A 45,934-nucleotide genomic window follows, 5' to 3' on the forward strand; every position below is an offset into this window, starting at 1 on the left:
GGGGGTTTTGCTATTTGGTGTGGGTTGCCTATTTTCCACTCTGGCCCCCCTTTTTCAACCGGGGGGGCCCCCCCTGGGTCGCCCCCCGACGTGTTGGCGGCCGGCGCGGTCGACCGCGCACAGCCAGCTTACGCCGATTGCGGCAGCTTCGCTTTCATGTCGTTAAATTCGTGCTCAAAATCAAGCGTCTTGCGCTGGGTGCTCATTGCCATCAGCGCTTGGCTGCCGTGGCCGTCGGCGCCGTCGCCGAGCCACACCCACAGGCGCCGTTCGCGGATATAGAACATCGAGAACACCCCGAGCACCAGGAACAGGCAACCCAGGTAGACGACGTTCTTGCCGGGCGAGCGCGACACCTGCAGCACCGACGCCTTGATCTCGACGAATTCATCTAACTGCAGGTACACCGGGGCGCCGTAAAAGAAACTGTCCGACAGCGCATTGGTGGCCAGCTGCAGGAAGCGCGCATGGTTGTCGTCGGCGGTCACCGCTGCTTCGCCGTCGCGCGCGCGGGCGGCCTGCCACAGCTCCCACAAGGTGCCGTTGAGCATTTTGAGGAAGATGTTGGCGGCCTTGCGCTGCTCTTCCTGCGGCACCTTCAGCGAACCGATGAATTCGGATACCGCCACGAAGCCGCCCTGCTTGCCGTCGCCGGCGAAGATGGCCAGCGTTTTCGCGCTCGACTGTTCCAGCTGGGCGGCCAGCGCCAGCGCATCGCTTGACGCCCCCGGCGGAATGGCGCGTTTTGCGTAGCGTTCGGCGGCCAGCTGGCGCAGCGCCGGGTCGGCCAGCGCGGCGCGCAGGCGCATCCATTCGCGCACGCTGTGGTTGTCGTCGGCGGGAATGCGCAGGAAGCTGAACGGGTCGGATGGCGAAATGCGCATGCCGGCCAGGAACACCTGGGCGCCGTCGACGGTGACCGGCTGCATGTAGTTCTGGTATTCGCGCGCCTGGCCGGTCTTGTCGCGCAGCTTGTACTGCACGCTCGGGCCGACGTTTTTCAGGTCCTTGTTGTTGGCGTTCTTGGCGGCCGAACCGGAATGCTTGTCGAGGCTGGCGGCGAACTGGTCGTTCAGGCTCTCGCCCTTGGTCACCGCGCGCGCATCCTGGCCGCCGATGTTTTCCACGTTGAACGGCCGAAAGCCGGTCCACTCGACCGAATACTGCTCGTCGCCGCGCTTGAGGTCAGTGGCGGCGTTGACTTCGCCGGCCAACGCGAAAGCACGGCTGTCGGTGCCGGCCATCGGAAAGCCCGTCAGTTTGAGCTTGCTGCCGCCGTCTTCGAAGCTCGACTGGTACATCGCCACGCCCTTGTAGATCAGCGGCTCGTTGACCTTGATGGTGGCCGGGAACGTCTTGCCCGTCTCGTGGTCGCGGATGACGACGTCGCTGGCGAACAGCTTGGGCATGCCGGTCGAGTAGAAATCGATGGTGAATTTCTTCAGCAGGATGGTAAACGGCAGGTCCTGCACCAGCACGCCGGAAGCCTGCGGGATGATGGCGACGTTGCTGCTCTGCCCTTCCGGAATCATGGTGTTGCCGCGGAACGTAGGATTGCCCAGGCCGAGGCGGTGCTGCGCGGGAATGTCGGCGATGACGCCGCTGCCGGCAAATGGCGTCTTGCCCATGAACCACTGCTGGAAGCGGATTGGCAAGTCCGAGTCGAGCATGCCGCCGAGCAGGATGATGATGATGGCGCTGTGCGCGAAGATGTAGCCGAGCTTGTTGGCGGCGCCCTTCTTGGCCGCCACCAGCGTGCCGTGGCCCTTGTCGACGACCTTGGCGCTGTAGCCGGCGTCGGCCAGCCGCGCCACGGTCTGGCGCGCCAGTTCGGCGCGCGGCAGCGCGCTGCTCCACTCGGCCTTGTGGTGGAAGTTGCGCAAGGAAACTTCGCGCACGTTCTCGCGCCAGCTGCGCATGTCCTTGATCATCTTCGGGCCGTTGCGCGCGATGCACAGGCCGGTCGACAGGATCAGGAAGGTCAGGATCAGCAGGAACCACCAGGCCGAATACACCGCGTACAGGCCGAGCTTGTGGAACACTTCGAACCAGAACGGACCGAACTGGTTGACGTAGTTCGGCATCGGCTCGTTCTGCTTCATCACGGTGCCGATCATCGCGGCGATGGCGATGATGGTCAGCAGGCTGATGGCAAAGCGCATCGACGACACCAGCTCGACCGCGTCGGCGAGGCCGCGGCGTCTGGTCTTGAGTTCAATTCCGGTGGTACTCATGGGGACAAATTCCTGTGCTGCGGCCAAACCAAAGCCGCGAGGATACCAACAAAAAGGGCAGCCCGCTTTCGCTGCCGCCCTTTTCCGCTGGTACCGGCTGGCGCGCCTGTCAGACGCGCCACCGTTTTATTTCTGGATTGTTGCAGATCGGCGCGTTACTTCAGGCCGGCAATGTAATCGGCAACCGCCTTCATTTCGTCGTCCGACATGCGCTTGGCCAGGGCCGACATCGGCGCACTGTTCTTGCGCGCGCCGCCGCGGAAGCTGACCAGCTGGGCAACGGTGTAGTCCTGGTGCTGACCGGCCAGGCGTGGATACTGGATCGGGATGCCCGCGCCGTTGGCGCCGTGGCAGCTGGCGCAGGCGGCGACGCCCTTGTCGGCGATGCCACCGCGATAGATCTTGCGGCCCAGGTCGAGCGTTTCCTTGTTCTTGGCGGCGCCCGCCTTTTGTTTCTGCGCGCCGAGGTAGGCAGCGACGTCTTTCTTCTCGGCGTCCGTCAGCATCTTGGCGTACAAGGTCATGACCGGGTGGTTGCGGTCCGGGCCGGTGAAGTCGACCAGCTGCTTGTAGACATAGTTCTCGACCTGGCCGGCCAGCTTCGGGTTGGCGGCGATGGTCGAATTACCGGCCGCGCCGTGGCACGACACGCAAGCGGGCAGGCTGCGGGCGGCGTCGCCCGCATCGTACAGGGTGCCGCCCTTGGCGGCATCGGCCTTGACCGCGGCTGGCGCGGCAGCGCCGTGGGCTTGTTCGGCAGCGCCGGCCAGGCCGGACAGCGCCAGGGTTGCCACCAGAAAGGACTTCACAAATGCCGCACCGGCGGACGGTAAACAAACACGATTCATTCAAACACCCTGAGACGAGTCAAAAAATTAGTTTTATACAAAGATCCACGGCGCGATGCGGAGAGCATCAACCATGCCTGCGAACCAAATGAACACGGCTTCGCAATAATCGTAACCCCTTATTGTACAATAGCTTTCTCGCGTTATCGCCCCCTTTTCTTGCAATTTCTGTCTACTCCATGTCCAAACTCTGGCAAGCCCGCTTCTTTACCACCGTCAATCAACTGCGCGATCTGCCCGATACGAAGGCGCCTGAAATCGCTTTCGCCGGCCGCTCGAACGCCGGCAAATCGACCGCCATCAACATCCTGACGAACCAGAAGGGTCTGGCGTTCGCGTCGAAGACGCCTGGCCGCACCCAGCACATCAACTACTTCTCGATCGGCGGCGCGCACGTCGGCCAGCACCGCAAGGACGCCACCATCGTCGAGGAAATCGAAGCGTTCCTGGTCGACCTGCCCGGCTACGGTTACGCCGAAGTGTCCGGCTCGGCCAAGCTGCACTGGCAAAAGCTGCTGGGCGACTACGTCCAGCGCCGCGAGCAGCTCGCCGCGCTGGTGCTGATCATGGACTCGCGCCGCCCGTTTACCGAACTCGACGTGCAAATGCTCGAATGGTTCGCCCCCACCGGCAAGCCGATCCACTGCATCCTGACCAAGGCCGACAAGCTCAACCGCAACGAATCGACCAACGTGCTGCGCCAGGCGCGCATGATGCTCGACAGCTACGTCGACGAAGACGGCGAAGGCTTCCCGTTCACGGTGCAGCTGTTCTCTGCGCTGAAGCGGGTCGGCATCGACGAAGCGAACGCCAAGATCATCGACCTGCTCGGCCTGACCGACATCCCGGCCGATCCGGGCGCCGAGCTGGTCGACCCGGTCGACAGCGACGATTAACTTTTCTACCTGAAAGCGCGCCCATGCCTGCCCACACTTCCGCCGCCTATCCTGCCATCCGCCTGCGCCGCATGCGGCGCGACCCGTTTTCGCGCGCGCTGATGCGCGAGAACACGATCACCGCCTCCGACCTGATCTACCCGGTGTTCATCCTCGACGGCGCCGGCCAGCGCCAGCAGGTGGCGTCGATGCCGGGCGTGGAGCGGGTGTCGGTCGATTTGCTGATGGAAGTGGCGCAGGAATGCGTGGCGCTCGGCATTCCGGTGCTGGCGATTTTCCCGGTCATCGATGCGTCGCTGAAGACGTACGACGGCATCGAGGCGACCAACCCGGACGGGCTGGTGCCGCGCGCGGTCAAGGCGCTCAAGGAGCGCTTCCCGGAGCTGGGCATCCTCACCGACATCGCGCTCGACCCGTACACCACGCACGGCCAGGACGGCCTGCCGGACGAATCGGGCTACATCGTCAACGAGCTGACCATCGACATGCTGATCGGCCAGGCGCTCACGCACGCCGCCGCCGGCGTCGACGTGGTGGCGCCGTCGGACATGATGGACGGGCGCATCGGCGCCATCCGCGCCGCGCTCGAGGAAGCCGGCCATATCCATACCCGCATCATGGCCTATTCGGCCAAGTATGCCTCGGCGTTTTACGGCCCGTTTCGCGACGCCGTCGGTTCGTCCGCCAACCTCGGCAAGGCCGACAAGAACACTTACCAGATGGATCCGGCCAACAGCGACGAAGCGCTGCGCGAAGTCGGCCTTGACCTGGCCGAAGGCGCCGACATGGTCATGGTCAAGCCCGGCATGCCGTACCTGGACATCGTGCGCCGCGTGAAGGACGAGTTTCGCGTGCCGACGTTTGCCTACCAGGTCAGCGGCGAGTACGCGATGATCAAGGCGGCCGCGCAAAACGGCTGGCTCGACCACGACAAGGTGATGATGGAATCGATGATGGCGTTCAAGCGCGCCGGCGCCGACGGCGTGCTGACGTACTTCGCGCGCGACATCGCCCGCCTGCTGCGCGACAAGCGCTAAGTTTACACCCGGGGTCAGTGCCGACATTCGGACACGGCCCCGGCTGTACAGAAAGTCCGATCATGCGAATTGCAGCCGGCATCCTGCTGACAGTCCTGCTGCTGTACACGGCAGCCGCCGCCGCAGGGCGACCCTACACTGGCCAAGCTTGTCGACATCGGCGGTGGCGTCTAGTCGTGACCGCGGTGCTGTCCCATGCCTTCGCGCTGCGCACTTTGCTGGATCTCGGCGATGTCATCCAATCCCACCTCCCCGGCAAGCTCCTCGCCGCCGGGAATGTCGGCCGGCTCGTCGCTCAGGCCGCCCGGCTGGCCGGTCATCGATTCGTTGCCTCCCATGCCGGCGCCGCCGGTCATGCCGCTCCGGCCGGCGCCGATATCGTGCAAATCGCCGCCGTGCTCGCCACCCATGCCGCCGGAATGCTGGCCGCCATGGCCGGCCATTCCCGCATACCCGCCCTGGTCGGCGGCCTTCTGCTCGTTGCCGGCGGCGGCGCCTTGCCCGGGCGATCCGGATTGATTGCCGTCGTCAGGTTTTGCGTTCTGTGGATTCGGATTTTGCTCGGTCATGGCTATCTCCCGTGCGATGCCGGCGCTGTCATGCGCCGGCCGGAGTGACATGCTCAGCGCCGGTCAAAAGCGAGTCAGTAGGCGCACGTGCCTGGCCGCTGTAGGAATGGCCTCGGCACGTGGCCTGGTTCTCAGCGCCCGCGCTTATATTCCGGGAACATTTCCTTGAACAAGAACGCCTGCAGCTCGGCCGTGTCGGCCGGCCGCGCGCTCATCGTCACCACCCGTTGCAGGCGGTGCGAATCCCACTCGAAGTCGCCGGTTTTTTCCTTGCGTATCAGCTCGATCATCTTCTTGACGACGGCAATCTCGACATCGGGTTCGCCGCCCACTTCCACCGTTACCTGCTGCAGCCAGCGGCGCTTGAAATTGGGGTTCCAGCCGCGGAACTTGAGGTCGGCGCTGAGCGACGTCTTGTTGGTGAGGGTAAACACGCCGCCGGTTTCGTTCTTGTCGTCGCCGCGGCTGCGGCCGTTGGCGGCGGCAATGTTGGCTTTGGCGATGCGGTCGGCGCGCGCATTTTCGCTTTCCTCGGCCGGCTGGTCGCTCGGCTCCTTCGCCCCGCGGGCCTTGCGGCGCGCCTCGACATAGGCCTGCATGTCGACTTCCTGCGGCGGCGGCGACAGCACCGGCTTCGGATCGGCCACCACCACGTCGACCGGCTTTTCGTTTGGCAAGGTAATCGTGTTGGGCAGGCGCTTGACCTGTACCGGCGTCGACTTCGTCACCTTTTTCGGCGCCTGCTGCTGCTGCGGTTTCGGTTTCGGTTTGCCCGGCGGCAGCGGCGCGACGTACACCATCGTCCCGCCGGACGGTGGCGGCGCATGCTTTTCGGTCTTCGGCTGCACCAGGTAGATCGCCACCAGCAGCAAGTGCAGCAGGATCGTCGCCACCACCCCGGTACGGTTCGGGCCGCGACGGTCCCACGGACTCACCGTGGCAGGCAGAGCCTGGCCGCAGTGTTCGCAAATACCGTTATTGTCGGGCGAAAAGTGGGAATGATCACGCAAAATGAAAACAACTCCTGGAACGGCGTCGATGCGACGCGGCAGAGCCGCAGTCTAACCGTTTTGCGCAGCATGCGCACGGCGGCTCACTTGCAGAGCTTATAAGATTGCCGCCGTGCAGCCTGTTACACTGTGTATCAGCAACAGCAACTAGCCGGTGCGCCGCACCGGCTGCGGCGCCTGTGCGCGCGCCACCAGTTTCTCCGGCGCCGCGTGCGGTTCGTCAGCCACGTCGAAGGCGGCGAGCTGCTGGTTGGTCATCGGCCCGCTGCCGCTGTAGCGGTCGAGGAACAGGTAGATTACCGGCGTGATGTACAGCGTGATCACTTGCGAGAACAGCAGGCCGCCGACCACGGCCAGGCCGAGCGGCTGGCGCAGTTCGGCGCCGGCGCCGATGCCCAGCGCGATCGGCAAGGCGCCCATCAGCGCCGCCAGCGTCGTCATCAGGATTGGCCGGAAGCGCAGGATGCACGCCTGGCGGATCGCGTGCTCCGGCGTCATGCCGCCGTTGCGCTGGGCGTCGAGGGCAAAGTCGATCATCATGATGGCGTTCTTCTTGACGATCCCGATCAGCATCAGGATGCCGATGATGGCGATCATCGTCAGGTCGAGCCCGAACAGGCGCAAGGTCAGCAGCGCGCCGACGGCCGCCGACGGCAGGCCGGCCAGGATGGTCAGCGGGTGGATGTAGCTCTCGTAGAGCACGCCGAGCAGCACGTAGATCACGCCGAGCGCGGCGATGATCAGGATCAGCTGGCTCGATTGCGAATCCTTGAATACGGCCGCGTCGCCGCCGTACTTGGTGATCACCGACGGCGGCAGCGCCATGTCCTTGGCCATCTTGTCGATCGCGCTGGTGGCAACGCCCAGCGGCACGTCCGGCGCCAGGTTGAACGACAGCGTGATGGCCTGCAGCTGGCCCTGGTGGTTGACCGAGATCGGCCCGACCGTGCGCTCGACCCGCGCGAACGACGCCAGTTGCACCAGCTGGCCGTTCTTGCTGCGCACCGACACGCGCGACAGCGCATCGTCGAACTGGCGGTCGGCCGCATCGGCCTCGAGGATGACGTTGTAGCTGGCGGCCGGCGCATAGATCGTCGAGACCTGGCGCTCGCCGAACGCGGCGTACAGCGCGGTGCGCACGTCGGCCATCTGCACGCCGAGCACGTTGGCCTTGTCGCGGTCGATTTTCAAGGAAGCCTGCAGGCCGCGGTTCTGCGAGTCGCTGGTGACGTCGCGGAAGTTCGGGTCGTTGCGCATCGCTTCCTGGAACTTGTTGGCCCACGAGCCGAGCGAATCGGAGCTGATGCTTTGCAGCGTGTATTGATAGCGGCTCTTGCTCGGGCGCCCGCCGAGCTGCAGGTTCTGGATCGGGCTCATATACACGGCGATGCCTGGCACGGCGCGGGTGGCCTTGCGGATGCGGTCTAGCACCGCCGGCATCTTGTCGCGGTCGGCGCGCGGTTTGAGCACCAGGAACATGCGCCCGCTGTTGCCGCCGCCGGTAAACGACGTCACGTCCTGCACCGCCCGATCGGCCTTGATGATGGCGGCGACCCGCTCCTGCAGGTCCAGCAGCGCCGCCGACGACGTGTCTTCGGCGGCCTCGGTGGTGACGCGGATCTGGCCTAGGTCTTCCTCCGGGAAGAAGCCCTTCGGGATCGTCACGTACAGCACCACCGTCAGCGCGAAGGTGGCCAGCGCCACCAGCAGCACCACGTTGCGGTGCGCCAGCGCGACGTCGAGCGAGCGCTCGTAGCCGTTGCGCACGCGCGCAAAGCCCTTTTCGAAGTGGCGGCCGATGAAGCTCTTTTCGCCTTCGCCATTTTCGACGTGGGCCGGCAGCAGGCGGCTCGCCAGCATCGGCACCAGGGTCAGCGAGACAAGCGCCGACACCAGGATCGACAGCCCGACCACCACCGCGAATTCGTGGAACAGCAGTCCGATCACGCCGGGCATGAAGAAGATCGGGATGAACACGGCCACCAGCGAAATCGAAATCGAGACGATGGTAAAGCCCATTTCCTTGGAGCCGACCAGCGCGGCCTGCATCGGTTTTTTGCCCATCTCGATGTGGCGCACGATATTTTCCAGCACGACGATGGCGTCGTCGACGACCAGGCCGACGGCCAGCGTGATGCCCAGCAGCGAGACGTTATCGAGGCTGTAGCCGAGCCAGTTGAGCAGCGCCAGAGCGCCGAGCAGCGAGATCGGCATCGTCACCGCCGGAATGAAGGTGGCCGCGGCGCGGTGCAGGAACAGGAAGATCACCAGCACCACCAGCGCGACGGTGGCTGCCAGCGTCAGGTTGACGTCGTGGATCGCTTCGCGGATCGATACCGAGCGGTCGTTGACCAGGTTGATCTTGATCGAGGCTGGTACCTGCGACTGGAACTGCGGCAGCAATTTGCGCACCGCGTCGACCACCTGCACCGTGTTGGCGTTGGGCTGGCGCTGCACCAGCAGCACGATCGAGCGCTCGCCGTTGTAGCTGCCGGCCGTTTTCACCGACTGGAAGCTGTCCTCGACGGTGGCGACGTCGCGCAGGCGCACTGCCTGGCCGTTGCGGTTGGCGACGATCAGTTCGGCAAATTCGGACGCCTTCATCAGCTGCGGATTGCCCTGGATCGTCAGGGTCTGGCTGGGGCCGTCGAGAATGCCGAGCGGCGAATTCGAATTGGCCGCGCGCAGCGCGACGGCCAGTTCGTCCATCGACAGGTTACGCGCGTTCATCAGGTCGGCCTTGGCGCGCACCCGCACGGCAAAGCGCTTCTGGCCGTTGACGCTGACCTGCGCCACGCCCGGCAACGTCGACAGGCTCGGGGCGATCAGGTTTTCGGCGTAGTCGTTCAGGTCCGACAAACTCATCGACGGCGACGTCATCGTCATGAACAGCACCGGCGCGTCGGCCGGGTTGACCTTGCGGTACGACGGCAGCTCCGTCATTTCCTGCGGCAGCTGGCGCTGGGCGCCGAGCAGCGCCGCCTGGACGTCGATGGCGGCGACGTTGACGTCGATGCTGGGGTTGAATTCGAGCGTCAGCGAGGTCTGGCCCTGGGTGCTGGTCGAGGTGATCAGGTCGATGCCGGCGATGGTCGAGAACTGCTTTTCGAGCGGCAGCGCGACCGACGAGGCCATCGTCTCGGGACTGGCGCCGGACAGGTTGGCCTGTACGTTGATGACCGGGGTGTTATAGCTCGGCAGCGCGGCCACCGGGATGCTGCGGAAGGCCAGCACGCCGATCAGCACGACGGCGACCGACAGCAGCACCACCATCACGGGGCGCCGGATGGACAGTTCGGAGATGCTCATGCAGGGTCCTTGGTGGCGACGCGGGTCGGGCCGCCCTTCTGCGCGGCCGGCTCAGCAAGCTTTACCTTGCCGCCCGGGCGCAGGTTCTGCTTGCCTTCGGTGATGACCTGCTCGTCGCCGGCCAGGCCAGATACCGCCGCCTGCAGGCCGAAGCCGTGCAGGCGCGCCACCGGCACCTGGCGCGCCGACTGGTCGGCGTCGACGACGTAGACGAAGGTGCCGCGCGTGCTGGTGATGATGGCCGTCTGCGGAATCACGACGGCGCCGGCCAGCGTCTGCAACGTCAGCCTGGTGGTGACGTACTGCCCCGGCCACAGGCTGCTGTCGCGGTTGTCGAAGCGCGCCTTGACGCGGATCGTGCCGGCCACCGGGTCGACCGCGTTGTCGATGAAGCTGACGGTGCCGCTGACGGCCTTGGCGGCGTCGCCGGCGCTGGCCTCGACCTTGACGCCGCCGTTGTTTTGCGCCGCGAGCAGCTTGCCGAGCGCCGACTCGGGCAAGGTGAAGGCGACGTTGATCGGATCGAGCTGGGTGACGGAGGTAAGCGACGTGGCCGGCTGCACCAGGCTGCCGGGGAACACGTTGATGGCGCCGACCCGCCCGCTCATCGGCGCGCGGATGGTGTTGTAGCTGGCCGACACGCCGGTGGCGCGCAGCGCCGCCTGGTTGGCCGAGAGCAGCGCGCGCGCCGAATCGACCTGGCTACGCAAGGTGTCGAGCGCGCTCTGGGCCAGGAACTTCTGCGCCACCAGCTCTTCGCTGCGCTTGAACTGGCGTTCGACGTCGGCCAGTGCGGCCTGGTCGCGGGCGATCTGGGCGCGCGCCTTGTCGACGTTGGCGCGGTCGGCGCGGTCGTCGAGCGAGAACATCAGCTCGCCGGCCTTGACGAACTGGCCTTCCTTGATATGGACGGTGCGGATGGTGCTGGTGATCTGCGGGTGCAGCTCGACGCTGCTGACCGGGGTGACGGTGCCGTTCGAGCGCACCTCGACCGGTACGTCCTGGCGCTGTGGCTTGATGACGCTGACCACCGTCGGCGGCTGGCCGGCGCCCTTGGCGGCGGCGCCGGCGACCGGCTTGGCTGGCTCGCCCGCTGCCTGCAGGTACCAGACGGTGGCGCCGATGATGGCGACGGCGGCGGCAATGACGCCAATATTGTTCTTGTTCATGCTATTCCCTGTGCGCCCGCCCGGGCGGCTGTTGCAGTTGAGTGAAATCGATTCGCGACGCCGGCGTGCACCCGCCAGGCATTGTCGCATGGTTCATTTTGCGGCGTAATACTCCGGCAGCATCAGGGTCACTTCGAGGCCGCCCTCGGGATGGTTGGCCAGCGTCAGCGTGCCGCCGTGCTGCTCGGCGATATTGCGGGCGATGGTCAGGCCAAGGCCGGTGCCGCCCGACTCGCGCGAGCGCGAACTTTCGACCCGGTAGAATGGCTCGAACACGCGCGCCTGCTCGGCGCTGGCGATGCCGGGACCGGCGTCGCGGATGTGGATGCGCGCCGCGCCGGCCATGCGCTCGACCGTGACGACCGCTTGCTGGCCGTACTTGACGGCGTTGTCGATCAGGTTGACCAGGCAGCGGCGCAAGCCCATCGGGCGCCCCAGCAGCGCCATCGCGGCGCGCCCGTTGAGGACGACGTGCTGGCCGGCGTCGCTGGCGTCGGAACAGACGCTGTCGAGCAGCGAATCGAAGTCGAGCGGCTGCATCGCCTCGGTGGTGTCGACGCTGCGCGCCAGGTCGAGTCCTTCCTTGACCATCGCCTGCATCGCCGACAGGTCGCCGATCAGGCGCTCCTGCAGCTCCGGATCGGACACTTTTTCGAGCCGCAGGCGCAAGCGCGTCAGCGGCGTTTGCAGGTCATGGGTGATCGCCGCCAGCATCTGGGTGCGCTGGAAGATGTACTGGCGGATGCGCGCCTGCATGGCGTTGAAGGCGGCACTGGCCTGGCGGATTTCGCTGGCGCCGGCCAGTTTGAGCGGCGGGTGGTTGATGTCGTTGCCGAGGTCCTTGGCCGCCTGCGCCAGCTGCTTGAGCGGGCGGGTGGTCATGCGCGCGACCAGGTAGGCGAGGAAGGCGATACTGACCAAAAACAGCGCGATGATGGTGCGGTAGTCGGTCTTGCCGGCAAACAGGGACGGGCGCGGCGGCAGCACCGACAGGCGCAGCTGCTCGCCGTCGCGCAGCCGCACGTCGATGCTCTCGCAGGTGCCGCGCCACGGCGCCTTGGTTTCGCCGAACATGGTCGACTGGGTGCGCGGCACGTCGCACGCGGCCGGGCGCGCGGCGACCGATGCGAGCTGGTAGGCGCGGCCGAGGCGCAGCGCCAGCGCGGCGGCAAATTCGGAGTGCGCGTTCGCGTGCGGCAGCGCGCCGGTGGCTTCCTCGAGCCGGATGCCGGGCCGGTTGGCCACCGCGAGGTAGGCCAGCCGCGCCGACGCCGGCACCACTTCGGTGGCCATGATCAGCTGCTCGGCGCGCTCGAGCGCGTGCATGTCGCGGTACTCTTCGATGACGCGCTGGCGCTCGGCGTCGGCCAGCCATTGCGTCAGCGCGGCCGACAGCACGATCCCCAGCAGCAGCGTCAGGAACACGCGGCCCGTCATCGAGCCGAAGAATGCCTTCATGCGGGCGGCTCCACGGTCACTTGCCCGGCCAGCACGTAGCCACCGTTGCGCACCGTCTTGATGATCTGCGGCAGGCGCGCGTCTTCGCCCAGCTTCTGGCGCAGGCGGCTGATCTGGATGTCGATCGAGCGGTCGAACGGATCGGCGTCGCGGCCCTGCGTGAGGTTGAGCAGCTGGTCGCGGTTGAGCACCCGGTTCGGGTGTTCGAGGAACACGCGCAAGAGGCGGAATTCGGCGCCCGACAGCATGATCACCATGCCGTCCGGGTTGAGCAGGTGGCGCGCGGTCAGGTCGAGCGTCCAGCCGGAAAAGCGCATCTGCTGGGCGTTGTCGGCCGGCGTATTCGACGGCATCGCGTGGCTGCGCCGCAGCACGCTGCGGATGCGCGCGAGCAGCTCGCGCGGCTCGAACGGTTTGGGGAGGTAGTCGTCGGCGCCCATCTCGAGCCCGAGGATGCGGTCGAGCGGCTCGTTGCGCGCCGTCAGCATGATCACCGGCAGCGTCGAATTGGCGCGCAGCTTGCGGCACAGCGTCAGGCCGTCGTCGCCGGGCAGGTTCAGGTCGAGCACGATGAGGTCGGGGCGCGCCTCGTCGAGTATCTTCCACATCGCCGTGCCATCGGCGGCGGCCAGGGCGCGGTAGCCGTTCGACTCGAGGTAGTCGGCCAGCAGCGAGCGGATGTCGCGGTCATCGTCGACGATCAGAATGGTAGAGGGAGTATCCATGATCGGATTATCCCCAGTTAAGCCCACCCTGAACAGGGTATTTGTATCATCATGTATATACGCTGGGAGTCGAAACAAACTGATACAAAGAGCGCGGCAGCGGACATGCGGTGGAAACAACGCGCCACCATGATGGGAACCGTGCACCGAGCAGTTGAGACGCACAACCCACTTAACTCTCAAGGAAGAACCAAATGAATGCATTACGCAAGCAGGTCGTGATCGCCCTGGTCGTCGCCGGCTTCGGCAGCGCCGCCATCGCACAAACGGCCGCCGCGCCGGAAGGCCGCCACGGCCACGCGGCCAGCCAGGAACAACGGATGGCAAAATGGAGCGAGCATTACGCCAAGCGCCAGGCCCAACTGGCCGCGGCGCTGCAACTGACGCCGGCGCAGCAACCGGCATGGGCGGCCTACCAGGCGGCGATCAAGCCGGCGCCAATGGCAGGACGGGGCGATCATGCTGCGATGGCGACCCTGTCGGCGCCGGCCCGCATGGAGAAGATGATCGCCATGGCCAGGCAGCATACCGCCGCCATGGAATCGAAGCTGGCCGCGCTGAACAGCTTCTACGCCACGCTGACGCCGGCGCAGAAGAAAGTGTTTGACGAGAACACCATGCGCGGACGCGGTCACGGCGGCGGTCACCACGGTGGCGGTCACCACATGAAGGAAGGCATGCGCGGCTGATTACGCCTCGCTAGATCAAAGGAGGAGCTTCGGCTCCTCTTTTTTTTCGCCCACGCCGGTCAAGAGTGTGTAATATCTGCACATATATCTGTACGGCAACATCGGCTCGCACAACACCAACAACAATTGGAGACCGTTGGATGAATACCTGCATTTACGACAAGAGCGACAAAGGCCGCGAGGAAATCGCGACGCGCAAGCACCACCTCCCCGCCCGGCTGCGCATGCTGCTGGTGCTGATCGACGGGCGCCACACGCGCGAGTCGCTGCTGGCCAAGCTGGCGGTGGTGGGACTGTGCGCCGCCGATATCGACGAATTGCTCACCCAGCAGTACATCACGCTGCTCGGCGGCGGCCCGGCGGCCGACGACGCGCCGGAGCAAGATTCGGCCGCGCCGCGCTTGCCGGCGTCGGCGCGGGCCCGGATGCTGGCACGTACGCGCGACCTGGCCGCGCGCCGGCGTGAGTCCGCGCAAGCCGGCGCTAGCGCCGAGTAAGCGCCGGCGCCGGCGCCAGCGGCGTGTCCGATTTTTTCAGCGTGCGCAGCACGAAGCTCGATTTGCTGTGGCGAATGCCGGGAATCTGGTACAGCCGCTCGCGCAACAGCCGCTCATAGTCGCGCGTATCCTTGACGGCGATGCGGATGAAATAATCGTAGTCGCCGGAAATGAGGAACGCCTCGAGGATCTCTGGGATCGATTCGAGCGCGCGGCCGAACTCGTACAGCGTCTCCTCGCTGTGGCTCTCCAGGGTGACCTGCACGATCACCGTATCCTGGTAGCCGATCTGGGCCAGGTCGACCCTGACCGTGTAGCCCTGGATCGCGCCCGACTCCTCCATCCGCTTGATGCGGTTCCAGCACGACGTGGTCGACAACCCGACTGCGCGGCCGATCTCCTGCAAGGTGGTGCGCGAGTCGGCCAGCAGCACGCGCAGGATCGCGCGGTCGTGCTCGTCGAATTTTTTTCCAGCTTTGCCGTCGATATCCATCATATTTTCCGAAATTGGCGAAATCACGCGGAAATTATGAAGCACTTTCACCGCCTGCGTGGATAAAATTTAGCGATGAACATATCGCTCAACGAGATGGAAAACCTGGCCGTCACCGGCGCCCAGGTGCTGGTGCGCACGCTGATCGAGTGCGGCGTGGATACCGTTTTCGGCTACCCCGGCGGCGCCGTGCTGCCGCTGTACGATGCGCTGCACCTGGACGGTCGCCTGCGCCACGTGCTGGTACGCCACGAGCAGGCGGCGGTGCACGCCGCCCAGGGCTACGCGCGCTCGACCGGCCGGCTCGGCGTGGTGTTTGTCACTTCCGGCCCCGGCATCGCCAATACCACCTCCGGTCTGCTCGATGCGCTCAGCGATTCGATCCCGGTGCTGTGCATCAGCGGCCAGGTGGCGACGACGTCGATTGGCACCAATGCGTTCCAGGAATGCGACGCACTCGGCATTTCGCGCACGGTGACGAAGTGGAACGTGCAGGTGCGCGACAGCGCCGACATCGCCGCCACCATCCGCCGCGCGGTTGCCGAGGCGACCGGCGGGCGCCCCGGCCCGGTGCTGGTCGATGTGCCAAAGGATGTACAGGCGCATCGCCTGCAGGCGCCGCCGGCGATGGCTGCCTTGCCGGCGGCGCCGGTCAGGCAAGACGTTCCCGAAGCCGCGCTGGCGGCGGCCGCCGCCATGATCGCCGCGGCGCGCCGGCCGGTGATGTACGGCGGCGGCGGACTGATCAACTCGGGCGAGGCGGCGTGCGCCAGCTTTACCGAGCTGGTGCTGCGAACCAACGCGCCGTGCACGCTGACGCTGATGGGACTTGGCGCCTTCCCCGCCTCGCACCCGCAATGGCTGGGCATGCTGGGCATGCACGGCACGCTGGAGGCGAACCTGGCCATGCACGAGGCGGACCTGGTGGTGTGCGTCGGCGCACGCTTCGACGACCGCGTCACCGGCAAGCTCGACGACTTCTGTCCGGGCGCGCGCATCATTCACATCGACATCGATCCGGCCTCGATCGGCAAGGTCGTGTCCACCGATATCGGCCTGGCGGGCGACTGCCACGCGGTGCTGGCCGGGCTGCATCGCCAACTCGATGCGGTCGCGCTCGATGCAAGCGCCACGGCGGCGTGGTGGCAGCGAATCGCCGGGTGGCGCGCGCACGATTCGCTCGGTTTCACTACCGGCGCGTCGACCATCGTGCCGCAGCAGCTGATGCGGCGCCTGGCCGCCGCCATCGCCGGCCAGGACGCCATCGTGGCGACCGACGTCGGCCAGCACCAGATGTGGGCGGCGCAATATCTGCCGTTCGATGCACCGCGCCGCTGGCTGACCTCCGGCGGCGCCGGCACCATGGGCTACGGCTTGCCGGCGGCGATCGGCGCGCAGATTGCCCATTCCGGCAAGCTGGTCGTCTGCGTCAGCGGCGACGCCTCGATCCAGATGAACATCCAGGAGTTGTCCACCGCCATGCAACATCGCTGCCCGGTCAAGGTGATCTTGTCGAACAATGGCTGCATGGGAATGGTGAGGCAGTGGCAAGAGCTGCACCACGGCGCGCGCTACAGCCACAGCTACACCGAGGCGCTGCCGGACTTTGTCGCCCTGGCGAAGGCGTTCGGATGGCAGGCGCTGCGGGTCGAGCACGCCGGAGACCTCGACGCGGCGCTGGCGGCCTGCCTGGCGTCGGCCGGGCCTTTTTTACTCGACGTCGTCGTTGAACAGGCGGAGAACTGCTTTCCGATGATCCCGGCAGGGTGCGGACATCACGAGATGATGCTGTCGAAAGAACGCTGGTTTCGACCCGGCAGATAATGTCGCCGCGGAGTGACCTTACTTCAGCTTTGCCAGCGACGCCGTGAACTTTGCGGCGTCCTGGTAGCCGATGACGCGGCTGTCGGCAATTTCCTGGCCGCGCGCGTCGAACAGGATGATGCCGGGCGGTCCGAACAGGCCGAACCGCTTGAGCATCGCCTTGTCGTCGGCGTCGTTGGCGGTCACGTCTACCTGCAGCAGCACGCTGTCGGCGAGCCGGGCCTTGACGCCGGGATCGACGAAGGTCAGCTTTTCCATCTCCTTGCACGACACGCACCAGTCGGCGTAGAAGTCGAGCATCGCGGTCTTGCCGCCGGTTTGCGCCAGCGCCGCGTCGAGCTGGACGAGCGTCTTGATGCGGGTAAAACGCAGGCCGTGTTCGCCGGCGCCGGAAGCCAGGTGGGCCAGCGGCGCCAGCGGGTCGCGCCCGCCGCTGGCAAAGCCGAGCAGCTGGACCACGCCGAGCACGGCAAACGCGGCCGCCAGCGTCATGCCGGCCCAGTGCCGGGTCGAGCCCAGCAGGTAGAAGCCGTAGCCCATCAGCAGCGCCGCCCACAGCGCCATCTGCAGCGCCGCCGGCAGCACCGGCGACACCAGCCACAGCGCCATAGCCAGCATCAGCACGCCGAAGAAGCGCTTGACTGCGTTCATCCAGGCGCCGGCGCGCGGCAGCAGCGAGCCGGCGGACACGCCCACCAGCAGCAGTGGAATACTCATGCCGATGGCCATCGCGAACAACGCGGCGCCGCCGACGACGACGTCGCGCGTCTGGCTGATGTAGACCAGCGCGCCGGCCAGCGGCGCGGCCACGCACGGGCCGACGATCAGCGCGGAAATGGCGCCCATGGCGAACACGCCGGCCAGCTTGCCGGACGACTGGCGGCCCGACGCATTGGCCAGCCGGGTCTGCAGCGCGCCCGGCAGCTGCAGTTCGTAGACGCCGAACATCGATAGCGCCATGGCGACGATCAGGATGCCGAAGCCGCCCAGCACCCAGGGATTTTGCAGCGCGGCGGAAAGACCCTCGCCGGCCAGCCCGGCGGCCACGCCCAGCGCCGTGTAGACCAGCGCCATGCCGAGCGCGTAGGTGACCGACAGCAGCAAGGCGCGCGCGCGCTTGATGGCGCCCTCGCCGACGATAATCGACGACAGGATCGGCACCATCGGCAGCACGCACGGCGTGAACGCCAGGCCAAGGCCGAGCAAGATGAAGGCGGGAATGATGGCGACGAGCTTGCCGCCGCCGAGCACCGCGGCAATGCCCGACAGCTCCGACGGTGCTGCAGCGGTTGGGGGCGTAGCAGCAACCTGGGCCGCGGAAACCGGTGTGGCTGGCGCCACGCTCATCGCCGGCGTAGCGCCCGGCGCTGCGACGGCGCTGCCCATCAGCCGCTCGGTCGCTTCCTGCGGGGAATAGCACAGACCGGCATCGGCGCAGCCTTGCGAGGTCGCCTTCAGTGTGAACAGGCCGGCCGCCTGCACCGGCATCGTGATGGTGACCGAATTGCGGTATGTCTCGACATTTTTCTGGAACGTATCGTCGAACTTGACCTTGCCGGCCGGGAAAGTGGGCGTGCCGAGGGTGGCGCCGTCGGCGCTGAACTTGAACTGCTGGCGGTACATGTAGTAGCCGTCGGCGATGTCGTAGGTGACCGCCAGCGTGCCGCCTTCCTGCATGCGCGCCGAAAACTTGAACGCCGCGCCCGGCTCGAGGAACTCGTCGGCCGCGGCGGCCGCACCGCCGGCCAGCAGTGTGCACAGCATCAGCAGCGCCGCGCAGGCGCGCATCAACGCGTTAAACGGCGTAAAGCTGCGGGCGGGGCGGGACGGGACACTGGCCATGGGTTTCCTGTTGATGGTAAGCAGCCGAACTGGTCCGGACGGCGCAGGCAGAATAGTACACCCGTGCCACCGATCGCGTCGGCCGTGCTGAAAATGACAAAAGCCAGGCTAGGCCTGGCTTCCATTGTGCAACGAACGCGCTGATTACTCGGCGGTTGGCGCTGCTTCAACATCGGTGACTTCTGGACGGTCCATCAGTTCGACGTAGCACATCGGTGCATTGTCGCCGACGCGGAAACCCATCTTCAGGATACGCAGGTAGCCACCGTTACGGTTGGCGTAGCGCGGGCCCAGTTCAGCGAACAGCTTCAGGACCATTTCGCGGTCGCGCAGGCGGGCGAATGCAAGGCGCTTGTTGGCCAGGGTGTCGGTCTTGCCCATGGTCAGGATCGGCTCGATCACTTTGCGCAGTTCCTTAGCCTTAGGAACGGTGGTCTTGATGGCTTCATGACGCAGCAGGGAAACGGTCATGTTGCGCAGCATGGCGAGGCGGTGGGACGAAGTACGGTTCAGCTTGCGAAGGCCGTGACGGTGACGCATGGTAATTCCTTTCGAGTGTTTTTATTCCAGTTCTTCGATCGGTGATTCCAGGAATCTCCGCGGACCGGTTTTAAAAATTAAGTTAAAAAATGCCGGCCGGGCAATGCGCACGGCCGGGGTGTTGCAATTACTTAAGGTATTTCCTCCAAAAAAGATCTGGCTGCGCCAGCCCTTTTTGGCTTATCCCACCCGAAAGTAGGTGTGTACTTCCGGGTGATTGGTATTACTTCTCGAGGCCGGCAGGTGGCCAGTTCTCGAGCTTCATGCCCAGGGTCAAGCCACGCGATGCAAGCACTTCCTTGATCTCGTTGAGCGACTTGCGGCCCAGGTTTGGCGTCTTCAGCAGCTCGTTTTCCGAACGCTGGATCAGGTCGCCAATGTAGTAGATGTTTTCGGCCTTCAGGCAGTTGGCCGAACGCACCGTCAGCTCGAGGTCGTCGACTGGACGCAGCAGGATCGGATCGACCAGCGGCGCGCGCGATGGTGCTTCGGCGGCGGCTTCGGTGCCTTCCAGTGCGGCGAACACGTTGAGCTGATCGACCAGGACGCGGGCCGACTGGCGGATCGCTTCTTCCGGCGTGATCACGCCGTTCGTTTCGATGTTGATGACCAGCTTGTCGAGGTCGGTACGCTGTTCGACACGGGCCGACTCGACGAAGTACGACACGCGGCGCACCGGCGAGAACGAAGCGTCCAGGATGATGCGGCCGATCGTCTTGTTGGTGTCTTCCGACAGGCGGCGCACGTTACCAGGAACGTAGCCACGGCCTTTTTCGACCTTGATCTGCATGTCGAGCTTGCCGCCGGCGGTCAGGTGAGCGATCACGTGGTCCGGGTTGATCAGCTCGACGTCATGCGGCAGGTCGATGTCGGATGCCAGGATCGCGCCTTCGCCTTCCTTTTTCAGGGTCAGCGTGACGGAATCGCGGTTGTGTACTTTGAAGACGACGCCCTTCAGGTTCAGCAGCAGGTCGACAACGTCTTCCTGCACGCCGTCCAGCGACGAATACTCATGGACGACGCCGGCGATCGTCACTTCGGTCGGCGCGTAGCCGACCATCGACGACAGCAGGACGCGGCGCAACGCATTACCCAATGTGTGGCCATAGCCACGCTCGAACGGCTCCATCACGACTTTGGCGTGACCGGCACCGAGGGATTCAACATCGATAATACGTGGCTTCAACAAACTATTTTGCATGAAATGTCCTTTTCAATACCCTCGGCTCGTTACGCCGATAAGGCTGATGGCATTAGTGAAAACGCCCGCTCGAGTTCGAGCGGGCGGGAAACGGCTACTTCTGGACTACGATTAACGCGAATACAGCTCGACGATCAGCGCTTCGTTGACGTCGTTGGCGATCTCGTTACGCTCTGGGAACGAACGGAAAGTGCCTTCCATCTTCTTCGAATCGACCGACACCCAGCTCGGCATGCCGACCTGCTCTGCCAGCGACAGCGCTTCGACGATACGAACCTGCTTCTTCGACTTTTCGCGCACGGCGATGATGTCACCGGTCTTGACCGCGTAGGAAGCGATGTTGACGACGTTGCCGTTCACGGTGAACGCTTTATGGCTGACCAACTGGCGCGCTTCGGCGCGGGTCGAGCCAAAGCCCATCCGGTAGCAGACGTTGTCGAGACGCGCTTCCAGCAAACGCAGCAGCGTTTCGCCGGTGTTGCCCTTGCGACGGTTCGCTTCGGCGAAGTAGCGGCGGAACTGGCGCTCCAAGATGCCGTACATGCGCTTGACTTTTTGCTTTTCGCGCAGCTGGTTGCCGTAGTCCGAAGTGCGGGCGCCGGATTTGACACCGTGCTGGCCGGGCTTGACGTCCAGTTTGCATTTCGAATCGAGCGAACGACGTGCGCTCTTGAGGAACAGGTCCGTACCTTCACGGCGGGACAATTTTGCTTTAGGTCCGATATAACGTGCCACGATGCTTCCTTTGATGTAAGTGACGCCCCGAGGATCCCGCAGGATGCGACAGGCGCTAGTCCAATTCTGATGGTCAGTTGGACGGTGGCTTCAATACCCGGCGCACGAGTGCGGCACAGGCGACGACAGCCGGGCAGTATACCCTATTCGGGAACTGCACCGGCGATCTTTTTACAGAAACGCGGCGTATTAGATACGACGACGCTTCGGTGGACGGCAACCGTTGTGCGGTACTGGCGTCACGTCCTGGATTTCGGTGATCTTGATACCCAGGTTGTTCAAAGCGCGAACTGCCGACTCACGACCAGGACCTGGGCCCTTGATGCGTACTTCGAGGTTCTTCACGCCGCACTCGACAGCGACCTTGCCTGCAGCTTCCGCGGCGACCTGCGCTGCGAACGGGGTCGATTTGCGCGAACCCTTGAAGCCTGCACCGCCGGACGTCGCCCACGACAGGGCATTGCCCTGGCGATCGGTGATCGTGATGATGGTGTTGTTAAACGATGCGTGGACGTGGGCGATGCCTTCGGCGACGTTCTTTTTAACTTTTTTGCGAACGCGCGCTGCTGCGGCGCTGCTTTGTTGCTTAGCCATAGTTGTTTCCTAGTTATTTCTTAAGCGATTGAGCGGCCTTGCGCGGACCTTTGCGGGTACGGGCATTGGTGCGTGTACGCTGGCCGCGGCAAGGCAGGCCTTTACGGTGACGCATTCCGCGGTAGCAGCCCAGGTCCATTAAACGCTTGATGTTCATGGACAGTTCGCGGCGCAGATCGCCTTCAACGACAAACTTCGCGACTTCGTCACGCAGCTTTTCGAGTTCGTTATCGTCCAGGTCTTTGACTTTTTTATTCGTCGCTACACCGGTTGCTTCGCAGATTTTCTGCGAGCGTGGACGGCCAACACCGTAGATCGCCGTCAGGCCGATAACAGTGTGCTGATGATTTGGGATGTTTACCCCTGCAATACGTGCCATTCGTTATTCCTCAATAAATAACGTTAAGTTTAACCTTGACGCTGTTTGTGACGCGGTTCCACGCAGATTACGCGGACAACGCCTTTGCGCTTGATGATCTTGCAGTTGCGGCAGATCCGCTTGACTGATGCGAGAACTTTCATATTTGCACTCTCTTAGTTCGGATGGTTCGATTTCAAAATTTTTACTTGGTACGGAACACAATCCGGGCCCGGCTCAAGTCGTACGGCGTCAGTTCCACCGTCACCTTGTCGCCGGGAAGAATGCGAATGTAATTCATGCGCATTTTACCCGAAATGTGGCCGAGCACCACGTGGCCGTTTTCCAGCTTTACTCGAAATGTCGCGTTGGGGAGATTCTCAAGAATCTCGCCCTGCATTTGTATGACGTCGTCTTTTGCCATTCGGTCTGTGCACTCCTGGGCGCTTATCGCGTCGGAATTCCGCCCTTGAAATTTGCCTTGCGCAGCAGCGATTCATATTGCTGCGACATGACGTAGTTTTGTACTTGAGCCATGAAGTCCATGGTGACAACCACAATAATCAACAGGGAAGTACCGCCAAAGTAAAATGGCACTTTCCATTGGGCCTGCATAAATTCCGGCAGCATGCACACCAGCGTGATATACACCGCGCCGGCCAACGTCAACCGCATCAGGATCTTGTCGATGTAGCGGGCGGTCTGGTCGCCGGGACGAATCCCCGGCACAAACGCACCGCTCTTCTTCAAGTTATCCGCTGTTTCCTTGCTGTTAAATACCAGCGCCGTATAGAAGAAACAGAAAAACACGATCGCGGTTGCATACAGCAGCGCGTAGATCGGCTCGCCGGGCGCCATCGACCCTGCCAGGTCCTTCAGGAAACCGATCACCGGGCTGGACGTATCCTTGCCCTTGGTGAACCAGTCCACGATGGTGGCCGGGAACATGATGATCGACGACGCGAAGATCGGCGGGATCACGCCGGCCATGTTCAGCTTCAACGGCAAGTGGCTGGTCTGACCGCCATATACCTTGTTGCCGACCTGGCGCTTCGCATAGTTGACCAGGATCTTGCGCTGGCCGCGTTCGACGAATACCACGAAGTACGTTACCAGCACCACCAGCACGATGATGAAGATCGCTGCAAGGCTGCTGATCGAACCGTTCGAGATCAAGGTGAACAGGCCACCCAGCGCCGACGGCAGACCGGCTGCGATACCGGCAAAAATAATGATCGAAATACCGTTGCCCAGGCCGCGTTCGGTGATCTGCTCGCCGAGCCACATCAGGAACATGGTACCGGTGAGCAAGGTGACCACGGTCACGAAGCGGAACGCCATGCCAGGATCGAGCACCAGGCCGGCTTGCGATTCGAGCGCCACGGCAATGCCGAATGCCTGGAACAGCGCCAGCGCCACCGTGAAATACCGGGTGTACTGGGTGATCTTGCGGCGTCCTGCTTCGCCTTCCTTCTTCAGCGCTTCCATCGTTGGCGACACGATCGACACCAGCTGCATGATGATCGAGGCCGAGATGTAAGGCATGATACCGAGCGCAAACACGGTGAAGCGGGATAAGGCGCCGCCCGAGAACATGTTGAACATGCCCAGGATGCCGCCTTCATTCTGCTTGAACAATGCCGCCAGCTGTACCGGGTCAATCCCGGGAACCGGGACGTGGGCACCGATACGGTACACGACCAGGGCGCCAAGCAAAAACCACAGCCGGCCCCACGGGAAACCGGCTGCCGCACTCTTACCAGATTGAGAATTAGTCGCCAATTTTTGCTCCGATCAAGCCGTTAGCCAACTCAGGCTACCGAGCCGCCAGCTGCTTCGATGGCTGCTTTCGCGCCTGCAGTTACTTTCAAGCCCTTGAGGTTCACCGCCTTGGTGACTTCGCCGGACAGGATCACGCGTACATCGCGCGCCAGTACTTGCAGGATGCCGGCTTGCTTGAGCACCAGGATGTCGACATCGCCGACAGGCAGGTTGTTCAGGTCCGACAGGCGAACTTCTGCCTTGAACGTTGCATTGAGCGACTTGAAACCGCGCTTTGGCAGACGGCGCTGCAAAGGCATCTGACCGCCTTCGAAACCGACTTTGTGGAAACCGCCCGAACGCGACTTCTGACCCTTGTGACCACGGCCAGCGGTTTTACCGATGCCCGAGCCAATACCACGACCGACGCGACGCTTGTAGTGCTTGGCGCCTTCGGCTGGCTGGATTGTATTCAATTCCATTGTTTTCTCCGTTCGCAAGCCCGAAGGCTTACGAGACAACTTTAACGAGGTACGAGACTTTGTTGATCATGCCGCGCACCGATGGGGTGTCTTCCAACTCGGAGACCGAGTTGACGCGGCGCAGACCCAGGCCGCGCACGGTCGCGCGATGCGATTCGCGCGTGCCGATCAGGCCCATGACCAACTGAACTTTGACGGTTTTGGTAGCTGTAGTAGTCATCTTGTTCACCTTAAGCCAGGATGTCTTCAACCGACTTGCCGCGCTTGGCGGCGATGTCGGAAGCCGTGCTCATTTTCGACAGACCGTCGAGCGTGGCACGAACCAGGTTGTACGGGTTCGACGAGCCGGTGGATTTCGCCACGACATCGGTCACGCCCATTACTTCGAAGATAGCGCGCATTGCGCCGCCGGCGATGACGCCTGTACCAGGCTTGGCAGGCATCATCATTACCTTCGATGCGCCGTGACGGCCAGAAACGGTGTGGTGCAGGGTGCCGTTCTTGAGAGGAACCTTGATCAGGTTGCGACGGGCTTCTTCCATTGCCTTCTGCACACCAACCGGAACTTCCTTCGACTTGCCCTTGCCCATGCCGATGCGGCCATCGCCATCACCGACGACGGTCAACGCGGCGAAACCCATGATACGACCACCCTTGACCACTTTGGTCACGCGGTTGATCGCGATCATTTTTTCGCGCATGCCATCATCCGGCTTGTCGCTTTGCATTTTAGCTTGCATTTTTGCCATGACGATTCTTCCTTAGAACTTCAGACCGGCTTCACGCGCGGCTTCTGCCAACGCCTTCACACGGCCGTGGTAACGGAAACCGGAGCGGTCAAACGCAACTTCGGTAATCCCTGCTTGCAGTGCTTTCTCGGCGACGCGCTTGCCGACCAGAGCGGCAGCGGCGGCATTGCCACCCTTGCCGGTCTTGCCTGCCAGTTCGGCGCGCACTTCGGCTTCGGCGGTCGAGGCCGAAACCAGGATCTTTGCGTCCGGGCTGATCAGGTTGGCGTAAATGTGCAGGTTGGTACGATGTACCGACAAGCGATTTACTTTCATCTCCGCAATCTTGATGCGGGTCTGGCGTCCACGACGCAGACGTGATTCTTTCTTGTCCATGGTCAGCCCTATTATTTCTTCTTGGTTTCTTTAAGCTTAACCACCTCGTTCGCATAGCGAACGCCCTTGCCTTTGTAAGGCTCGGGTGGGCGGTAAGCACGCACTTCAGCGGCAACCTGGCCAACCTGTTGACGGTCGATCCCTTTGATCAGGATCTCGGTCGGGGTCGGGGTCGTTGCGGTGACGCCAGCTGGCATCGCATGAGCAACCGGGTGCGAGAAACCGAGCGACAGGTTCAGCTTGTCGCCGGCAGCCTGGGCCTTGTAGCCCACGCCGACCAGCGTCAGCTTCTTCTCGAAGCCCTTGGTCACACCATTGACCATGTTGTTGACCAGTGCACGCAAGGTGCCGGACATCGCATTCGACTCGCGGCTGTCGTTGACTACGTCAAACGTCAGCGTGCCGTCCTTGTTTTCAATCTTTACCAGGCCATTGAGGGGCTGAACCAGCGTACCCAATGGACCTTTTACCGTGATCGCTGCTGCAGTGATCGCCACATCGGCGCCAGCTGGGACAGCGATTGGCATCTTAGCTACTCGAGACATCGTCTACTCCTTAGGCCACGTAGCAAATAACTTCGCCGCCGACACCGGTGGCGCGCGCTTTGCGGTCAGTCATGACGCCTTGCGGGGTCGACACAATCGCCACGCCCAAGCCATTCATGACTGTAGGGATATCATCTTTGCCCTTGTAGACGCGCAGCCCTGGACGGGACACGCGATCGAGGCGCTCGATGACCGGACGGCCAGCGTAATACTTCAAACCGATTTTCAGTTCCGCTTTACCACCGGCTTCGGTGACTGCGAAATCTTCAATGTAACCCTCGTCCTTGAGGACGTTGGCAATCGCCACTTTGACTTTCGACGACGGCATTGCCACGGTCGTTTTCTGTACGCCCTGGGCGTTGCGAATGCGGGTCAGCATATCGGCGATAGGATCGCTCATACTCATTGCATATTCTCCTATTACCAGCTTGCTTTAGTCATACCCGGAATTTCACCACGCATGGCGAATTCACGGAGCTTGATACGTGCCAGACCGAATTTACGGAATGTGCCACGCGGGCGACCGGTGATCGCGCAGCGGTTACGCTGGCGGGTCGGTGCCGAGTTGCGCGGCAGTGCCTGCAACTTCAAACGGGCTTCATAACGTTCTTCTTCCGTCTTCGACTGGTCATCGATGATGGCTTTCAGAGCGGCACGCTTCGGGGCGAATTTCTCCACCAGGTCTGCACGCTTCTGTTCGCGGTTGATCAGTGATAGTTTTGCCATGATCTCAGTTTCTGAACGGAAATTTAAAGGCGGCGAGGAGGGCTTTCGCTTCGTCGTCGGTCTTGGCGGTTGTCGTGATGCTGATATTCATACCGCGCAACGCGTCAATCTTGTCGTACTCGATTTCAGGGAAAATGATCTGTTCCTTGACACCGATGTTGTAGTTACCACGGCCATCGAACGAGCGGCCATTGACACCACGGAAGTCACGTACGCGCGGCAGCGCGACGGTGATGAAGCGGTCCAGGAACTCGTACATGCGGGCGCCGCGCAGCGTCACCATCGCACCGATCGGGTAGCCTTCACGGATCTTGAACCCGGCGATCGCCTTGCGTGCCTTGGTCGTCACTGGCTTCTGGCCGGCGATTTTCGTCAGGTCGCCAGTGGCGTGCTCGATGATCTTCTTGTCCGCGATCGCTTCGCCAAGGCCCATGTTCAGGGTGATCTTGGTCAGGCGCGGAACTTCCATTGCCGATTTGTAGCCAAATTTGGCGACCAGGTCGGCAACGACCTTATCTTTATAAAATTGCTGGAGACGGGCCATGATTAAACCTTCACTACTTCGCCGGAAGACACAAATACGCGGACTTTCTTGCCGTCGACGTCTTTGAAGCTTACGCGGTCTGCCTTGCCAGTGGCTGCATTGAACAATGCAACGTTGGACACGTGAATCGGCATTGTCTTATCGACGATACCACCAGTTACGCCGGTCATTGGGTTAGGCTTGGTCGCTTTTTTAGCGATGTTGACGCCTTCAACCACGACATGCTCAGCATCGATACGTTGCTGAACTACACCGCGCTTGCCCTTGTCTTTCCCGGTCAGAACGATGACTTCGTCGTTTTTACGAATCTTATCCATTACGACTCCTTACAGGACTTCAGGTGCCAGGGACACGATTTTCATGAACTTCTCAGTGCGCAGTTCGCGCGTGACTGGTCCAAAAATACGCGTACCGATCGGTTCCAGCTTGGCGTTGAGCAGTACGGCAGCGTTGCCGTCGAACTTCACCAGGGAGCCGTCTTGGCGGCGCACACCTTTAGCGGTACGCACAACCACAGCGTTATAAATTTCACCTTTTTTGACACGGCCGCGTGGCGCAGCAACCTTGATGGTCACTTTGATCACGTCGCCAATGCCAGCATAACGGCGCTTGGAACCGCCCAATACCTTGATGCACATGACTTCCTTGGCACCGGTATTGTCGGCCACTTCGAGCCGGCTTTCAGTTTGAATCATAGTATTCTCTTTCCCAACTTAAGCCGAAGAATTCCCACATAGTGGGCCTGCGGTCAGTCTTGGTCCCGCCAGAGACTCCTGCTGGAGCAACTGATTGGGTGATGGACTTTCCAAAAACTTTCGTCTCGGACCGCTGGCCACCGGGGTGACTAATTTCGCGGCAACACATGAACGAAGCCCGCTAGTATCGCATAACACTGGCGGGCCCGCAAGAACTTAATGGTGAATCACCCTGCCCCGTGCCTTCCGTACAACGGAGGGCGCTGGCTGAGTTCTTCTGATCAGTTGAGGACCGACCTGGCAAGCCAGGTCCTTCCCACAATTTGAAAGTATATTAAATTACTGGTGCTGCTTGTACAACTTTGGTAACCGTCCAAGCTTTGGTCTTGGAGATCGGGCGACCTTCCTGGATCTCGACGGTATCACCCATCTTGACCGAGTTGGTCTCGTCATGCGCGTGGTACTTGTTCGAGCGCATGATGATCTTGCCGTACAGCGGGTGCTTGACGTGACGTTCGATCAGGACGGTAACCGTCTTGTCCATCTTGTCGGACACCACTTTACCGACCAGCGTGCGCTTCAGCGCTACTTTAGTAGTTTCGGTCATTTGGCATCCTTCGAGTTCATCACTGTCTTCACACGCGCGATATCGCGGCGTACCTTCTTGAGTTGCGAAGTGTTGTTCAGCTGCTGCGTGGCGATTTGCATGCGCATGCCGAACTGGGCCTTCAACAAGTCATTCAGCTCTTTCTGCAGAGCTGCCTGGTCTTTGCCGCGGAGTTCTGTTGCTTTCATATACAACTCCTTTTATTGGCCGACTTGGCGGATGACAAACGTCGTCGCCAGTGGCAGTTTGGCGGCGGCCAGACGGAACGCTTCCCGGGCCAGCGTCTCATCGACGCCGTCCATTTCGTACAGTACCTTGCCTGGCTGAATCTCAGCGACGTAGTACTCCGGGTTACCTTTACCGTTACCCATACGAACTTCAGCTGGCTTGTTCGAAATTGGCTTGTCCGGGAAAATACGGATCCAAATACGACCACCGCGCTTGATGTGACGGGTCATGGCACGACGAGCTGCTTCGATCTGACGCGCTGTGATACGGCCGCGGGCAACTGCCTTCAGACCGAATTCACCGAACGAGACAGCGGTGCCGCGTGAATGCGAAATGCCGGTGTTACGGCCTTTCTGCTCTTTACGATACTTCCTGCGTGCTGGTTGCAGCATGGTTATTCTCCTGCTTTCTCAGCGGGGGCTGGGGCTTCAGCAGCTGGGGCGGCGGCAACCGGCAGCTTGACAGCTGGACGGGCACGCACGACAGGTGCGCCAGTGTTGGATGGACGGCCGCCGGTCGGCGCGCCGGCTGGGCGCGGACGGCCAGCTGGTTTGCCATCATCACGGCGTGGGCCGCGGCTCTTCTTGTCGTCGGCCGGGGTATCGATGACTGGTGCGTCGCCGTTTGGCGCGCGGTCACCCTTGTAGACCCAGACCTTGACGCCGATGATGCCGTACGTCGTTGCCGCTTCGCTGGTGCCGTAGTCGATATCGGCGCGCAGGGTGTGCAGAGGAACGCGGCCTTCGCGGTACCACTCTTTACGGGCGATTTCGATGCCGTTCAGACGGCCCGACGACATGATCTTGATACCGAGAGCACCGAGGCGCATTGCATTTTGCATTGCACGCTTCATGGCGCGGCGGAACATGATCCGTTTTTCCAGCTGCTGCGAGATCGAATCGGCGATCAGTTGCGAGTCGATTTCGGGCTTGCGGATTTCTTCGATATTGACGTGCACCGGCACACCCATGATCTTGGTCAGCGCGGTCTTCAGTACTTCGATGTCCTCGCCTTTTTTACCAATGACCACGCCTGGGCGCGAGCTGTAGATCGTGAAGCGCGCGTTCTTGGCAGGACGCTCGATGACGATGCGGCCAACCGAAGCGTTCTTCAGTTTCTTTTTCAGGAACGCACGTGCTGCGAGGTCTTCGTTGAGCATTTGGGCAAAGTTACCATTGCCCGCGTACCAACGCGACGCCCAGTTACGGGTTACTGACAGGCGAAAGCCTGTTGGATGAATCTTCTGTCCCATCGTGACCCCTTAGTTACCGACAGTCACGTAGATGTGACAGGATTGTTTCGAGATACGATCGCCCCGGCCTTTAGCGCGTGCAGTGAAGCGCTTCAGGATCGGGCCCTTTTCAACGTAGATCTGGACGATTTTCAGCTCGTCGATGTCGGCGCCATCATTGTGCTCGGCGTTCGCAATGGCGGACTCCAGAACCTTCTTGATGATCGTTGCACCTTTTTTCGGGCTGAACTGCAAGATGTCGAGTGCTGCGCCGACTTTCTTGCCACGGATCAGATCGGCAACCAGACGGCCTTTTTGGTCCGACAGGCGCACACCTTTGAGGATAGCTTTGGTTTCCATTATTTCTTCGCCTTCTTGTCAGCGGCATGGCCCTTGAACGTACGGGTCAGTGCGAATTCGCCGAGCTTGTGACCTACCATGTTCTCGGAGATGTACACCGGCACGTGCAGCTTGCCGTTGTGCACCGCGATCGTCAGGCCGATGAAGTCTGGCGAAATCGTCGAACGGCGCGACCAGGTTTTGACTGGCTTCTTGTCTTTGTTCGCTTGCGCGGTCTCGACTTTTTTCACCAGGTGGGCGTCTTGAAACGGCCCTTTTTTCAATGAACGTGTCATGTCTTATCCTTATTTCTTGCCGCGGCGCGAGACGATCATCGAAGTCGTGCGCTTGTTACGGCGCGTCTTCTTACCCTTCGTCTGTTGGCCCCAAGGCGACACTGGATGACGACCAGCTGCGGTTTTACCTTCACCACCACCGTGCGGGTGATCGACCGGGTTCATGACCACACCGCGAACGGTAGGACGAACACCGCGCCAGCGCATCGCACCAGCCTTACCGATCTTGCGCAGGCTGTGCTCGGCGTTACCGACTTCGCCTACCGTTGCACGGCATTCGATGTGGACGCGGCGCACTTCACCGGAGCGCAGGCGGACCTGGGCGTAGGTGCCTTCGCGGGCCATCAGCACGACGCCGGCGCCGGCGGTACGGGCCATCTGGGCACCCTTACCTGGCAGCATTTCGACACAGTGCATCACGGTACCGACCGGGATGTTGCGGATCGGCAGGCAGTTGCCCGACTTGATAGGCGCTTCCGAACCGTTCATCACGCTGTCGCCAACGGCCATGCCCTTGGTCGCGATGATGTACTGGCGCTCACCGTCTGCATAGCACAGCAGGGCGATGTTCGCGGTACGGTTTGGATCGTATTCGATACGCTCGACCTTTGCCGGAATACCATCCTTCTGACGCTTGAAGTCGATCAGGCGATAGTGCTGCTTGTGACCGCCGCCGATGTGGCGGGTGGTGATGTGACCATTGTTGTTACGGCCAGCAGTTTTCGATTTCTTTTCAACCAGGGCAGCGAACGGACGGCCTTTGTACAGGTCCGGGTTCACCACCTTCACCATGCCGCGACGGCCTGGTGAGGTTGGTTTCATCTTTACGAGTGCCATTATTTAGCCTCCTCGGAGAAGTTGATTTCCTGGCCAGGCTTCAGGCACACGAAAGCACGCTTGGTATGGTTGCGACGGCCATTGAAACGGCCCGAACGCTTTTGCTTACCTTGGCGATTGACTGTCTGCACCGACAGCACTTCAACCTTGAACAACAGTTCAACGGCTGCCTTGATCTCAGGCTTGGTCGCATCCGGCAATACGCGGAACACGATCTGCTCGTTCTTTTCCGCGACCATGGTGGCCTTCTCGGAAATGACCGGCGCCTGGAGCACCTTCATCAGGCGCTCTTCGCTGAATTTGATTACGGCGCTCATGCGAACATCTCCTCGATCATGGCCAGTGCTGCTTTGGTGACCACGATTTTTTTGTAGAACACCAGCGACATCGGATCGGCGTGACGCGGCTCGACGACCAGCACGTTCGGCAGGTTGCGCGATGCGAGCATCAGGTTTTCGTCCGTCGTGTCGGTGATGATCATGACCGATTCCAGACCCATGCCCTGCAGCTTTTGAGCCAGCAGCTTGGTCTTTGGCGCGTCGATCGACAGGCCTTCGACCACAACCAGGCGCTCTTCGCGGGCCAGTTGCGACAGGATCGAGCAGATACCGGCGCGATACATCTTCTTGTTCACTTTGTGGGTGAAGTTCTCGTCAGGCGAGTTCGGGAAGATGCGTCCGCCGCCGCGCCACAGAGGCGACGACGACATACCAGCACGCGCGCGGCCGGTGCCTTTTTGGCGCCATGGCTTTTTGGTCGTGTGGTGGACTTCTTCACGGTCTTTCTGCTTGCGGTTACCCGAACGCGCGTTAGCGGCGTAGGCGACCACGATCTGGTGAATCAGGGCTTCGTTGTAGTCACGGCCGAACACGGTATCGGCGGCGGCGACGTTCGAACCTGCGACAATTCCTTGCTCATTGAGAAGCTTGAGTTCCATAATTAAGCTCCCTTCTGTGCTTTGGATTTAATGGCAGGCGAGACGATCACTTGGCCATTTTTCGCACCTGGGATCGCGCCTTTGACCAGCAGCAGCTGACGGTCGGCATCGATACGGGCGATTACGAGATTCTGTACGGTACGGTTGACGTCACCGAGGTGACCGGTCATGCGCTTACCAGGGAAAACGCGACCTGGATCCTGCGCCATACCGATCGAGCCTGGTACATTGTGCGAACGCGAGTTACCGTGGGTAGCGCGGCCGGAAGAGAAGTGGTAACGCTTGATGACGCCAGCGTAACCCTTACCGATCGTGACACCTTGCACGTCGATCTTCTGACCGACTTCGAACAACGAGGCAGCGACGATGTCGCCAGCTTTGAGTTCGGCAGCTTTAGCGGCATCGACGCGGAATTCCCGCAACATCGTGCCAGCTTCGACGCCAGCTTTGGCGTGATGACCCGCAACTGCCTTGGTCACGCGGGAAGCGCGACGTTGACCGAATGCGACCTGAACAGCGGTATAACCATCTGTTTCAGGAGTTTTGACTTGCGCAACACGGTTGTTCGATACGTCCAACACGGTGACCGGGATCGAGTCCCCTTCATCCGTGAAAATGCGCATCATGCCAACCTTGCGACCGAGAAGGCCTAGGCTCATTTTTTCTCCATTCCCCACCTGCGATTGGGCGGGGCTAACTGTTTAACTACCAAGTAAAGGACGGATTCAAAAAGGACGAATCCATACCGAAGCCGGCAAGTATAACGTGCAAAAGGGCTTGACGCAACAGATTAGTTGGGGGTATGTCGAGGTATTCGGCCGATTGTTGTAACCGTCGAACGTGCGATGCAATGACGCTACGACTCGCAAGGCAAATGTCGGGCCGAAGGCGGGACTCCCCTGGTCTAAACGGCGCGTGGTCGGAACCCTTGACGCCGGAATAGACGACGTCCAGTGCGCCGAGTTCGCGCGCGGGCGCCATCGCGGAGGACAGCGCGGCGTACCACGCCTCTAACCTTGATGTCCGGGAACTCGGTGATGCGGCCGGAGCCGGTTCTGCACAATGACAGCCTGGATCTTGTCGAGGCCGGCGCGGTGGGCGGCCAGGTAGGCCTTGCTGCCCAGCAGGCCCTGCTCCTCGCCGGAGAACAGGACCACGCGCAGGCTGCGCTTGGCCTTCAGGCCGGCGACTTGCCGCGCCCGCCTCCGACCAAATCCGAATCCGTGTACTCAGGTCGGAGGTCATCCGCATCGTTCTGGTCAGCCTGGCTCATATCGACTCCGCTCCCACTTCGTCGCAACCCGGGCGCTGATGATCCTGATCGCGTCGCCGCGTTCGGTATGTCCAATCACCAGCGTCCGTCCTTTGCTCGAAGTTCCTAAGGTAATGTTGCGCGCCTCTGTCAACGAATGGTCATCCCACTCATACTCCGCAGTCATTATATCCCCGTGGTGTCGCGCTTCACACCATGGTAACGCCCCCCGGCGGCCACTCATCAGCGCGCGTCAGGGACGCCAAGGGAACCTATTCGCATTCGTGCTGAGCAGCAACTGCCCCATGCCCAATCATGCCAAGCCGTTATCATTCATAATAGACAGATTACGCGCGCCGACCCGTTAGCGTCTGCTCGAGCGCCGCAATTGCAACGAATCGATTCATCCCCCACACGAAAGTACCCATGCGCGTTTGGTTCAACAGGACGTTTTCGTCCGTGTCCGCTGCCATCAGCCTGATCCGCGAAGCCGATAGCGGTGGCCGCTTCCACCTTATATATAGCAACGCCAACCCGCACGTCGCCGCGGCGCGCGTCGCACACGAGTTCCATGACGAGCCGACCGGGCTCGACACCGACGCCTACATCGACTGGTGCCTGGCGTTCTGCCGCGAGCACAAGGTCGACATTTTTATTCCAGGCAAGGCCTCGACCGCGTTGGCAGCCGAGCACGCACGCTTTGCCGCGCAAGGAACGCGCGTCCTCAGCGCAGCCTCGCAGGACCAGCTCGAACTGATCCACGACAAGGCGCGCTTCTACGCCACCACCGAACTGCCCGGCGCCCCGGTGGCCGAGTTCCTGCCGTTCGAGTCGCTGGCCCAATTCGAGGCCGGCTTCACCGAATTGCGGCCGCGCCACGCCAAGCTGTGCGTCAAGCCGTCGAACTCGGTGTTCGGCCTCGGCTTCGCCATCCTCGACGAGGAGCGCAGCAGCGCCGCCCTGCTGCTGGCCGGCACCGAGTACCACATCGGGCTGGAAGACTTCCGCCGCGGCATCGGCGAGCTGGGCGAATTTCGCACCATGCTGCTGATGGAATACCTCGACGGCCACGAATTCAGCGTCGACTGCGTCGGCGACCAGGGCCGCCTGGTGACTGCGATCGCGCGCAAGAAGGCGATGACGGCCGGCCGCGGCCAGCTGATCGACATGCGCCAGGACATCCTCGACGCCACCGCCGAGCTTGCCCGCACGCACGGGCTGAACGGCGTGTTCAACGTGCAATTCCGCGAAGGCGGCGGCGAATTGCGGCTGCTGGAGATCAACCCGCGCATGTCGGGCGGCATCGGCATGGCCTGCGTGGCCGGGCCGAACTTGCCGTGGATTGCGCTGTCGGGCTTTGCCGACGGCTTCGACCAGGTGGTGGTGCCGCCGGTGCGCAACGGCATCCGCGTCGCTGAACTGAGTTCGGCCACGGAGCTGGCATGACGCTGCACCGCGTGGCGTTGCCGACCGGCGCGCTGGAACTGACCATCGACGCCAGCGAGTTTCCATTGGACGAACTGATGGGTTTTGCCGCGCGCGACAACGCCAAGCGCGGCTTCCTGTTCCTGTCGAAGGTGCTGGGCAAGCACTGGCCGGTCAAGCCGTCGTTGATGACCACCATCCACGAAACGCTGGCCGCCGCCGTGCCGGCCATGCCGGGGCCGCTGGTATTCATCGCCATGGCGGAAACGGCCATTGGCCTCGGCCAGGGCGTGTTCGAAGCCTGGCTGCGCGCCCATCCGGGGCAGGACGCGCTGTTTCTGCACACCTCGCGCTACCGCGTCGGCGACGCCCCGATCATCGAATTCCAGGAAGCGCACAGCCACGCGCCGCGCCAGTTCCTGCATCTGCCGGCAGGCGACGCCGAGCGCAAGCTGCTGATGCACGCCAGGGCGCTGGTACTCGTCGACGACGAAGCGAGCACCGGCAACACGTTCCAGAATCTGGCCGACGCCTGCCGCACGCTCAACCCGGGCATCGAGCGCGTGCACCTGGCCACCATCACCAATTTCATGGGCGTCGACGCCACGGCCGCCCTCAGCGAACGCTTCGGCCTGCCGGTGACCCTGGGCGCGTCCGCCAGCGGCCGGTATTCGTTCGCGCCGGGCCAGTTCACGCCGTCCGGCGGCGAAGCGCAGCGCTTCGATCCGGATGCCGACCGCGGCGCCAACGCCGGTTTCGGCCGCTACGGTTTGCAACGCGCGCTGGAAACGCCGGAAGCGCTGGCGTCGCTGCTGGCCGCGCAGATCGGCCCGCGCGAAAACGTGCTGGTGCTGGGCACGGGCGAATTCATGCATGCGTCCTACCTGCTGGGCGCGGCGCTGGAGCGGCACGGCGCCGACGTGGTGGTGCAGTCGACCACGCGCTCGCCGATCCTGACCTGGGGCGCCGTATCGGCCGCCATGCGCTTTCCCGACAACTACGGCGAAGGCATCGCCAACTTCCTGTATAACGTGCGGCGCGGGCAGTACGACCACGTCTTCATCTGCCACGAAACGGCGCCGAACGCGGCGCTGTTCGAGCTTGCGGGCGAACTCGACGCACGCCTTTTCCATTTCCTGACCGAGACACACATTGAAGAAGTTTCAGAAATTCCTGTTCGCTGACCTGGACGACACGCTGTTCCAGTCACTCGAGAAGTGCCATGAGCGCGACACGCTGGAGCCGGCCGCCTTCCTCAAGGACGGCGCGCCGATCTCGTTTACTACCGCGGCGCAACGCGCCTTCATCGCTTTCGCGCAGGACGGCATGACGATCATCCCGGCCACCGCGCGCAACCTGAACGCGTTCCAGCGCGTGCATCTGGCGTGTACCAGCTACGCCGTGCTCGACTACGGCGGCATCGTGCTCGGTCCGGACGGCAAGGTCGACCAGATCTGGCTGGCGCGCATGCAGGACGCCATGCACGCCGCCCTGCCCGGCCTGCAGGAACTGGCCGCGCTGATCGACGCCTGGGGCGCCAGCAGCGGCCGCGGCCATCGCGCGCGCATCATCGAAGACTTCGCCACGCCGTTCTACGTGGTGGTCAAAGATCCCGAGAAGAACGCCGAGCGCCTGGCGCTGATCGAACGCGACGTCGTTCAGCCGTGGCTCGACGCCGGCGCGCGCGATTACTTCATCCACCGCAACGGCAACAACCTGGCGGTGCTGCCGAACGCGCTCAACAAGTCGCATGCGGTGGCCTATGTGACGGAAAAATTGCGCGAGGAACATGGCGACATCTTGACGTTCGGCATTGGCGACAGCAAGTCGGACGCGCGCTTCATGGCCGCCTGCGACTACGCCATCGTGCCGAGCCGCACCCAGCTGGCCGGCCTGACCTTGGGGACGCTATGAGTTTTTCGGGCAGCTACGACGCCGCCGACGTCAGCTTCCTGCTCAAGCCGCTGCCGCTGCAAGGCTTCGTCGATGTCGCCGAGAAGGAATACCTGATCCAGTCCGGCCAGCGCCACTACAGCGAGATGCTGTCGCCGGAATCGTTGCCGTCGGCCAAATACCTGAGCGTCTTCGAGCAGGCGTGCAGCGCCAACATGGGCCGCATGGCCGCCGATTGCCTGGCGCTGGCGGCGCTGATCGCCGAGCGGCGCAGCGGACCGGTGACCTTGGTGTCGCTGGCGCGCGCCGGCACGCCGGTCGGCGTGGTGCTGAACCGCCTGCTGCCGGCCGTGTTCGGCCGCGCATCGACCCACTATTCGGTGTCGATCATCCGCGACCGCGGCATCGACCAGGTGGCGCTCGAGCACATATTGGTGCAGGGCCACGCGCCCGAGTCGATCGTGTTCATCGACGGCTGGACCGGCAAGGGCGTCATCTCGCGCGAGCTGGCCGACGCCGTGGCCGAGTTCAACTTGCGCCGCGGCACGGCCATCGACGGCGGCCTGTACGTGCTGTCGGACCTGGCCGGCACGGCCGCGTGCGCCGCATCGTGCGACGATTACCTGATCCCTTCGAGTATCCTGAACGCTACTGTGTCCGGTTTGATCAGCCGTTCGATCCTCAATGATGCGATCGGACCGGATGATTTTCACGGTTGCGTGTACTACCAGCAGTTCGCCGCGCATGACCAGTCGCGTTCGTTCGCCGACAGCCTGGCCGCGCAGGCACTGGCGCTGGCCGACCAGCCGCGCCCGCCGGCCGCCCCATCCGACAAGGAGCAGGCGGCGGCAGTGTCGCGCGCCTACATGCTGGCGGCGCTGGTGCAGCATGGCATCGGCGACGTCAACATGGTCAAGCCGGGCATCGGCGAAGCGACGCGGGTATTACTGCGCCGCACGCCGCGCCTGCTGATCGTGCGCGACGCCGGCGCAGCTGAAGTGGCGCACCTGCTGTTGCTGGCGCAAGAAAAAAATGTACCGATGGTGCAAGACCGGGCCCTGCCCTACCACGCGGTTTCCCTGATTAGGAGTGCACTGGATGGCTAGATCGATGGGCGCCTCACTGTATGTGCCGGCAAACCACAAGGACCTGATGGCGGTCGCCGATGGCGAGCGCATCGGCCACGCACGCTCGCTGATTTTCTGCACCGAGGACTCGGTCGCCGATCGCGACCTCAGCTGGGCGCTGTTCAACCTGTCGGTGGTGCTGGCCAACATGCGCGGCGACAGCAGCGCCGAGCGCTTCGTGCGGGTACGCAATCCCGAGGTGATGGCGCGCGTGCTGGCCATGCCTGGCGCCGACAAGCTGACCGGCTTCGTGCTGCCGAAGTCGACCCGTCACAATTTCGACGCATATTTCCGCCAGGTACGCGACACCTCCCACTTGCTGATGCCGACGCTGGAAACGGCCGAGGTCTTCAATGACGACGAGATGCGCGAATTTCGCAAGGTGCTCGAAGCGCCCGGCGTGCGCAGCCGCATCCTGGCGCTGCGCATCGGCGGCAACGACCTGCTGGCTCTGCTGGGCCTGCGCCGTCCGCGCGGCATGACGATCTACCGCACTCCGCTGGGGCCGGTGATCGCCAGCCTGGTGACGACCTTTCGCCCTTACGGCTTTGTGCTGACGGCGCCGGTATTCGAACACCTCGACCTGCCCGAGTTGCTCGACCAGGAAGTGCTGGAAGACATCGCCTACGGCATGGTCGGCAAGACCGCGATCCACCCGACCCAGATCACGCCGATCGAGCAGCACTACCGGGTCAAGCCGCATGACCTCGAGGCGGCCCGCGCGATTCTGGACGTCAACGCGCCAGCCGTGTTTAAAATGCACGATTCGATGTGCGAAGTCACCACCCACCGTGCCTGGGCGCAACGGATGGTGGACCAGTCGGATGTATTCGGCGCCCATCCTCACGAAGCGGCCACCCCGGCGACGACGACGGGCGAACTCAAACTTACTCAGGGAGACTGACATGAACGAATTCTCGCGCGGACAAAAAGGCAAACTCGCCGACCTCGGCTGCAATTTGCCGATCACCGTCGAACTCGACATCGCCGCCGGCGGCATGTCGGTCGACGTGTCGTGCTTCGGCGTCGACAGCAACGACAAGCTGTCCGACGAGCGCTACATGGTGTTCTACAACCAGCTCGCCAGTCCTGAGGGCGCCGTCAAGCTCGAGCTGGGCGACAAGCCGCGCTTCACCTTGAACCTGGAGGCGCTGCCGGCGTCGATCATGAAGCTGGTGTTCGTTGCCGCCATCGACGGCAACGGCACCATGCGCACGATCGGCCCGAGCGCGCTGACCTTGTCGTCGACGGTGCGCTTCGCCTGGTCCGGCGCCGACTTCCAGGATGAAAAAGCCGTCATCGTCGGCGAGATCTATCGCAAGGACAATGTCTGGCGCTTCGGCGCGGTCGGCCAGGGTTTCAATGGCGGGCTGTCGTCGCTGCTGGCGCACTTCGGCGGCGCCGAGGCGGCGCCCGCTGCAACGCCAATGCCGGCACCCGCAGCCGCGCCCGTGCCTGCCGCCAAACCGGTGTCGCTGTCGAAAGTGACGCTCGACAAGCGCGGCGACAAGGTGTCGCTCGACAAGCGCGGCGCGCGCGGCTTTGGTCCCATCCACGTCAACCTGAACTGGAACCAGAACGCCACGCCGCCGGCGCCAGCCAAGACCGGCTTTCTGGCCAAACTGACCGGCGCCGCCGCCAGCACCGGCATCGACCTCGACCTTGGCTGCATGTACGAGATGGCCGATGGGCGCAAGGGCCTGGTGCAGGCGCTGGGCAATGCCTGGGGCGAACTCGACCGGCCGCCGTTCATCAAGCTGGCCGCCGACGACCGCACCGGCCAGACCAAGGAAGGCGAGAACCTGCACATCAACGGCGACCATTTCAACGACATCAAGCGGGCGCTGATCTTCACTTTCATCTACAAGGGCGCGCCGAACTGGTCCGCAACGGACGCGGTAGTTTCGATCAAGATGCCGGACCAGGCGCCGATCGAAGTGCGGTTGGATGGCGGCGGCAACCAGATGATGTGCGGCATCGCGATGATCGAGAACGTCGGCGGCAGCCTGCAGGTGACCAAGCTGGTCGACTATTTCGCGCAGGACGGCAAGATCAGCGCGCACGAGATGATGGACCGCAAGTTCGGCTTTGGCCTGCGCTGGACGACCGGCAGGAAAGACTAAGTTCCGGCCTGCGCCAACGAAACCGGGGTCTGACCCACACGACGGGTCAGACTCCTTATATGGCGCCGGCTATTTCGCCAGGCGCGCGGTCATTTCGGCGAATATGATGCCTCGCGCGGCGCGCAGCAGCCGCATTTCGCCGGCAAGAAAACGTCGTGCCGCATCTGGATCTGGGCAGTTTTGAAGCGATTGATCCTGCACGTTCTGTATGGCTTCGATCAGCTTGTCGGCCTCCCGCGGCACGGCGGCCAGCAGATCGTCCAGCTCGCGATGGATCGTGCGCTCCGCTAAGCCCAACACCTTGCCTGCCATCAGCAGATGCTCGCGCTCGATGTCGCCGAACGTTTTGGCATCACCGACCGAAAATGCCAACTCGGTATGCGGCCAGCGTGCGCCATCACCGGCGAACGCCTTGGTGTCGTAGACTGCGGTGCAAAGCATATCGTAGGCGGGCGCAAGGTTAATACCATCGGCGCCAACCAGGAATGAGATGTTCTTGAGGTGGTTATCACCGTTACCGACCAGCACATTAAAAACTATCCAGCGGTACAACTGCAGTCTGGCGGCCGCCTTCGACCTGCAATGCGTCAACGCGTCGGCCAGCGTGTCGAGCCGCGCCGCGGAATATTTGAACGCCCGCGACTTGTTGAGCAACTGGCAGGTGTCGATGACGTGCCTGCGCCGCACTTCGTCGGCGCGCTGTGCGAGCCGACCGGCCGCCAATCCCTTCGGCACGATCCGGTCGAAACGATCAACCATGTACACAGGCTGCGGCGCATAGCGTCGATGCACCACTGGCACGTCCAGGCCGACCGCTTTGGCAAGCCGCATCGTGAAATATTCGTTCATGACGGACGCCGGATATGCGCCCCCCTGGAAGTTCGGCTTGAGGATATGCGTCGATGGCGTTGCGGGCAATGGTTCATACAGGGCGTCGCCATCGAGAATCACAAGCATCTTGTGCTGGGCTCCCGCCAGCGACATGCGCTTCGGTGCGTCCTTCGTCAGCGATGCATTGGGAAGATTTAGTATGCGCGCATTGAGTTCTTCCAGGGACAGCGGCCTTACACCGGCGTCAGCAGGCACTGGATTGGCCCGGTCACGCAGCACCAGCGACCCGGCCGATTCGGCGCCGAAGTACGCAAGCAGCCCGAATCCATCCTCGGCATTCAGGCCGGCATCCTTTGCAATGACCGTACGCAGCGCTTCCTCCGGCAGCAGATTGTCGAAGTACCACTGAACCGGCCGGTTTGACGCGCCATCGACAATGACGCGCTGGCGACGCGCCAACGCCGGCGACAAGTCAAACCCCTGTTCCGCAGCGATCCATTGGTCGGCGTAAGCGAACTGCCACAGGTCGTTTTCCTCGCCGAGAATGCCGACCAGCTCGTCATTGACCAACACCTCAAGTTGGCGCAAGGTCATTTCCTGGCCGGCGATGAGGTGACCGATTTCCTCGGTGTGTAAGGCTTCACGCCCTTGAGCTTGAGTTGTGCCAGGCTGCCTTCCACTTCGTCCGGAACGTCGGCACGCAACGCAATCCCAAGTTCGGCAAGGATTTTCATGACCCGCCCGAGCTGGACGGTTTCCTTGCCGCGCTCGACCTCCCTGACAAATACCGGGCCGACGCCGGCGCTGCCGGCCACGTCGTCCATACGCATTTTCTGATGCTTTCGTACCGCCCGGATCAGCAGACCCAGTTCGTCAGGCGATCGTATGTCGATCAACATGCTTGCTCCAAAATCGATGCGTTGGGATCGATTATGGCCTGACCGCCCGACCCGGTCAACAAATCAATGCGATAGCATCGATTCGTTCCGGGTACTGGCCATTCGAGGCTTAAACGACGCGAGTACATCGCTATGGTGCTCATCGATTCATTGCACTGGCTTCCGGCGCCGGTTTGCAGGACGGACCTCCTCGACGAACACGTTGAGCAGGAACCACGCGGACAGCCCGACGATCAGGAAGTAGCCGAGCAGGACGCGCAGCCCGATCTTCATGCGGCGCTGTTCATGCAACTACCAGGCTGTAGCCCATGCCGCGGTGGGTCTGGATCGGGTCGATGTTGGGATCGACCGCGCGCCGCTTGGCGCGCAGCGACTTGACGTGAGCGTCGACGGTGCGCTCGAGCGTATCGGGGGCGCCGTCCCACACGCGGTCCATCAGTTGCGGGCGCGACAGCACATGGGCGGGATGCTCGAGCATCGTCTTGAGCAAAGTCGGGCAGGCCGATGTCGAGCACCAGCAGGGCCGGCGCGTCCGGGCCGCCGGCGCGCAGGGCATCCGCGATACTGTCCGCAATGGCGAGTGCGTCTTCTGCAATCAGGATCGTTTTCATCACGCGCGTATCGCGTTCTTTTGTGCAGCGAGCAACAAGTCAGGGTGAAGTTGCCGATTTCGCCTGGCGCGCACGGGGCATCGGCCGCACCAGCAGCCAGCTGGCCAATACCAGCAAGCCGAACAGCGAATACACCATCGTGAACACCCACGGCGGCGCCTGGTAGAACATCACTTGGCCGACCCAGTGGGCGATGAAGTCATCGTCGAAACCGCCTTGCCCGGCCCGCTGGCGCAACCATTGCTCGAGGGTGGTCAGCGGACAGTCGATGCCGAACCAGGATTCCGCCACCACGTAACCGATGGCCGCCAAGTGCAGCACGCGGAACCAAAAATTTCTGACCCAGCGCCAGTGCAGTTTGCCGCCAAGCAGAATCAGCACCAGGCCAGCGACGATGAACAGCACCACGCCGAGGTGGGCGACCAGGACCGCGTTGGCAAGCAATCGGTAGGCATCGAGCGTCATCGGAAAAGCATACACCTGTTGCGGCAACATAGCGCAAATAGCAACAAGGGTGTCACGCTGCAAAGTTGTCAACTCCACGCGAAGGATAACCATGTTGCTGCGACCTCTTTGTCTTGCCGCGCTGATCATGTGCGCTTCGATTCCGGCGTGTGGGCCGACATCCCGATCAACCCAGCTGGTCGAGAGCTGGTCGAGGCAGCGCGACAGCTGCAGATAGCCGGCAATGTGAAGGCAGCGTACGAGACGCTGGTGAAGGCGGCGGCGGACAAGACCTCTTCGATGCCGATGCACATGATTGCAGGAATATTGTATGACGCCGCCGCCGGCGCCAGTGGCGAGGCGAAAAGCCGACTGTCCAAGCAAGCGGCGGCGGCGGCGCGGGAGGCGCTGGCGCGGAACGAGCGCGACCCGGTTGCGCAAGAACTTCTTCGAAAATTGCTCGACGAGCAGACACCCGGATCCCTTGCACCAGCCGACAGCGGCGGCGGCGGCGCTGCTGGCCGAAGGTGAAAAACTGTTCCAGCAAAGCCGCTTCGCTGACGCGTTGGCGAAATATCAAGCAGCGGCTCAGGCCGATCCTTTGTATTCAACCGCCTTGGTGTACGCCGGCGACTGTTTTTTCGTGCAGCGTCAGAGGCCCGAGGCCGAACAGCACTTCCTCAAGGCGACGCAGATTGAAGCTCTCAACAGCCAAGCGTGGCGCTTCCTTGCCGATACGTTCGAACGGCAAGGCAACATCAAGGAGGTTGAGCGCGCCTTGTTTGCGGCAATCGCCGCCCATCCAAACCAGTTGCCGAATTGGGATAAGCTGGCCGCGCCATCGAAGTTGGCCTTGAAGCGTTTCGCGTTTGTGCGCAAGGCCAGCGTAGCCGCAAACAAGGAAGGGGGCAAGCGCGAAATCGAATTGCAGCGCGATTTTGCCGAGGGTAGCGCCGACGGCACTTTCTGGCTGGGATACGGCCTGGGACTGATCGCGGCGCGCGAGAAAAATCCGGCGATCTCTTCATACGCACTGGAACTCGCCGCCCTGGGTACCGCCTTGGAGACTGATCGCGAATCGTTGGCAAAAGGAGAGCGGCCGTTGAGCGATCCCGCCCTGCCGACGTTGCGCAAACTGTACGCCGAGCGGCCGCTGGAGGCGGCCATCCTGCTGTTAATGTACCGCGAAAGCTACCGGCCCGAATTCGAAGAATGGAAACTGGCCAATCCGAACGGCGTGCCCGCGTTCGTCGCCGCCTACGGCTTGCGCCCGTAAAACGGCATTGGGGCCGGGGTCGCTCGCATCGTTGCGAACTCGCCCGGCCCCAATCTGTCGTCGCCTTTACGCGACGCTGCGTTTCTATTCTGGTGGGCGGTGCAGAATTCGAATCTGCGACCCCTTGGATGTCGACCAAGTATTCTAACCAGCTGAACTAACCGCCCTGAGGGGACGCATTATAGCGGGCGATGGCAGGACCATACAAGGGCGCACGCGAAAAAAGTGCAAGCGGTGCCAAGACTGAAACGTCGTACTGCAATCAAGCGCGTTTTACGTCTCGAAGCGAGCGCTTGAACGCCTTCAGGTCGTTGGTGGAAAACATATCGCTGCGGCCTATCTTGCTGGATGCCCGCAGGCGCTCTGCATTGACGTAGCACCGGAATGTCGACATTGATATGTCCAGATAATCGGCCGCTTGGGCCGCGGTAAACTGCATCTGTTCCAAGTGTCCAAACACCTGCTGATGCGTGCTATCTTCTTCATGAAGCCCGGCACTCGACAGCTCGAAGAACTTCGTTCTTTCATTCCTCGACAGATTGCGCAAGTCACGAAAAACCGCTTCGGCGGTTAGCTGACTCATGGTCATCTCCTGATTTCAGATACTTTTTTAGGTCCGCATAGAAGTTCTCATGCGAACCCACTTTATAAAAATCGATGTAGAGCAACTCGACCTCCACGTCTCTCCCCGGTTTCCCTAATTCCGTCGGCGGGCGATAAGCTAACAGATACTCGACGTTAGCCTGCCAAGACTTGAAGACATATGCCCTTGAGATCTCCCACCTTATTTTCCCCGATGGTCGGGTCTTCAAGAATCAAGTTGACGGCGTCTTCGATGGCCAACTGCAGTGGAGCGCGCTGTTTCTTGACGAACCTGGCGAACGGCGGTTTGTCGCGGGGCTGCATGGCGAGTTTTATTCTATCAAAATTGAGCACTTATAGTGTCAAGCAGCAGTGCGACATTTTCCAGTCTAACGACAGGCGCCGGGTTCCTTACGACAAAGGCCAGAAGCGCAGCCGAAAAAAAACCGGAGGCGCATATGCGGCTCCGGCATTTTCTGAGGCGGCGTTGGCCGCCCTTACCACGATTATTGCAGCTTGATCTCGACGTCTACACCTGCTGGCAGGTCCAGCTTCATCAGCGCGTCAACGGTCTTGTCCGTTGGGTCGACGATGTCCATCAGACGCTGGTGCGTACGGATCTCAAACTGGTCACGCGAAGTCTTGTTGACGTGCGGCGAACGCAGGATGTCAAAACGCTGGATGCGCGTTGGCAGTGGCACTGGGCCCTTGACGACGGCGCCGGTGCGCTTGGCGGTCTCGACTATTTCGAGTGCCGACTGGTCGATCAGTTTGTAATCGAATGCTTTCAGGCGAATGCGGATTTTCTGGTTTGGTGCGGACATGATATTTCCTCTAAAGAGCGAACCGCGCTTATCGCACGGCAATATATGGGGGACCGACATTATACTATAAAACTGCAGGGCAGGAACCCGAAGGCCCCTGCGCTGTTACTACTAAACGACAGCATTAATCAGAGGGGACAGACCCGCAGGTCTTTCCCCTAAGATTATTTACCTTCGCTGAGGATCTTGGCAACGACGCCGGCGCCGACGGTACGACCGCCTTCACGGATGGCGAAGCGCAGGCCTTCTTCCATCGCGATCGGGTTG

Annotated in this window: 60 protein-coding genes, 1 tRNA gene and 3 pseudogenes; 14 read left to right on the forward strand and 50 right to left on the reverse strand. The window is 62.3% G+C overall.

Annotation, left to right across the window (positions count from 1 at the left end):
• Window positions 1–128: 128 nt before the first annotated feature.
• Together ACP7DD_RS15940 and ACP7DD_RS15945 are read right to left on the reverse strand one after the other, a co-directional pair.
• Entirely contained in the window at window positions 129–2,234 is a 2,106-nt protein-coding gene (locus ACP7DD_RS15940; RefSeq protein ID WP_426175807.1) for a cytochrome c biogenesis protein ResB, read from the reverse strand.
• A gap of 155 nt (window positions 2,235–2,389) precedes the next feature.
• A complete protein-coding gene (locus ACP7DD_RS15945) occupies window positions 2,390–3,082 on the reverse strand; it encodes a c-type cytochrome (protein ID WP_426175808.1) in 693 nt (230 codons plus the stop codon).
• 179 nt (window positions 3,083–3,261) lie between these two features.
• Between ACP7DD_RS15945 and yihA the strand changes: the two genes are divergently transcribed.
• Both yihA and hemB read left to right on the forward strand, forming a co-directional pair.
• Complete coding sequence (gene yihA / locus ACP7DD_RS15950; RefSeq protein ID WP_426175809.1) at window positions 3,262–3,978, forward strand: ribosome biogenesis GTP-binding protein YihA/YsxC; 717 nt, start codon at window positions 3,262–3,264, stop codon at window positions 3,976–3,978.
• A 23-nt stretch (window positions 3,979–4,001) separates the two neighbouring features.
• Entirely contained in the window at window positions 4,002–5,015 is a 1,014-nt protein-coding gene (gene hemB / locus ACP7DD_RS15955) for a porphobilinogen synthase (protein WP_426175810.1), read from the forward strand.
• 170 nt (window positions 5,016–5,185) lie between these two features.
• Here the strand turns inward: hemB and ACP7DD_RS15960 are convergent, their stop codons facing one another.
• From ACP7DD_RS15960 to ACP7DD_RS15985, 6 genes are all read right to left on the reverse strand, one after another.
• Entirely contained in the window at window positions 5,186–5,584 is a 399-nt protein-coding gene (locus ACP7DD_RS15960; protein ID WP_426175811.1) for a hypothetical protein, read from the reverse strand.
• A gap of 131 nt (window positions 5,585–5,715) precedes the next feature.
• On the reverse strand, window positions 5,716–6,519 hold the full coding sequence (locus tag ACP7DD_RS15965) for a hypothetical protein (protein ID WP_426175812.1): 804 nt from the start codon (window positions 6,517–6,519) through the stop codon (window positions 5,716–5,718).
• A 222-nt stretch (window positions 6,520–6,741) separates the two neighbouring features.
• Window positions 6,742–9,903: an efflux RND transporter permease subunit gene (locus ACP7DD_RS15970; RefSeq protein ID WP_426175813.1), complete on the reverse strand. Its 3,162-nt coding sequence runs from the start codon at window positions 9,901–9,903 to the stop codon at window positions 6,742–6,744.
• Complete coding sequence (locus tag ACP7DD_RS15975) at window positions 9,900–11,072, reverse strand: efflux RND transporter periplasmic adaptor subunit (protein WP_426175814.1); 1,173 nt, start codon at window positions 11,070–11,072, stop codon at window positions 9,900–9,902. Before ACP7DD_RS15975 ends, ACP7DD_RS15970 begins: the two co-directional genes overlap by 4 nt.
• 93 nt (window positions 11,073–11,165) lie before the next feature.
• Complete coding sequence (locus ACP7DD_RS15980; RefSeq protein ID WP_426175815.1) at window positions 11,166–12,530, reverse strand: ATP-binding protein; 1,365 nt, start codon at window positions 12,528–12,530, stop codon at window positions 11,166–11,168.
• Window positions 12,527–13,255: a response regulator gene (locus ACP7DD_RS15985; protein ID WP_426175816.1), complete on the reverse strand. Its 729-nt coding sequence runs from the start codon at window positions 13,253–13,255 to the stop codon at window positions 12,527–12,529. The genes ACP7DD_RS15980 and ACP7DD_RS15985 overlap by 4 nt, the downstream gene beginning before the upstream one ends.
• 194 nt (window positions 13,256–13,449) lie before the next feature.
• Here ACP7DD_RS15985 and ACP7DD_RS15990 point away from each other — a divergent pair, with 194 nt between their 5' ends.
• Together ACP7DD_RS15990 and ACP7DD_RS15995 are read left to right on the forward strand one after the other, a co-directional pair.
• The gene (locus tag ACP7DD_RS15990) at window positions 13,450–13,944 is read left to right on the forward strand and encodes a Spy/CpxP family protein refolding chaperone (protein ID WP_426175817.1); all 495 of its coding nucleotides are present in this window, start codon (window positions 13,450–13,452) and stop codon (window positions 13,942–13,944) included.
• 140 nt (window positions 13,945–14,084) lie between these two features.
• Entirely contained in the window at window positions 14,085–14,441 is a 357-nt protein-coding gene (locus ACP7DD_RS15995) for a hypothetical protein (RefSeq protein WP_426175818.1), read from the forward strand.
• Here the strand turns inward: ACP7DD_RS15995 and ACP7DD_RS16000 are convergent.
• Window positions 14,428–14,934, reverse strand: a complete 507-nt coding sequence (locus ACP7DD_RS16000) for an Lrp/AsnC family transcriptional regulator (protein ID WP_426175819.1) — start codon at window positions 14,932–14,934, stop codon at window positions 14,428–14,430. The genes ACP7DD_RS15995 and ACP7DD_RS16000 overlap by 14 nt on opposite strands.
• Before the next feature lie 75 nt (window positions 14,935–15,009).
• On the opposite strand from ACP7DD_RS16000, the gene ilvB reads away from it, so the two are divergent.
• On the forward strand, window positions 15,010–16,758 hold the full coding sequence (gene ilvB, locus ACP7DD_RS16005; RefSeq protein WP_426175820.1) for a biosynthetic-type acetolactate synthase large subunit: 1,749 nt from the start codon (window positions 15,010–15,012) through the stop codon (window positions 16,756–16,758).
• A gap of 18 nt (window positions 16,759–16,776) precedes the next feature.
• On the opposite strand, the gene dsbD is transcribed toward ilvB, so the two are convergent.
• The 31 genes and pseudogenes from dsbD to ACP7DD_RS16160 all read right to left on the reverse strand — a co-directional run bounded on the left by dsbD (window position 16,777) and on the right by ACP7DD_RS16160 (window position 33,876).
• On the reverse strand, window positions 16,777–18,600 hold the full coding sequence (gene dsbD / locus ACP7DD_RS16010; RefSeq protein ID WP_426175821.1) for a protein-disulfide reductase DsbD: 1,824 nt from the start codon (window positions 18,598–18,600) through the stop codon (window positions 16,777–16,779).
• A gap of 144 nt (window positions 18,601–18,744) precedes the next feature.
• Window positions 18,745–19,140, reverse strand: a complete 396-nt coding sequence (gene rplQ, locus ACP7DD_RS16015; protein WP_426175822.1) for a 50S ribosomal protein L17 — start codon at window positions 19,138–19,140, stop codon at window positions 18,745–18,747.
• Between the two features lie 223 nt (window positions 19,141–19,363).
• On the reverse strand, window positions 19,364–20,341 hold the full coding sequence (locus ACP7DD_RS16020; RefSeq protein WP_099789594.1) for a DNA-directed RNA polymerase subunit alpha: 978 nt from the start codon (window positions 20,339–20,341) through the stop codon (window positions 19,364–19,366).
• A 111-nt stretch (window positions 20,342–20,452) separates the two neighbouring features.
• Window positions 20,453–21,076 carry a 30S ribosomal protein S4 gene (gene rpsD, locus ACP7DD_RS16025; protein ID WP_133113597.1) on the reverse strand — a complete coding sequence of 208 codons (624 nt, stop codon included), beginning with the start codon at window positions 21,074–21,076 and terminating at the stop codon, window positions 20,453–20,455.
• Between the two features lie 189 nt (window positions 21,077–21,265).
• Window positions 21,266–21,670, reverse strand: a complete 405-nt coding sequence (gene rpsK, locus ACP7DD_RS16030) for a 30S ribosomal protein S11 (protein WP_008444339.1) — start codon at window positions 21,668–21,670, stop codon at window positions 21,266–21,268.
• A gap of 13 nt (window positions 21,671–21,683) precedes the next feature.
• Window positions 21,684–22,049 carry a 30S ribosomal protein S13 gene (gene rpsM, locus ACP7DD_RS16035; protein ID WP_133113596.1) on the reverse strand — a complete coding sequence of 122 codons (366 nt, stop codon included), beginning with the start codon at window positions 22,047–22,049 and terminating at the stop codon, window positions 21,684–21,686.
• A 29-nt stretch (window positions 22,050–22,078) separates the two neighbouring features.
• Complete coding sequence (gene rpmJ, locus ACP7DD_RS16040; RefSeq protein WP_010394471.1) at window positions 22,079–22,192, reverse strand: 50S ribosomal protein L36; 114 nt, start codon at window positions 22,190–22,192, stop codon at window positions 22,079–22,081.
• A 41-nt stretch (window positions 22,193–22,233) separates the two neighbouring features.
• Window positions 22,234–22,452 (reverse strand): translation initiation factor IF-1, encoded by a 219-nt coding sequence (gene infA, locus ACP7DD_RS16045; protein WP_005663428.1) that lies wholly within the window; start codon window positions 22,450–22,452, stop codon window positions 22,234–22,236.
• Window positions 22,453–22,475: 23 nt separating this feature from the next.
• Window positions 22,476–23,810, reverse strand: a complete 1,335-nt coding sequence (gene secY / locus ACP7DD_RS16050; protein WP_426175823.1) for a preprotein translocase subunit SecY — start codon at window positions 23,808–23,810, stop codon at window positions 22,476–22,478.
• A 29-nt stretch (window positions 23,811–23,839) separates the two neighbouring features.
• Window positions 23,840–24,271 (reverse strand): 50S ribosomal protein L15, encoded by a 432-nt coding sequence (gene rplO / locus ACP7DD_RS16055; RefSeq protein WP_099789584.1) that lies wholly within the window; start codon window positions 24,269–24,271, stop codon window positions 23,840–23,842.
• 28 nt (window positions 24,272–24,299) lie between these two features.
• Complete coding sequence (gene rpmD / locus ACP7DD_RS16060; RefSeq protein WP_133113594.1) at window positions 24,300–24,491, reverse strand: 50S ribosomal protein L30; 192 nt, start codon at window positions 24,489–24,491, stop codon at window positions 24,300–24,302.
• A 10-nt stretch (window positions 24,492–24,501) separates the two neighbouring features.
• Window positions 24,502–25,020 carry a 30S ribosomal protein S5 gene (gene rpsE, locus ACP7DD_RS16065; RefSeq protein WP_099789578.1) on the reverse strand — a complete coding sequence of 173 codons (519 nt, stop codon included), beginning with the start codon at window positions 25,018–25,020 and terminating at the stop codon, window positions 24,502–24,504.
• Window positions 25,021–25,032: 12 nt separating this feature from the next.
• Window positions 25,033–25,395 (reverse strand): 50S ribosomal protein L18, encoded by a 363-nt coding sequence (gene rplR / locus ACP7DD_RS16070; protein WP_426175824.1) that lies wholly within the window; start codon window positions 25,393–25,395, stop codon window positions 25,033–25,035.
• 11 nt (window positions 25,396–25,406) lie between these two features.
• Complete coding sequence (gene rplF, locus ACP7DD_RS16075) at window positions 25,407–25,940, reverse strand: 50S ribosomal protein L6 (protein WP_099789573.1); 534 nt, start codon at window positions 25,938–25,940, stop codon at window positions 25,407–25,409.
• Window positions 25,941–25,950: 10 nt separating this feature from the next.
• Window positions 25,951–26,346: a 30S ribosomal protein S8 gene (rpsH, locus tag ACP7DD_RS16080; protein ID WP_099789570.1), complete on the reverse strand. Its 396-nt coding sequence runs from the start codon at window positions 26,344–26,346 to the stop codon at window positions 25,951–25,953.
• Between the two features lie 14 nt (window positions 26,347–26,360).
• On the reverse strand, window positions 26,361–26,666 hold the full coding sequence (rpsN, locus tag ACP7DD_RS16085; protein ID WP_099789568.1) for a 30S ribosomal protein S14: 306 nt from the start codon (window positions 26,664–26,666) through the stop codon (window positions 26,361–26,363).
• A gap of 4 nt (window positions 26,667–26,670) precedes the next feature.
• Complete coding sequence (gene rplE / locus ACP7DD_RS16090) at window positions 26,671–27,210, reverse strand: 50S ribosomal protein L5 (RefSeq protein ID WP_099789565.1); 540 nt, start codon at window positions 27,208–27,210, stop codon at window positions 26,671–26,673.
• 2 nt (window positions 27,211–27,212) lie between these two features.
• On the reverse strand, window positions 27,213–27,527 hold the full coding sequence (gene rplX, locus ACP7DD_RS16095) for a 50S ribosomal protein L24 (protein ID WP_099789562.1): 315 nt from the start codon (window positions 27,525–27,527) through the stop codon (window positions 27,213–27,215).
• A gap of 9 nt (window positions 27,528–27,536) precedes the next feature.
• A complete protein-coding gene (rplN, locus tag ACP7DD_RS16100) occupies window positions 27,537–27,905 on the reverse strand; it encodes a 50S ribosomal protein L14 (RefSeq protein ID WP_099789560.1) in 369 nt (122 codons plus the stop codon).
• A 334-nt stretch (window positions 27,906–28,239) separates the two neighbouring features.
• Entirely contained in the window at window positions 28,240–28,512 is a 273-nt protein-coding gene (gene rpsQ / locus ACP7DD_RS16105; RefSeq protein ID WP_099789557.1) for a 30S ribosomal protein S17, read from the reverse strand.
• On the reverse strand, window positions 28,509–28,700 hold the full coding sequence (gene rpmC, locus ACP7DD_RS16110; protein ID WP_099789554.1) for a 50S ribosomal protein L29: 192 nt from the start codon (window positions 28,698–28,700) through the stop codon (window positions 28,509–28,511). Before rpmC ends, rpsQ begins: the two co-directional genes overlap by 4 nt.
• Window positions 28,701–28,712: 12 nt before the next feature.
• A complete protein-coding gene (rplP, locus tag ACP7DD_RS16115; RefSeq protein ID WP_099789552.1) occupies window positions 28,713–29,132 on the reverse strand; it encodes a 50S ribosomal protein L16 in 420 nt (139 codons plus the stop codon).
• Window positions 29,133–29,134: 2 nt separating this feature from the next.
• Window positions 29,135–29,992 (reverse strand): 30S ribosomal protein S3, encoded by an 858-nt coding sequence (rpsC, locus tag ACP7DD_RS16120; RefSeq protein ID WP_099789550.1) that lies wholly within the window; start codon window positions 29,990–29,992, stop codon window positions 29,135–29,137.
• 9 nt (window positions 29,993–30,001) lie between these two features.
• Window positions 30,002–30,334, reverse strand: a complete 333-nt coding sequence (rplV, locus tag ACP7DD_RS16125) for a 50S ribosomal protein L22 (protein WP_180279404.1) — start codon at window positions 30,332–30,334, stop codon at window positions 30,002–30,004.
• Entirely contained in the window at window positions 30,331–30,606 is a 276-nt protein-coding gene (gene rpsS / locus ACP7DD_RS16130) for a 30S ribosomal protein S19 (RefSeq protein WP_099789546.1), read from the reverse strand. The genes rplV and rpsS overlap by 4 nt, the downstream gene beginning before the upstream one ends.
• Window positions 30,607–30,615: 9 nt before the next feature.
• Window positions 30,616–31,443, reverse strand: a complete 828-nt coding sequence (gene rplB, locus ACP7DD_RS16135; protein ID WP_099789543.1) for a 50S ribosomal protein L2 — start codon at window positions 31,441–31,443, stop codon at window positions 30,616–30,618.
• Window positions 31,443–31,760, reverse strand: a complete 318-nt coding sequence (gene rplW, locus ACP7DD_RS16140; RefSeq protein ID WP_099789540.1) for a 50S ribosomal protein L23 — start codon at window positions 31,758–31,760, stop codon at window positions 31,443–31,445. The genes rplB and rplW overlap by 1 nt, the downstream gene beginning before the upstream one ends.
• Window positions 31,757–32,380 (reverse strand): 50S ribosomal protein L4, encoded by a 624-nt coding sequence (gene rplD, locus ACP7DD_RS16145; RefSeq protein ID WP_099789537.1) that lies wholly within the window; start codon window positions 32,378–32,380, stop codon window positions 31,757–31,759. The genes rplW and rplD overlap by 4 nt, the downstream gene beginning before the upstream one ends.
• A 2-nt stretch (window positions 32,381–32,382) precedes the next feature.
• A complete protein-coding gene (gene rplC / locus ACP7DD_RS16150; protein WP_099789534.1) occupies window positions 32,383–33,039 on the reverse strand; it encodes a 50S ribosomal protein L3 in 657 nt (218 codons plus the stop codon).
• A gap of 351 nt (window positions 33,040–33,390) precedes the next feature.
• Window positions 33,391–33,567 (reverse strand): annotated as a pseudogene (locus ACP7DD_RS16155) (M28 family peptidase); the annotation flags it as partial.
• 72 nt (window positions 33,568–33,639) lie between these two features.
• Window positions 33,640–33,876 carry a BrnT family toxin gene (locus ACP7DD_RS16160; protein ID WP_426175825.1) on the reverse strand — a complete coding sequence of 79 codons (237 nt, stop codon included), beginning with the start codon at window positions 33,874–33,876 and terminating at the stop codon, window positions 33,640–33,642.
• A gap of 182 nt (window positions 33,877–34,058) precedes the next feature.
• On the opposite strand from ACP7DD_RS16160, the gene ACP7DD_RS16165 reads away from it, so the two are divergent.
• Genes ACP7DD_RS16165 through ACP7DD_RS16190 form a run of 6 tightly spaced genes read left to right on the forward strand, consistent with a single transcriptional unit; the run spans window position 34,059 to window position 40,200 of the window.
• Window positions 34,059–35,078: an ATP-grasp domain-containing protein gene (locus ACP7DD_RS16165; RefSeq protein WP_426175826.1), complete on the forward strand. Its 1,020-nt coding sequence runs from the start codon at window positions 34,059–34,061 to the stop codon at window positions 35,076–35,078.
• On the forward strand, window positions 35,075–36,241 hold the full coding sequence (locus ACP7DD_RS16170; protein WP_426175827.1) for a phosphoribosyltransferase domain-containing protein: 1,167 nt from the start codon (window positions 35,075–35,077) through the stop codon (window positions 36,239–36,241). Before ACP7DD_RS16165 ends, ACP7DD_RS16170 begins: the two co-directional genes overlap by 4 nt.
• A complete protein-coding gene (locus ACP7DD_RS16175; protein ID WP_426175828.1) occupies window positions 36,210–36,971 on the forward strand; it encodes a hypothetical protein in 762 nt (253 codons plus the stop codon). The genes ACP7DD_RS16170 and ACP7DD_RS16175 overlap by 32 nt, the downstream gene beginning before the upstream one ends.
• Entirely contained in the window at window positions 36,968–38,056 is a 1,089-nt protein-coding gene (locus tag ACP7DD_RS16180) for a cysteine protease StiP family protein (RefSeq protein ID WP_426175829.1), read from the forward strand. The genes ACP7DD_RS16175 and ACP7DD_RS16180 overlap by 4 nt, the downstream gene beginning before the upstream one ends.
• Window positions 38,049–38,981: an HpcH/HpaI aldolase/citrate lyase family protein gene (locus tag ACP7DD_RS16185; protein WP_426175830.1), complete on the forward strand. Its 933-nt coding sequence runs from the start codon at window positions 38,049–38,051 to the stop codon at window positions 38,979–38,981. The genes ACP7DD_RS16180 and ACP7DD_RS16185 overlap by 8 nt, the downstream gene beginning before the upstream one ends.
• Window position 38,982: 1 nt before the next feature.
• Window positions 38,983–40,200, forward strand: a complete 1,218-nt coding sequence (locus ACP7DD_RS16190) for a TerD family protein (RefSeq protein WP_426175831.1) — start codon at window positions 38,983–38,985, stop codon at window positions 40,198–40,200.
• A 69-nt stretch (window positions 40,201–40,269) separates the two neighbouring features.
• Here the strand turns inward: ACP7DD_RS16190 and ACP7DD_RS16195 are convergent, their stop codons facing one another.
• The 4 genes and pseudogenes from ACP7DD_RS16195 to ACP7DD_RS16210 form a co-directional block, all read right to left on the reverse strand.
• Window positions 40,270–41,625, reverse strand: coding sequence for a HipA domain-containing protein (locus ACP7DD_RS16195; RefSeq protein ID WP_426175832.1), 1,356 nt, complete (start codon window positions 41,623–41,625; stop codon window positions 40,270–40,272).
• On the reverse strand, window positions 41,622–41,930 hold the full coding sequence (locus ACP7DD_RS16200) for a helix-turn-helix domain-containing protein (RefSeq protein WP_426175833.1): 309 nt from the start codon (window positions 41,928–41,930) through the stop codon (window positions 41,622–41,624). The genes ACP7DD_RS16195 and ACP7DD_RS16200 overlap by 4 nt, the downstream gene beginning before the upstream one ends.
• 147 nt (window positions 41,931–42,077) lie before the next feature.
• Entirely contained in the window at window positions 42,078–42,203 is a 126-nt protein-coding gene (locus tag ACP7DD_RS16205; RefSeq protein ID WP_426175834.1) for a hypothetical protein, read from the reverse strand.
• A gap of 10 nt (window positions 42,204–42,213) precedes the next feature.
• Window positions 42,214–42,381, reverse strand: a pseudogene (locus ACP7DD_RS16210) (winged helix-turn-helix domain-containing protein); the annotation flags it as partial.
• 31 nt (window positions 42,382–42,412) lie between these two features.
• Between ACP7DD_RS16210 and ACP7DD_RS16215 the strand changes: the two are divergent.
• Complete coding sequence (locus tag ACP7DD_RS16215; RefSeq protein WP_426175835.1) at window positions 42,413–42,589, forward strand: hypothetical protein; 177 nt, start codon at window positions 42,413–42,415, stop codon at window positions 42,587–42,589.
• Here the strand turns inward: ACP7DD_RS16215 and ACP7DD_RS16220 are convergent.
• Window positions 42,581–43,036, reverse strand: a complete 456-nt coding sequence (locus ACP7DD_RS16220; RefSeq protein WP_426175836.1) for a DUF2784 domain-containing protein — start codon at window positions 43,034–43,036, stop codon at window positions 42,581–42,583. The genes ACP7DD_RS16215 and ACP7DD_RS16220 overlap by 9 nt on opposite strands.
• Before the next feature lie 99 nt (window positions 43,037–43,135).
• On the opposite strand from ACP7DD_RS16220, the gene ACP7DD_RS16225 reads away from it, so the two are divergent.
• Together ACP7DD_RS16225 and ACP7DD_RS16230 are read left to right on the forward strand one after the other, a co-directional pair.
• Complete coding sequence (locus ACP7DD_RS16225; RefSeq protein ID WP_426175837.1) at window positions 43,136–43,516, forward strand: hypothetical protein; 381 nt, start codon at window positions 43,136–43,138, stop codon at window positions 43,514–43,516.
• On the forward strand, window positions 43,470–44,261 hold the full coding sequence (locus ACP7DD_RS16230; RefSeq protein WP_426175838.1) for a hypothetical protein: 792 nt from the start codon (window positions 43,470–43,472) through the stop codon (window positions 44,259–44,261). The genes ACP7DD_RS16225 and ACP7DD_RS16230 overlap by 47 nt, the downstream gene beginning before the upstream one ends.
• Before the next feature lie 90 nt (window positions 44,262–44,351).
• Here the strand turns inward: ACP7DD_RS16230 and ACP7DD_RS16235 are convergent.
• The 5 genes and pseudogenes from ACP7DD_RS16235 to ACP7DD_RS16255 all read right to left on the reverse strand — a co-directional run.
• Window positions 44,352–44,428: transfer RNA gene (locus tag ACP7DD_RS16235), tRNA-Val, on the reverse strand.
• 95 nt (window positions 44,429–44,523) lie between these two features.
• Window positions 44,524–44,844, reverse strand: a complete 321-nt coding sequence (locus ACP7DD_RS16240) for a helix-turn-helix domain-containing protein (RefSeq protein ID WP_426175839.1) — start codon at window positions 44,842–44,844, stop codon at window positions 44,524–44,526.
• A 155-nt stretch (window positions 44,845–44,999) separates the two neighbouring features.
• A complete protein-coding gene (locus tag ACP7DD_RS16245) occupies window positions 45,000–45,167 on the reverse strand; it encodes a type II toxin-antitoxin system RelE/ParE family toxin (RefSeq protein ID WP_426175840.1) in 168 nt (55 codons plus the stop codon).
• A 182-nt stretch (window positions 45,168–45,349) separates the two neighbouring features.
• A complete protein-coding gene (gene rpsJ, locus ACP7DD_RS16250; RefSeq protein WP_099789501.1) occupies window positions 45,350–45,667 on the reverse strand; it encodes a 30S ribosomal protein S10 in 318 nt (105 codons plus the stop codon).
• Between the two features lie 164 nt (window positions 45,668–45,831).
• Window positions 45,832–45,934, reverse strand: a pseudogene (locus tag ACP7DD_RS16255) (elongation factor Tu); the annotation flags it as partial.

Source organism: Massilia sp. TWR1-2-2 (assembly GCF_049897565.1).
Classification (GTDB): Bacteria; Pseudomonadota; Gammaproteobacteria; order Burkholderiales; family Burkholderiaceae_D; genus JAFCUW01.

Coding starts and splice junctions, on each gene's coding strand:
- rplN (WP_099789560.1), bottom strand. CDS start 27,905: ATGATTCAAACTGAAAGCCGGCTCGAAGTGGCCGACAATACCGGTGCC.
- rplW (WP_099789540.1), bottom strand. CDS start 31,760: ATGAGCGCCGTAATCAAATTCAGCGAAGAGCGCCTGATGAAGGTGCTC.
- ACP7DD_RS16180 (WP_426175829.1), top strand. CDS start 36,968: ATGAGTTTTTCGGGCAGCTACGACGCCGCCGACGTCAGCTTCCTGCTC.
- ACP7DD_RS16200 (WP_426175833.1), bottom strand. CDS start 41,930: ATGTTGATCGACATACGATCGCCTGACGAACTGGGTCTGCTGATCCGG.
- ACP7DD_RS15985 (WP_426175816.1), bottom strand. CDS start 13,255: ATGGATACTCCCTCTACCATTCTGATCGTCGACGATGACCGCGACATC.
- rpsS (WP_099789546.1), bottom strand. CDS start 30,606: ATGACACGTTCATTGAAAAAAGGGCCGTTTCAAGACGCCCACCTGGTG.
- ACP7DD_RS15995 (WP_426175818.1), top strand. CDS start 14,085: ATGAATACCTGCATTTACGACAAGAGCGACAAAGGCCGCGAGGAAATC.
- ACP7DD_RS16160 (WP_426175825.1), bottom strand. CDS start 33,876: ATGAGTGGCCGCCGGGGGGCGTTACCATGGTGTGAAGCGCGACACCAC.
- rpsK (WP_008444339.1), bottom strand. CDS start 21,670: ATGGCTAAGCAACAAAGCAGCGCCGCAGCAGCGCGCGTTCGCAAAAAA.
- rpsE (WP_099789578.1), bottom strand. CDS start 25,020: ATGGCAAAAATGCAAGCTAAAATGCAAAGCGACAAGCCGGATGATGGC.
- rpmJ (WP_010394471.1), bottom strand. CDS start 22,192: ATGAAAGTTCTCGCATCAGTCAAGCGGATCTGCCGCAACTGCAAGATC.
- ACP7DD_RS16220 (WP_426175836.1), bottom strand. CDS start 43,036: ATGTTGCCGCAACAGGTGTATGCTTTTCCGATGACGCTCGATGCCTAC.
- hemB (WP_426175810.1), top strand. CDS start 4,002: ATGCCTGCCCACACTTCCGCCGCCTATCCTGCCATCCGCCTGCGCCGC.
- rplD (WP_099789537.1), bottom strand. CDS start 32,380: ATGGAACTCAAGCTTCTCAATGAGCAAGGAATTGTCGCAGGTTCGAAC.
- ACP7DD_RS15940 (WP_426175807.1), bottom strand. CDS start 2,234: ATGAGTACCACCGGAATTGAACTCAAGACCAGACGCCGCGGCCTCGCC.
- rplF (WP_099789573.1), bottom strand. CDS start 25,940: ATGTCTCGAGTAGCTAAGATGCCAATCGCTGTCCCAGCTGGCGCCGAT.
- ACP7DD_RS16240 (WP_426175839.1), bottom strand. CDS start 44,844: ATGAGTCAGCTAACCGCCGAAGCGGTTTTTCGTGACTTGCGCAATCTG.
- rpsJ (WP_099789501.1), bottom strand. CDS start 45,667: ATGTCCGCACCAAACCAGAAAATCCGCATTCGCCTGAAAGCATTCGAT.
- ACP7DD_RS16190 (WP_426175831.1), top strand. CDS start 38,983: ATGAACGAATTCTCGCGCGGACAAAAAGGCAAACTCGCCGACCTCGGC.
- rpmD (WP_133113594.1), bottom strand. CDS start 24,491: ATGACTACTACAGCTACCAAAACCGTCAAAGTTCAGTTGGTCATGGGC.
- ACP7DD_RS16165 (WP_426175826.1), top strand. CDS start 34,059: ATGCGCGTTTGGTTCAACAGGACGTTTTCGTCCGTGTCCGCTGCCATC.
- rplX (WP_099789562.1), bottom strand. CDS start 27,527: ATGGATAAGATTCGTAAAAACGACGAAGTCATCGTTCTGACCGGGAAA.
- rpsQ (WP_099789557.1), bottom strand. CDS start 28,512: ATGACCGAAACTACTAAAGTAGCGCTGAAGCGCACGCTGGTCGGTAAA.
- ACP7DD_RS15960 (WP_426175811.1), bottom strand. CDS start 5,584: ATGACCGAGCAAAATCCGAATCCACAGAACGCAAAACCTGACGACGGC.
- rplC (WP_099789534.1), bottom strand. CDS start 33,039: ATGAGCCTAGGCCTTCTCGGTCGCAAGGTTGGCATGATGCGCATTTTC.
- rpsC (WP_099789550.1), bottom strand. CDS start 29,992: ATGGGACAGAAGATTCATCCAACAGGCTTTCGCCTGTCAGTAACCCGT.
- rplB (WP_099789543.1), bottom strand. CDS start 31,443: ATGGCACTCGTAAAGATGAAACCAACCTCACCAGGCCGTCGCGGCATG.
- rpsN (WP_099789568.1), bottom strand. CDS start 26,666: ATGGCAAAACTATCACTGATCAACCGCGAACAGAAGCGTGCAGACCTG.
- rplR (WP_426175824.1), bottom strand. CDS start 25,395: ATGGACAAGAAAGAATCACGTCTGCGTCGTGGACGCCAGACCCGCATC.
- rpsH (WP_099789570.1), bottom strand. CDS start 26,346: ATGAGTATGAGCGATCCTATCGCCGATATGCTGACCCGCATTCGCAAC.
- rplQ (WP_426175822.1), bottom strand. CDS start 19,140: ATGCGTCACCGTCACGGCCTTCGCAAGCTGAACCGTACTTCGTCCCAC.
- rpsM (WP_133113596.1), bottom strand. CDS start 22,049: ATGGCACGTATTGCAGGGGTAAACATCCCAAATCATCAGCACACTGTT.
- yihA (WP_426175809.1), top strand. CDS start 3,262: ATGTCCAAACTCTGGCAAGCCCGCTTCTTTACCACCGTCAATCAACTG.
- ACP7DD_RS16185 (WP_426175830.1), top strand. CDS start 38,049: ATGGCTAGATCGATGGGCGCCTCACTGTATGTGCCGGCAAACCACAAG.
- dsbD (WP_426175821.1), bottom strand. CDS start 18,600: ATGGCCAGTGTCCCGTCCCGCCCCGCCCGCAGCTTTACGCCGTTTAAC.
- ACP7DD_RS16245 (WP_426175840.1), bottom strand. CDS start 45,167: ATGCAGCCCCGCGACAAACCGCCGTTCGCCAGGTTCGTCAAGAAACAG.
- infA (WP_005663428.1), bottom strand. CDS start 22,452: ATGGCAAAAGACGACGTCATACAAATGCAGGGCGAGATTCTTGAGAAT.
- ACP7DD_RS15945 (WP_426175808.1), bottom strand. CDS start 3,082: ATGAATCGTGTTTGTTTACCGTCCGCCGGTGCGGCATTTGTGAAGTCC.
- ACP7DD_RS15970 (WP_426175813.1), bottom strand. CDS start 9,903: ATGAGCATCTCCGAACTGTCCATCCGGCGCCCCGTGATGGTGGTGCTG.
- ACP7DD_RS16000 (WP_426175819.1), bottom strand. CDS start 14,934: ATGGATATCGACGGCAAAGCTGGAAAAAAATTCGACGAGCACGACCGC.
- rplE (WP_099789565.1), bottom strand. CDS start 27,210: ATGGCCCGTCTCCAGCAATTTTATAAAGATAAGGTCGTTGCCGACCTG.
- ACP7DD_RS16195 (WP_426175832.1), bottom strand. CDS start 41,625: ATGACCTTGCGCCAACTTGAGGTGTTGGTCAATGACGAGCTGGTCGGC.
- ilvB (WP_426175820.1), top strand. CDS start 15,010: ATGAACATATCGCTCAACGAGATGGAAAACCTGGCCGTCACCGGCGCC.
- ACP7DD_RS16205 (WP_426175834.1), bottom strand. CDS start 42,203: ATGAAGATCGGGCTGCGCGTCCTGCTCGGCTACTTCCTGATCGTCGGG.
- ACP7DD_RS15975 (WP_426175814.1), bottom strand. CDS start 11,072: ATGAACAAGAACAATATTGGCGTCATTGCCGCCGCCGTCGCCATCATC.
- ACP7DD_RS16170 (WP_426175827.1), top strand. CDS start 35,075: ATGACGCTGCACCGCGTGGCGTTGCCGACCGGCGCGCTGGAACTGACC.
- rplP (WP_099789552.1), bottom strand. CDS start 29,132: ATGCTGCAACCAGCACGCAGGAAGTATCGTAAAGAGCAGAAAGGCCGT.
- ACP7DD_RS15980 (WP_426175815.1), bottom strand. CDS start 12,530: ATGAAGGCATTCTTCGGCTCGATGACGGGCCGCGTGTTCCTGACGCTG.
- ACP7DD_RS16020 (WP_099789594.1), bottom strand. CDS start 20,341: ATGCAAAATAGTTTGTTGAAGCCACGTATTATCGATGTTGAATCCCTC.
- rplO (WP_099789584.1), bottom strand. CDS start 24,271: ATGGAATTGAATACAATCCAGCCAGCCGAAGGCGCCAAGCACTACAAG.
- rpmC (WP_099789554.1), bottom strand. CDS start 28,700: ATGAAAGCAACAGAACTCCGCGGCAAAGACCAGGCAGCTCTGCAGAAA.
- ACP7DD_RS15990 (WP_426175817.1), top strand. CDS start 13,450: ATGAATGCATTACGCAAGCAGGTCGTGATCGCCCTGGTCGTCGCCGGC.